The sequence below is a fragment of the Geodermatophilus sp. SYSU D01119 genome, assembly GCF_054049975.1.
In genome coordinates, this window is sequence record NZ_JBJGYL010000003.1 from 1 (window position 1) to 55,964 (window position 55,964).

54 protein-coding genes and 1 pseudogene (1 of these 55 running past the window's edge) are annotated in these 55,964 nt (G+C 77.4%); 28 read left to right on the forward strand and 27 right to left on the reverse strand.

The features are described 5' to 3' along the window. The first annotated feature begins 161 nt into the window (after positions 1–161). The 5 genes from ACI79X_RS02680 to ACI79X_RS02700 all read left to right on the forward strand — a co-directional run bounded on the left by ACI79X_RS02680 (position 162) and on the right by ACI79X_RS02700 (position 4,506). Positions 162–548, forward strand: a complete 387-nt coding sequence (locus ACI79X_RS02680) for a DUF6394 family protein (RefSeq protein ID WP_457023865.1) — start codon at positions 162–164, stop codon at positions 546–548. A gap of 13 nt (positions 549–561) precedes the next feature. After that, on the forward strand, positions 562–2,346 hold the full coding sequence (locus ACI79X_RS02685; RefSeq protein ID WP_457023866.1) for a potassium channel family protein: 1,785 nt from the start codon (positions 562–564) through the stop codon (positions 2,344–2,346). A gap of 33 nt (positions 2,347–2,379) precedes the next feature. Next, a complete protein-coding gene (locus tag ACI79X_RS02690) occupies positions 2,380–3,588 on the forward strand; it encodes a low temperature requirement protein A (RefSeq protein WP_457023867.1) in 1,209 nt (402 codons plus the stop codon). Between the two features lie 107 nt (positions 3,589–3,695). Further along, entirely contained in the window at positions 3,696–4,220 is a 525-nt protein-coding gene (locus ACI79X_RS02695) for a universal stress protein (RefSeq protein WP_457023868.1), read from the forward strand. Further along, on the forward strand, positions 4,189–4,506 hold the full coding sequence (locus ACI79X_RS02700; protein ID WP_457023869.1) for a hypothetical protein: 318 nt from the start codon (positions 4,189–4,191) through the stop codon (positions 4,504–4,506). Before ACI79X_RS02695 ends, ACI79X_RS02700 begins: the two co-directional genes overlap by 32 nt. 4 nt (positions 4,507–4,510) lie before the next feature. On the opposite strand, the gene ACI79X_RS02705 is transcribed toward ACI79X_RS02700, so the two are convergent. The 3 genes and pseudogenes from ACI79X_RS02705 to ACI79X_RS02715 all read right to left on the reverse strand — a co-directional run. Continuing rightward, positions 4,511–5,038 (reverse strand): putative immunity protein, encoded by a 528-nt coding sequence (locus ACI79X_RS02705; RefSeq protein WP_457024078.1) that lies wholly within the window; start codon positions 5,036–5,038, stop codon positions 4,511–4,513. 178 nt (positions 5,039–5,216) lie between these two features. Next, on the reverse strand, positions 5,217–5,639 hold the full coding sequence (locus ACI79X_RS02710; protein ID WP_457024081.1) for an HNH endonuclease signature motif containing protein: 423 nt from the start codon (positions 5,637–5,639) through the stop codon (positions 5,217–5,219). Positions 5,640–5,794: 155 nt separating this feature from the next. Next, a pseudogene (locus tag ACI79X_RS02715) lies at positions 5,795–6,778 on the reverse strand (DUF222 domain-containing protein); the annotation flags it as partial. Here ACI79X_RS02715 and ACI79X_RS02720 point away from each other — a divergent pair. Beyond that, positions 6,735–7,400 carry a hemerythrin domain-containing protein gene (locus ACI79X_RS02720; RefSeq protein ID WP_457023870.1) on the forward strand — a complete coding sequence of 222 codons (666 nt, stop codon included), beginning with the start codon at positions 6,735–6,737 and terminating at the stop codon, positions 7,398–7,400. The pseudogene ACI79X_RS02715 and the gene ACI79X_RS02720 sit on opposite strands and share 44 nt — an antisense overlap. Here ACI79X_RS02720 and ACI79X_RS02725 read toward each other — a convergent pair. Next, on the reverse strand, positions 7,375–9,672 hold the full coding sequence (locus tag ACI79X_RS02725) for an ATP-binding protein (RefSeq protein WP_457023871.1): 2,298 nt from the start codon (positions 9,670–9,672) through the stop codon (positions 7,375–7,377). The genes ACI79X_RS02720 and ACI79X_RS02725 overlap by 26 nt on opposite strands. A gap of 84 nt (positions 9,673–9,756) precedes the next feature. Between ACI79X_RS02725 and ACI79X_RS02730 the strand changes: the two genes are divergently transcribed. The 3 genes from ACI79X_RS02730 (at position 9,757) to ACI79X_RS02740 (ending at position 12,367) form a co-directional block, all read left to right on the forward strand. Then, on the forward strand, positions 9,757–10,128 hold the full coding sequence (locus ACI79X_RS02730; protein WP_457023872.1) for an ArsR/SmtB family transcription factor: 372 nt from the start codon (positions 9,757–9,759) through the stop codon (positions 10,126–10,128). Next, on the forward strand, positions 10,125–10,742 hold the full coding sequence (locus tag ACI79X_RS02735; RefSeq protein ID WP_457023873.1) for an SRPBCC family protein: 618 nt from the start codon (positions 10,125–10,127) through the stop codon (positions 10,740–10,742). The genes ACI79X_RS02730 and ACI79X_RS02735 overlap by 4 nt, the downstream gene beginning before the upstream one ends. An 86-nt stretch (positions 10,743–10,828) precedes the next feature. Next, positions 10,829–12,367 carry an APC family permease gene (locus ACI79X_RS02740; protein WP_457023874.1) on the forward strand — a complete coding sequence of 513 codons (1,539 nt, stop codon included), beginning with the start codon at positions 10,829–10,831 and terminating at the stop codon, positions 12,365–12,367. Here the strand turns inward: ACI79X_RS02740 and ACI79X_RS02745 are convergent. Together ACI79X_RS02745 and ACI79X_RS02750 are read right to left on the reverse strand one after the other, a co-directional pair. Beyond that, positions 12,333–13,544 (reverse strand): lycopene cyclase family protein, encoded by a 1,212-nt coding sequence (locus ACI79X_RS02745; RefSeq protein ID WP_457023875.1) that lies wholly within the window; start codon positions 13,542–13,544, stop codon positions 12,333–12,335. The two genes, ACI79X_RS02740 and ACI79X_RS02745, sit on opposite strands and share 35 nt — an antisense overlap. A gap of 70 nt (positions 13,545–13,614) precedes the next feature. Then, complete coding sequence (locus ACI79X_RS02750; RefSeq protein ID WP_457023876.1) at positions 13,615–15,036, reverse strand: cation:dicarboxylate symporter family transporter; 1,422 nt, start codon at positions 15,034–15,036, stop codon at positions 13,615–13,617. A gap of 127 nt (positions 15,037–15,163) precedes the next feature. Between ACI79X_RS02750 and ACI79X_RS02755 the strand changes: the two genes are divergently transcribed. Together ACI79X_RS02755 and ACI79X_RS02760 are read left to right on the forward strand one after the other, a co-directional pair. Then, entirely contained in the window at positions 15,164–16,822 is a 1,659-nt protein-coding gene (locus ACI79X_RS02755) for a sensor histidine kinase (RefSeq protein ID WP_457023877.1), read from the forward strand. 32 nt (positions 16,823–16,854) lie between these two features. Beyond that, positions 16,855–17,538 carry a response regulator gene (locus tag ACI79X_RS02760; RefSeq protein WP_457023878.1) on the forward strand — a complete coding sequence of 228 codons (684 nt, stop codon included), beginning with the start codon at positions 16,855–16,857 and terminating at the stop codon, positions 17,536–17,538. Between the two features lie 19 nt (positions 17,539–17,557). Here the strand turns inward: ACI79X_RS02760 and ACI79X_RS02765 are convergent, their stop codons facing one another. Both ACI79X_RS02765 and ACI79X_RS02770 read right to left on the reverse strand, forming a co-directional pair. After that, the gene (locus tag ACI79X_RS02765) at positions 17,558–17,941 is read right to left on the reverse strand and encodes a YchJ family protein (RefSeq protein ID WP_457023879.1); all 384 of its coding nucleotides are present in this window, start codon (positions 17,939–17,941) and stop codon (positions 17,558–17,560) included. A gap of 70 nt (positions 17,942–18,011) precedes the next feature. Beyond that, positions 18,012–19,652 (reverse strand): glycoside hydrolase family 13 protein, encoded by a 1,641-nt coding sequence (locus ACI79X_RS02770; RefSeq protein ID WP_457023880.1) that lies wholly within the window; start codon positions 19,650–19,652, stop codon positions 18,012–18,014. 201 nt (positions 19,653–19,853) lie between these two features. Between ACI79X_RS02770 and ACI79X_RS02775 the strand changes: the two genes are divergently transcribed. Continuing rightward, positions 19,854–20,042, forward strand: a complete 189-nt coding sequence (locus ACI79X_RS02775; protein WP_457023881.1) for a hypothetical protein — start codon at positions 19,854–19,856, stop codon at positions 20,040–20,042. A 164-nt stretch (positions 20,043–20,206) separates the two neighbouring features. Next, positions 20,207–21,235 carry an LLM class flavin-dependent oxidoreductase gene (locus ACI79X_RS02780; RefSeq protein WP_457023882.1) on the forward strand — a complete coding sequence of 343 codons (1,029 nt, stop codon included), beginning with the start codon at positions 20,207–20,209 and terminating at the stop codon, positions 21,233–21,235. A gap of 16 nt (positions 21,236–21,251) precedes the next feature. On the opposite strand, the gene ACI79X_RS02785 is transcribed toward ACI79X_RS02780, so the two are convergent. Further along, positions 21,252–22,214: a YihY/virulence factor BrkB family protein gene (locus ACI79X_RS02785; protein WP_457023883.1), complete on the reverse strand. Its 963-nt coding sequence runs from the start codon at positions 22,212–22,214 to the stop codon at positions 21,252–21,254. A gap of 113 nt (positions 22,215–22,327) precedes the next feature. On the opposite strand from ACI79X_RS02785, the gene ACI79X_RS02790 reads away from it, so the two are divergent. Then, positions 22,328–22,627: a PspC domain-containing protein gene (locus tag ACI79X_RS02790; RefSeq protein WP_457023884.1), complete on the forward strand. Its 300-nt coding sequence runs from the start codon at positions 22,328–22,330 to the stop codon at positions 22,625–22,627. A 32-nt stretch (positions 22,628–22,659) separates the two neighbouring features. Here ACI79X_RS02790 and ACI79X_RS02795 read toward each other — a convergent pair whose 3' ends face one another. Beyond that, positions 22,660–25,377 (reverse strand): AAA family ATPase, encoded by a 2,718-nt coding sequence (locus ACI79X_RS02795; RefSeq protein WP_457023885.1) that lies wholly within the window; start codon positions 25,375–25,377, stop codon positions 22,660–22,662. Between the two features lie 193 nt (positions 25,378–25,570). On the opposite strand from ACI79X_RS02795, the gene ACI79X_RS02800 reads away from it, so the two are divergent. Both ACI79X_RS02800 and ACI79X_RS02805 read left to right on the forward strand, forming a co-directional pair. Then, positions 25,571–26,059, forward strand: a complete 489-nt coding sequence (locus ACI79X_RS02800; RefSeq protein WP_457023886.1) for a VOC family protein — start codon at positions 25,571–25,573, stop codon at positions 26,057–26,059. 73 nt (positions 26,060–26,132) lie between these two features. Then, on the forward strand, positions 26,133–26,990 hold the full coding sequence (locus tag ACI79X_RS02805) for an SGNH/GDSL hydrolase family protein (RefSeq protein WP_457023887.1): 858 nt from the start codon (positions 26,133–26,135) through the stop codon (positions 26,988–26,990). Between the two features lie 18 nt (positions 26,991–27,008). Here ACI79X_RS02805 and ACI79X_RS02810 read toward each other — a convergent pair whose 3' ends face one another. After that, positions 27,009–28,184 carry an MFS transporter gene (locus tag ACI79X_RS02810; protein WP_457023888.1) on the reverse strand — a complete coding sequence of 392 codons (1,176 nt, stop codon included), beginning with the start codon at positions 28,182–28,184 and terminating at the stop codon, positions 27,009–27,011. An 82-nt stretch (positions 28,185–28,266) separates the two neighbouring features. Here ACI79X_RS02810 and ACI79X_RS02815 point away from each other — a divergent pair, with 82 nt between their 5' ends. Together ACI79X_RS02815 and ACI79X_RS02820 are read left to right on the forward strand one after the other, a co-directional pair. After that, positions 28,267–28,902 (forward strand): hypothetical protein, encoded by a 636-nt coding sequence (locus tag ACI79X_RS02815; protein ID WP_457023889.1) that lies wholly within the window; start codon positions 28,267–28,269, stop codon positions 28,900–28,902. 19 nt (positions 28,903–28,921) lie between these two features. Continuing rightward, positions 28,922–29,674 carry an alpha/beta hydrolase gene (locus ACI79X_RS02820; RefSeq protein ID WP_457023890.1) on the forward strand — a complete coding sequence of 251 codons (753 nt, stop codon included), beginning with the start codon at positions 28,922–28,924 and terminating at the stop codon, positions 29,672–29,674. An 11-nt stretch (positions 29,675–29,685) separates the two neighbouring features. On the opposite strand, the gene ACI79X_RS02825 is transcribed toward ACI79X_RS02820, so the two are convergent. Then, positions 29,686–30,438: an alpha/beta fold hydrolase gene (locus ACI79X_RS02825; protein ID WP_457023891.1), complete on the reverse strand. Its 753-nt coding sequence runs from the start codon at positions 30,436–30,438 to the stop codon at positions 29,686–29,688. Positions 30,439–30,615: 177 nt separating this feature from the next. On the opposite strand from ACI79X_RS02825, the gene ACI79X_RS02830 reads away from it, so the two are divergent. After that, positions 30,616–30,975, forward strand: coding sequence for a hypothetical protein (locus tag ACI79X_RS02830; RefSeq protein WP_457024082.1), 360 nt, complete (start codon positions 30,616–30,618; stop codon positions 30,973–30,975). Positions 30,976–31,064: 89 nt separating this feature from the next. Continuing rightward, a complete protein-coding gene (locus ACI79X_RS02835; RefSeq protein ID WP_457024079.1) occupies positions 31,065–31,490 on the forward strand; it encodes a mismatch-specific DNA-glycosylase in 426 nt (141 codons plus the stop codon). A gap of 13 nt (positions 31,491–31,503) precedes the next feature. Here the strand turns inward: ACI79X_RS02835 and ACI79X_RS02840 are convergent, their stop codons facing one another. Continuing rightward, positions 31,504–34,386, reverse strand: coding sequence for a BTAD domain-containing putative transcriptional regulator (locus ACI79X_RS02840; protein ID WP_457023892.1), 2,883 nt, complete (start codon positions 34,384–34,386; stop codon positions 31,504–31,506). Positions 34,387–34,561: 175 nt separating this feature from the next. Here ACI79X_RS02840 and ACI79X_RS02845 point away from each other — a divergent pair, with 175 nt between their 5' ends. Next, positions 34,562–35,854 carry an FAD-binding oxidoreductase gene (locus ACI79X_RS02845; protein WP_457023893.1) on the forward strand — a complete coding sequence of 431 codons (1,293 nt, stop codon included), beginning with the start codon at positions 34,562–34,564 and terminating at the stop codon, positions 35,852–35,854. A 34-nt stretch (positions 35,855–35,888) separates the two neighbouring features. Here ACI79X_RS02845 and ACI79X_RS02850 read toward each other — a convergent pair whose 3' ends face one another. Then, a complete protein-coding gene (locus ACI79X_RS02850; RefSeq protein WP_457023894.1) occupies positions 35,889–36,041 on the reverse strand; it encodes a hypothetical protein in 153 nt (50 codons plus the stop codon). A gap of 265 nt (positions 36,042–36,306) precedes the next feature. On the opposite strand from ACI79X_RS02850, the gene ACI79X_RS02855 reads away from it, so the two are divergent. Beyond that, positions 36,307–36,747, forward strand: coding sequence for a DUF5709 domain-containing protein (locus ACI79X_RS02855; protein WP_457023895.1), 441 nt, complete (start codon positions 36,307–36,309; stop codon positions 36,745–36,747). Here the strand turns inward: ACI79X_RS02855 and ACI79X_RS02860 are convergent. The 6 genes from ACI79X_RS02860 to paaA all read right to left on the reverse strand — a co-directional run bounded on the left by ACI79X_RS02860 (position 36,744) and on the right by paaA (position 41,176). Beyond that, positions 36,744–37,142, reverse strand: a complete 399-nt coding sequence (locus ACI79X_RS02860) for a thioesterase family protein (protein ID WP_457023896.1) — start codon at positions 37,140–37,142, stop codon at positions 36,744–36,746. The genes ACI79X_RS02855 and ACI79X_RS02860 overlap by 4 nt on opposite strands. A 4-nt stretch (positions 37,143–37,146) precedes the next feature. Next, positions 37,147–38,304, reverse strand: coding sequence for a 1,2-phenylacetyl-CoA epoxidase subunit PaaE (gene paaE, locus ACI79X_RS02865; RefSeq protein ID WP_457023897.1), 1,158 nt, complete (start codon positions 38,302–38,304; stop codon positions 37,147–37,149). Then, the gene (gene paaD, locus ACI79X_RS02870; RefSeq protein WP_457023898.1) at positions 38,304–38,807 is read right to left on the reverse strand and encodes a 1,2-phenylacetyl-CoA epoxidase subunit PaaD; all 504 of its coding nucleotides are present in this window, start codon (positions 38,805–38,807) and stop codon (positions 38,304–38,306) included. The genes paaE and paaD overlap by 1 nt, the downstream gene beginning before the upstream one ends. After that, positions 38,804–39,715: a 1,2-phenylacetyl-CoA epoxidase subunit PaaC gene (gene paaC, locus ACI79X_RS02875; RefSeq protein WP_457023899.1), complete on the reverse strand. Its 912-nt coding sequence runs from the start codon at positions 39,713–39,715 to the stop codon at positions 38,804–38,806. Before paaC ends, paaD begins: the two co-directional genes overlap by 4 nt. A 97-nt stretch (positions 39,716–39,812) precedes the next feature. Then, positions 39,813–40,181 carry a 1,2-phenylacetyl-CoA epoxidase subunit PaaB gene (paaB, locus tag ACI79X_RS02880; protein WP_457023900.1) on the reverse strand — a complete coding sequence of 123 codons (369 nt, stop codon included), beginning with the start codon at positions 40,179–40,181 and terminating at the stop codon, positions 39,813–39,815. Beyond that, positions 40,178–41,176, reverse strand: coding sequence for a 1,2-phenylacetyl-CoA epoxidase subunit PaaA (gene paaA, locus ACI79X_RS02885; RefSeq protein ID WP_457023901.1), 999 nt, complete (start codon positions 41,174–41,176; stop codon positions 40,178–40,180). Before paaA ends, paaB begins: the two co-directional genes overlap by 4 nt. A 109-nt stretch (positions 41,177–41,285) precedes the next feature. On the opposite strand from paaA, the gene paaK reads away from it, so the two are divergent. Together paaK and ACI79X_RS02895 are read left to right on the forward strand one after the other, a co-directional pair. Further along, complete coding sequence (gene paaK / locus ACI79X_RS02890) at positions 41,286–42,623, forward strand: phenylacetate--CoA ligase PaaK (RefSeq protein WP_457023902.1); 1,338 nt, start codon at positions 41,286–41,288, stop codon at positions 42,621–42,623. Further along, positions 42,620–43,219, forward strand: a complete 600-nt coding sequence (locus ACI79X_RS02895; RefSeq protein ID WP_457023903.1) for a TetR/AcrR family transcriptional regulator — start codon at positions 42,620–42,622, stop codon at positions 43,217–43,219. Before paaK ends, ACI79X_RS02895 begins: the two co-directional genes overlap by 4 nt. A 6-nt stretch (positions 43,220–43,225) precedes the next feature. On the opposite strand, the gene ACI79X_RS02900 is transcribed toward ACI79X_RS02895, so the two are convergent. Next, positions 43,226–43,348 carry a hypothetical protein gene (locus ACI79X_RS02900; protein WP_457023904.1) on the reverse strand — a complete coding sequence of 41 codons (123 nt, stop codon included), beginning with the start codon at positions 43,346–43,348 and terminating at the stop codon, positions 43,226–43,228. 146 nt (positions 43,349–43,494) lie between these two features. Further along, on the reverse strand, positions 43,495–46,065 hold the full coding sequence (locus ACI79X_RS02905; RefSeq protein ID WP_457023905.1) for an ATP-binding protein: 2,571 nt from the start codon (positions 46,063–46,065) through the stop codon (positions 43,495–43,497). A gap of 203 nt (positions 46,066–46,268) precedes the next feature. Between ACI79X_RS02905 and ACI79X_RS02910 the strand changes: the two genes are divergently transcribed. Together ACI79X_RS02910 and ACI79X_RS02915 are read left to right on the forward strand one after the other, a co-directional pair. Next, positions 46,269–47,150 carry a hypothetical protein gene (locus ACI79X_RS02910; RefSeq protein WP_457023906.1) on the forward strand — a complete coding sequence of 294 codons (882 nt, stop codon included), beginning with the start codon at positions 46,269–46,271 and terminating at the stop codon, positions 47,148–47,150. Continuing rightward, on the forward strand, positions 47,147–48,862 hold the full coding sequence (locus tag ACI79X_RS02915; RefSeq protein ID WP_457023907.1) for an FAD-dependent oxidoreductase: 1,716 nt from the start codon (positions 47,147–47,149) through the stop codon (positions 48,860–48,862). Before ACI79X_RS02910 ends, ACI79X_RS02915 begins: the two co-directional genes overlap by 4 nt. On the opposite strand, the gene ACI79X_RS02920 is transcribed toward ACI79X_RS02915, so the two are convergent. Beyond that, the gene (locus ACI79X_RS02920; RefSeq protein WP_457023908.1) at positions 48,837–49,130 is read right to left on the reverse strand and encodes a hypothetical protein; all 294 of its coding nucleotides are present in this window, start codon (positions 49,128–49,130) and stop codon (positions 48,837–48,839) included. The two genes, ACI79X_RS02915 and ACI79X_RS02920, sit on opposite strands and share 26 nt — an antisense overlap. A 60-nt stretch (positions 49,131–49,190) precedes the next feature. Here ACI79X_RS02920 and ACI79X_RS02925 point away from each other — a divergent pair, with 60 nt between their 5' ends. After that, positions 49,191–50,843 carry a bifunctional 3'-5' exonuclease/DNA polymerase gene (locus ACI79X_RS02925; RefSeq protein ID WP_457023909.1) on the forward strand — a complete coding sequence of 551 codons (1,653 nt, stop codon included), beginning with the start codon at positions 49,191–49,193 and terminating at the stop codon, positions 50,841–50,843. Between the two features lie 3 nt (positions 50,844–50,846). Here the strand turns inward: ACI79X_RS02925 and ACI79X_RS02930 are convergent, their stop codons facing one another. The 3 genes from ACI79X_RS02930 to ACI79X_RS02940 are packed head-to-tail and all read right to left on the reverse strand — an operon-like array spanning position 50,847 to position 54,225. Continuing rightward, positions 50,847–51,698, reverse strand: a complete 852-nt coding sequence (locus ACI79X_RS02930) for an SDR family NAD(P)-dependent oxidoreductase (protein WP_457023910.1) — start codon at positions 51,696–51,698, stop codon at positions 50,847–50,849. After that, positions 51,695–52,705, reverse strand: a complete 1,011-nt coding sequence (locus tag ACI79X_RS02935; RefSeq protein WP_457023911.1) for an alpha/beta fold hydrolase — start codon at positions 52,703–52,705, stop codon at positions 51,695–51,697. Before ACI79X_RS02935 ends, ACI79X_RS02930 begins: the two co-directional genes overlap by 4 nt. Next, a complete protein-coding gene (locus ACI79X_RS02940; RefSeq protein ID WP_457023912.1) occupies positions 52,702–54,225 on the reverse strand; it encodes a flavin-containing monooxygenase in 1,524 nt (507 codons plus the stop codon). The genes ACI79X_RS02935 and ACI79X_RS02940 overlap by 4 nt, the downstream gene beginning before the upstream one ends. Positions 54,226–54,272: 47 nt before the next feature. Between ACI79X_RS02940 and ACI79X_RS02945 the strand changes: the two genes are divergently transcribed. Beyond that, a complete protein-coding gene (locus ACI79X_RS02945) occupies positions 54,273–55,574 on the forward strand; it encodes a PucR family transcriptional regulator (protein WP_457023913.1) in 1,302 nt (433 codons plus the stop codon). A gap of 4 nt (positions 55,575–55,578) precedes the next feature. Here ACI79X_RS02945 and ACI79X_RS02950 read toward each other — a convergent pair whose 3' ends face one another. Continuing rightward, a protein-coding gene (locus ACI79X_RS02950) for a bile acid:sodium symporter family protein (RefSeq protein ID WP_457023914.1) crosses the window boundary here: on the reverse strand, positions 55,579–55,964 show its final stretch. Its footprint extends 493 nt past the window's final position; the window shows 386 of its 879 coding nt (coding positions 494–879); the start codon falls outside the window, past its right edge; its stop codon occupies positions 55,579–55,581.

Here is a 55,964-nt window from a genome sequence, read left to right on the forward strand (position 1 = left end):
GCGGGGGCGCCCCGCCCCCCCCCCCCCCCCCCCGCGCCCCCCCCCCCCCCCCCCCCCCCCCCCCCCCCCCCCCCCCCCCCCCGGCGCCCCGCCGTCCCCCGGCGGCGGGTCCGGTGCGGCGTTAGTGTCCGGACGGTCCCACCCACCGCCGCGGGAGTCGCATGAACCTCGAGAAGGTCGTCTTCGGCTTCTTCGTGCTGCTCGCCGCCACCATCAACTTCGGGTTCTTCATCGGCGACATCGACGACCCGGCCGTGCACAACGTCTACGAGCTGTTCGCCGCGCTCGTGGTCAGCCTCATCGCCACGGTGCTCAAGTTCGGCGACCGCACCCAGATCGGCGCGGTGCACCTGGCCACCAGCCTGGTCGCCGACCTGCAGCTGATCGCCGCCACCATCACCTGGGCGTGGGCGGTGCACGTCTCGGCGGACGGGCTGACGGCGACCGCGACGGCGAGCATGGTGTCGCTGTCGGGCGGGGCGCTGGTGGCCAACGTCGTCTCGGTGGTGCTGCTGGTCATCGAGACCGTGTCCTTCCAGCGCCACTGAGCGGACGCCGACCGTGGAGACCGCGCCGCCGCCCCCGGTGACCACCCGCGGCCGCCGCGCCCGCCGCCGTCCGGTCGTGCCGCGGGCCGAGGGCTCGGCGACCGTCTTCACCGTCCTGCGGCGGATGCGCGCCCCGCTGATCACGCTGATCGTCATCTTCTTCGTGAGCGTGCTCGGGCTCTCGCTCATCCCGGGCGTCGACGCCGAGGGGCAGCCGGCCCGCCTGAGCCTGTTCGACGCCTTCTACGTCATGAGCTACACCGCGACGACGATCGGCTTCGGCGAGATCCCGTTCGCCTTCAGCTACGCGCAGCGCATGTGGGTCACGGCCACCATCTACCTCACCGTCATCGGGTGGGCCTACGCGATCGGGTCGCTGCTGGCGCTGGTGCAGGACCGCGCGTTCCGGCAGGCGCTGGCGCTGCGGCACGTGTCGCGCAAGGTGACCCGGCTGCGCGAGCCGTTCCTGCTGATCGCCGGCTACGGGCAGGCGGGGGAGAACCTGGGCGCCTCGCTCGACGCGCTGGGCCGCCGGTTCACCGTCGTCGACATCGCCGAGGGCCGCATCGACGCCCTCGAGATCGCGCCCTACCGCGGGGACGTGCCGGGCGTGGTGGGTGACGCCCGCGACCCGCACGTGCTCGGCGTCGCCGGCCTGGGGCACCCCTGGTGCGAGGGGGTGCTGGCGCTCACCGGCGACGACGAGGCCAACCTCGCCGTGACGATGGCCGCCGCGCTGCTGCGCCCGGAGCTGCCCGTGGTCTCGCGGACGACGTCGCCCATGGTGGCCGAGCGGATGGCGGGCTTCGGCTCGCCCACGGTGGTCAACCCCTTCGACCGGTTCGGCGACCACCTGCGCCTCGCGCTCCGGACCCCGGCGTCCTACCAGCTCATGACCTGGCTGGAGAGCGGCCCGGGCGCGGAGCTCACGCCCCGCGGGAAGGCCCCCGCGCCCGGCCGCTGGGTGGTCTGCGGCTACGGGCGCTTCGGCCGGCACTTCGCCGCCGACCTGCGCGCCGAGGGCCTGGAGGTCACCACCGTCGACCCCTCGCCCGAGGAGGAGCCGACGATCGTCGGGGACGCCGCGGACCTCGACGTCATCCGGTGCGCCGACCTCGCGAGCGCCGTCGGCCTGGTCGCCGGCACCGACAACGACACGACCAACCTGTCGCTGGTGGCCGAGGCCCGGCGGATCAACCCCGGCCTGTTCGTCGCCGCCCGGCAGAACCAGCCGGCCGACGCCGCACTGTTCGCCGCGATGGAGGTCGACGCGCTGCTCGTACCCACCGAGGTGGTGGCCCACGACGCCTACGCGCGGCTGAGCACCCCGCTGCTGTGGCGCTTCCTGCGCGAGCTGCCCCGGCAGAGCGACGAGTGGTCGGCCGGCGTCGTGGAGCGGCTGCTCGACGCGTGCGGCACCCACCTCGAGGCGCTGTGGAAGGTGCGCCTGACGGCGGAGGACGCGCCCGCGCTCCACCCGCGGCTGTCCCGCGGCGGGTTCCGGCTCGCCGACCTGCTGCGAGACCCCGCCGACCGCGACCAGACGCTGCTCGCCGTCCCGCTGCTGGCGCTGCGCGGCGACCAGGCCCACCTGACCCCCGACGGCGACCTGGAGCTCGAGCCCGGCGACGAGCTGCTGTTCGCCGGCCGCGCCGCCGTGCACCGGGAGGTGGAGGCGACGCTGTTCATCGACGGCGTGGCCGACTACCTGGTCACCGGCCACCGGGTGCCGTCGAGCTGGATCTGGCGCAAGCTCAGCCGGTCGACGCCGACTCCGGACGCAGCCGCCGCGCCCTGACCTCCCGGCGCCGACGTCCGCGAGGGGGAACGCATGGCCGAGCAGGGCCCGGGCCGGCGCCTGGTCGAACGACTCACCGGCCGCTCCGACGCCGTCCGGCCGCCGGGGCTGCGCACCGACGACCACCGCTCCGCCTCCCGGCTGGAGCTGTTCTTCGACCTGGCCTTCGTGCTGGTCCTGGCCGAGCTGGCGAAGGCGCTGCGCGAGGACGTCACCGTGCACGGCTACCTCGTCTTCGCCGCGTTGTTCGGCGCGGTGTGGTGGTCGTGGGTGAGCTCCACGCTGTACGCCAACCGCTTCGACCACGACGACGTCGTCTACCGGCTCTACAAGCTGGCCAGCATGGCCGCCGTCGTCGGGCTCGCGGCCTCGGCGTCGGAGGCCACGGGCGAGCGGGCCACCGTCTTCGTCGTCTGCCAGCTCGTGCTGCGCGGCCTGCTGCTCCTGCAGTACCGCCGCGCCCACGTGCACGTGCCCGAGGCGAGGCCGGTCACCCGGCTGTACCTGATCGGCGCGGCTGCCGGAGCGGCGTTCTGGGCGGCGTCGCTGGCGGTGCCGCGGCCGGCCGCCTACGCGTTCTGGGCCGCCGCGGTGCTGGCCGAGGCGCTGGTGCCCCTGCTCGCCACGCGGATCCCGGCCGACGTGCCGGTGCACGTCGAGCACCTGCCCGAGCGGTTCGCGCTGTTCGTCATCCTCGTGCTCGGCGAGCCGGTGGCGGCCGTGGCCCACGGCCTCTACGAGGCGAAGTGGACGGCGAACTCGGTCGTGGTGGCCGCGCTGGCCTTCGTCCTCGCCGCGGCGCTGTGGTGGAGCTACTTCGACCTGGCCGGGGCACGCGCGAAGCGGCTGCTCGACGGGTCCGGGGAGGGGCGCGCGACGCACGCGCTCGACGTCTACGTGTTCGGGCACCTGCCGCTCACGCTGGCGCTGGCGACCGTGGGCGCGGGGATCGAGCTGGCCGTCGTCGAGGCGGGCGACGTGCCGCCCGGCACGCGGCTCCTGGTCGCCGGGGGCGTGGCGCTGTACCTGGCGTCGGCGAGCCTGACGGCGTCGGCGATGACCGGCGACGTGCGCCGCGGGTGGTGGTGGCCGCTGCTGGCGGCGGTGCTGGCCGGCCTCGACGCGCTGCTCGACCTGCCGGCCGTCGCCGTCATCGGCGCGCTCGCCGCGCTGGTCGTCGTCGTGGTGGCGGCCGGGTCGGTGCAGCGGGCGACCGGGCAGCTGGAGGCCGAGGAGGTCTGACCGCCCGCCGGCCCGTCGCGGCAGGGACCAACGACCCTGCCGCGGCTGCCCGGGCGGGGCTGCACTGGGACGGGGGTCGGTGCGGACCCGCCGGGAGGTGCGCTGCCGTGGACACGACGCCGGGGCTCGACGGCGGGGTCGTCGTCGGGGTGGACGGGTCGGCCTGCGCGCGGACGGCGCTGGCGTGGGCCGGCGCGCTCGCCGCGCGGGCCGGGCTGCCCCTGCTCGTGGTGCGGGCGTGGAGCCTGACCACCGCGCCGCGGCCGGCCACCTGGGAGTGCGGCTACGTGCCGCCGGTGGCCGACTACGAGGCGGCGGTGCGGCAGGCCCTGGCCGACGACGTCGCCGCGGCCGGGGTGCCCTCGGGCGTCCCGGTGGAGTACCGCGCGGTGCACCGGGCGCCGGTCGACGCGCTGCTGGCCGCCGCCGAGGGCGCCGCGCTGCTGGTGGTCGGCGCCCGCGGCCGCGGTGCCGCGCGCGGGCGGCTCCCCGGATCGGTGGCGACGTCGGTGCTGCGGGCGGCGGCGTGCCCCGTGACGGTCGTCCGCCCGCTCGGGACTCCGCCCGGCCCGGGGCCGGGCGGCAGCAGGGAGGAGCGCCATGACCAGGTCCAGCACGCCGGGCTCGGGTGACGACCGGCGCCGGGAGATGTCGGCCGACGAGAAGCTGATCGCCCAGTGGGAGGCCCAGCACGACGTCGCCGCGCGCGGGCACCGCTGCGACCCGATGGGGCTGCAGCACCAGCTCAGCCGCGAGCGGCTCGCCGACCGGGTGCGCCCGCCGCGCCGGGGCTCGCCGCCCGCGGGAGCCACCGCGAGCGCGGCCGCGGCGCCGGCCGAGCCGCCCTCGGTACCCGCGGCGCCGACCGCGCGGCGGCACCCGTGGCGACGGTTCCACCACCACGCCTCGGAGCACTGAGCGCCTACCGCAGCGCGCCGCCCAGCTCCCGCACGAGCTCGCCGACCCGCCCGCCGCCGGCCGGGGCGGGCGGGTAGCGGCGCAGCACGCCGGCGACGACGGGCCCGGCGGTCGCCCGCGCCCGGTCGAGGACGGCGGCCGGGTCGTCGCCGTCGAGCTCGGCCGCGCGGGCGGCGTGCGCGGCCGCGCCGAGGACGTGCCCGACCTGGGTGGCCTGCGCGATCGGGTGCAGGAAGGCGGCGCCGGCCGCGGCCATCGCGGACCGGGCGGCCTCGACCGCGGCGGGCTGCCCGGCTCCGCGCGCCTCGGCCGCCGCCCGCTGCGCGGCCCAGGCGGCGTCGCGCAGCGCCTTCGTGCGTTCAGCGCCGTCGGCGAAGGCCTGCGCGGCGTCGACCGCGGCGCGGGGACGCGGGTCGCCGGGCCGGGCCCGCTCGAAGCGCGCCAGCGCCGGCCGCGCGCACGCCGCCGCGAAGCCCGCGACGGCCCGCAGCTCGGCCCGGCTCAGCGCGACCTCCGGGGCGTCCTGGCTCACGCCGCCCATCCTCGGATGCCGGCCCGCCGACGGGTCACCGGGTCGGGGTGCCGGGTCGCCGTGTCGGCACGTCGAGCTGTCGTCGTGTCGGGACGTCGTCGTGTCGGGACGTCGAGGTGTCGCCGGGTCGAGGAGTCGTCGCGTCGAGCTGTCGCCATGTCGACCCGGTGCCCGCCCGTCAGAAGGGCGGGGGCTCCTCGTCCGCCCGCCGGTACGGACCCGGTGGCCGGGTGACGCGGACGACGCCAGCAGGAGTCGTGACGGTGAGGACCCCGTCGTCGTCCATGACGAAGGCCCACCCGCGCGCGTGCGTCTCGAGGCGGTGGTGGCGCTCGCACAGGCAACAGAGGTTCGTGCAGTCGGTCGGACCACCGCGGGCGTACGGGACGACGTGGTCGTGGTCGGTGGCCGCGACGGGACGCGAGCACCCGGGCATCCGGCAGGCGCGATCGCGGGTGTCGACGAAGCGCTGCTGGGCGCGGCTGCGGGTGTAGCCGTCGCGGGCGGGCGGGCGTCCGGCGAGCGGGCACCGGCAGTCGCCGTCGGGGTGCTCCCGGCATCCGTCGCGCGCGAGTCCGCGCAGTTCGGAGGCGGGGACCACGGCGCGCAGGGCGCCAGTGGCGGGGTCGGTGAGCGCGACGTCGAGGCTCCCGCCGGCCGGGGCGCGCGACCCGTCCGGGCAGGCGGCACCCAGCCGGTCGAGGACCTCCCGCAGGCCCTGTGACCCACGGCCGCAGCGCCAGGTCGGTGAGGACGCCGGCGCGCAGTGGCCCGAGGGGGCACCTCGGACCCCGCGTCCCGCGCCGTGCGTGCGTGGCGGTCGAGCGTGCCGCGGACGGCGCAGGCGTCCTCGTGGGGCAGCAGCGCGACGAGCTCCGACATGCCGTCGCCGACCGGACGCACCCGCACGTCGGCCCGGCGTCGCACCTCCCTGCGGCGGCGGTCGGCTGCCGCCGCGTCGAGTCGGGTCAGCTCCCGGCGCACGGCCGTCCGCAGGGCCTGGACGCCGGCGCCCATCGCCCCGGGCAGCACGGCGGCCTGCACGGCGGCCACCGCGCGTGCCGGGTCCCCGCGGCGGACCGGCTCGGACAGCTCCTGGGCGATGGCCCGTGCCCGCGGCCAGTCGATGCGACCGTCGGCCAGCGCCGCCCAGGTGGCGGGCAGGTGCCGGGTCAGCAGCAGCGCGTGCCCTGCCCGGACGCTCGCCTCGGTGACCGAGCAGCGCAGGACCTGCGCCACCTCGTCGACGAGGAACTCACCGACGCCGGCCAGGCCGCCCTCCGACCAGGACGCGGACCTCTCCCGTCCCGGGCGATCGTCGGCGACGTCGAAGAAGTCGGCGCGACCACCGGCCAGGGCGGCGATCAGCGAGACCTCGTAGGCGGCGAGGACCGAGCGCAGCTCCTGGACCCGCCCGAGCTCGACCGCCTGGGTGGCCGGGGCCCAGTCGTCGACGCGGAGGACCTCGCTCAGCCGGGACGGGCGGGTGCCGTCGTCGAAGGACGGCTCCCCGGCGGCCGGGGACGGCAGCGGCGCCACCGCCAGCCCGATCCCGTAGCCCTCGAACACAGCCCCGACGCTAGGTGGGAGGTACGACAGAACCGGCCTCCCACCTGCGAGGACGTCCGGGGACGTGGAGGTCCTGTGGGGGCGCTGTGGGTGGGGCGTGCCGGCGGCCGCCGACAGGCTCGACGCCATGACGCACACCGCCTCCGCCCCGCTCTGCGACGTCCGCGACATGTACGTCGTCCACCGCGCCTTCCGCCGCGAGCTGCGGCTCGTCCCCGAGCTGGTCCGCGCCGTCGCCCCCGGCGACACCGCCCGGGCCGCCGTCCTCGCCGGCCACACCCGGATGTGCCTGCAGGGCCTGCACCTGCACCACACCGCCGAGGACGAGCTGCTGTGGCCCCGGCTGCTCGAGCGCTGCCCGCCCGACGCGGCGCTGGTCGAGCGGATGGAGGAGCAGCACGCCGAGGTCGAGCGGCTGATCGGGGCGCTCGGGCCGGCCTTGGACCGCTGGGAGGCCGAGGCCCGGCCCGCCGTCGCCGAGGAGGTGGCCGGCACCGTCGACGCGCTGCGCGAGGTGCTCCTCGTCCACCTCGAGGAGGAGGAGCGCGAGATCCTGCCGCTCGCGCAGCGGCACGTGACGCAGGAGGAGTGGTCGCAGCTCGGCGAGCACGGCAAGGGGCAGATGGCGGTGCGCGACCTGCCGCTGCTGTTCGGCGCGCTGCTGGAGGAGTGCGACCCCGAGGAGCGGGAGATGATGCTGCGCGTCGTCCCGTTCCCCGTCCGGGTGCTGCTGCACACCGTGTTCGCCGGCCGGTACCGCCGCTACGTCAGCCGGGTGCGCGGGACCCGGTGAGCTCCCGGGCCAGGGCCGGGACGTCCTCCGGGCGCAGCAGCCGGCCGGCGTCCCAGGCCCGCCCGAAGGCCGCGGCACCCAGCGCCGCGCGCACCTCCGGCAGTACCTGCGCGGCGAGCTCGACGTCCGGTGGGAACGCCACCGCCACCGACGCCGCCTCCGCCGTCGCCGAGCCGGCCGCGAACAGCCGCGCCGCCAGCTCCGGGCGCCCGCGGGCGGCGGCGACGGCGGCCAGCCCGGGCAGCGTGTAGGCCAGCGTCCACGTGGTGCGCACCTCGGCGGCGAGCACCGCGGCCTCCGTCCACCGGGCCAGCGCCTCCTCGCCGTCGCCGGCCAGCCAGGCGAGGGAGGCCTGCACGTTGAGCACCGTCGCCAGCGTGAACGGGCTGCCCAGTTCCCGGGCCAGCTCCTCGGCCCGGGCGAGCTCGGTCGTGCCCCCGCCGAGGTCGCCGGCGCGCAGCAGCAGCTGCCCGCGGGCGGTCACCGCGTGCGCCCGCGCCCACGCCTGGCCGCTCTCCTCCGCCAGCCGGAGCGCCTCGTCGAGCTCGGCGGCGGCGGCGTCGAGGTCGCCGGTGAAGACGGCGGCCGAGCCGGTGAGCACCAGGGCGAGCGACCGCAGGTCGGCGGCGTCGGCGGTCCGCGCCGCCGCCCCGGCCGCCTCCCGGGTGCCGGGGACGTCGCCGGCGGCGTACCGCAGCGCGGCCGCGGCGAGCAGCAGCCGGGCCGCGTCGTCGGAGGAGAGCCCGTCCGGGGACACCCGCCCGAGCCACTGCAGGCCCTCGGCGGCGTTGCCGCGCACCGCCCAGTAGAGCCAGGTCGCCTCCATGAGCACGGCGACGTCGGCGGCCCGGCCCGCCCCCGTCAGCCGGTCCAGGGCGACGCCGAGGTTGCCGTGCTCGCGTCCCAGCCGGTCGAGCTCGGCGCCCTGCGCCGCCCCGGTGAGCCCGTTCCGCGCCCGGCAGGCCAGCGCGAGCACGGCCGCGGCGGCGCGGTCGGCCGCCTCGTCCGCCTCCCCGGAGGCCGCCAGCCGTGCCGCGGCGTACCGGCGCACCGGCTCCAGCAGCCGGTAGCGCGGGTGCGGCCCGTCCTCGGCCACGACCAGCGACTGCTCGACCAGCCCCGCCAGCGCGACGACGGGGTCCTCCCCGCGGTGCACCGCCCGCGCCAGGTCGAGGTCGAACCCGCCGGCGAGGACCGACAGCCGGCGCAGCAGTGCCTGCTCGCCGCCGGTGAGCAGCTCGTGGCTCCAGTCGAGCGCGGCGGCCATCGTCCGCTGCCGCGCGGGCAGGTCGCGTGACCGGCCGCGGCCGAGGGCGTCGGCGAGCCGGTCGAGCAGCGCCGACGGCGGCAGGTAGCGGGCGTGCGCCGCGGCGAGCTCCAGCGCCAGGGGCAGGCCGTCGAGGCGCCGGCAGATCGCGGCGACGTCGGCGGCCGTGGTGTCGTCCAGGGACAGCGGCCGGCCCGCGGCGGCCGCGCGGTCGAGGAAGAGCCGGGCGGCGGGCGAGGCGGCGACCGTGCCGGCGTCCGCGCGGGCGGGGACCGGCAGCGGGCCGAGCGGGTACTCGCGCTCGGCCCGCACGCGCAGCGCGGCCCGGCTGGTGGCGAGCACCGCCAGGCCGGGGCAGCGGGCCAGCAGCGCGGCGACCTCGGGCGCGGCGTCCAGGACGTGTTCGACGTTGTCCAGCACGACGAGGCAGCGCCGGTCGCCCAGGCGCGCGGCGACGGCCTCGGCCGCCGGACCGGCCGGCTGCCGGCCGCCGAGCACGCGGGCCAGCTCGGGCAGCACCGACCGCGCCTCGCGCACCGGCGCGAGCTCCACCACCGCGACGCCGCCGGGGAACGCGGGGGCCAGCACCCGGGCCGCCGCCAGGGCCAGCGTCGTCTTGCCGACGCCGCCGGGGCCGGTGAGCGTGAGCAGCCGGGTGGTCCCCGACCGCAGCAGTGCCGTGACCTCCGGCAGCTCGGCGTCGCGCCCGACCAGCGCCACGGCGGGGACCGGCAGCCCGGGCGGCGGCGCGGCGTCCGCGGGATCCGCGGCGTCCGGCCGGGCGGCCGCGGTCAGGTCGGCGCGCTCGGCGTCGTCGAGACCCAGGGCGTCGCCGAGAACCCGCAGGGTGTGCGGGTGGGGACGGCGCCGCTCGCCGCGCTCCAGAGCGCCGATCGCCTTGCCGGTCAGGCCGGCCCGCGCGGCGAGCTCCTCCTGGCTGAGCGCCGCCCGCTCGCGGAACCGGCGCAGCAGGGCGGCCAGGGGGCCGGGGGAGGGGGCGCTCACCGGCCGGGAGGGTAGCGGCGTCCCGACTGCCCGAGGTAAGTATCAGGCTTGACTGATATCAGTGTCGGCTGACACAGTGCGGACGTGCACGCGTTCGACGTCCTGGGCGACCCGGTCCGGCGGCGCATCCTCGAGCTCCTGGCCGACGGCGAGCTGTCGGCAGGGGAGGTCACCGCCGTCGTCCGCCGGGAGTTCGGCATCTCCCAGCCCGGGGTCTCCCAGCACCTGCGGGTGCTCCGGGAGAACGGCTTCGCCCGGGTCCGGGCCGAGGGCGCGCGGCGGATCTACGCCGTCGAGCCCGCGCCGCTGCAGGACGTCGACCGGTGGCTCGAGCGGTTCCGCTCCACCTGGGACCGGCACCTCGACGCACTCGCCACCGAGCTCGCCCGCGGGGAGCGCGAGCGCCGCCTGCGCGGGACCCAGCCCCAGGACACCCCACCCGAGGAGGAACCGTGAGAGACCTGCTGGCCGAGATCGCCGAGACCGCCCGCGCCGTCGCCCGCGAGGGCACCGGCGACGACGAGCTGATCGCCGTCCGGCTGCGCCGCGAGTGCCCGGCCGCCGTCGCCGACGTCTGGGACGCCGTCACCGATCCCGCCCGTCTGGCCCGCTGGTTCGCCCCGGTCAGGGGCGACCTGCGCCAGGGCGGGACCTTCGCCGTCGAGGGCAACGCCGACGGCGAGATCCGCGAGTGCACCCCGCCCTCGACCCTCGTGCTCACCTGGGGCGGGCCGGTCAGCGTGGTCACCGTCCGGCTGCGCGCGGCGGGGGAGGGCACCGCGCTCGAGCTCGAGCACACCGTGCCCGCCGCCTTCGCCGGCAGCGGCGCGGGCGCGCTGTTCGTCGGCCCCGGCTGGGACGTCGCGCTGCTGGGCCTCGCGCTGCACGTGGCCGGCGAGGAGGTGGGCGACCCGGTGGCGTGGGAGGACGGCGAGGGTGTCCGCGCGGTCAACGCCGCCTCCGTCGACGCCTGGGTGGCCACCGTGACCGCGTCGGGCACCGCGACGCCCGAGGAGGTCGCGGGCGGCGAGGCCGCGGCCCGGGCCCAGTTCGCGCCCACCGCCGGCTGACGCGCGCCGCACGGTCCCCGGGTCGCCGGGGACCGTGCCGTCGGCCAGAGTGGGGCGCCCGCATCCCCCACCCGGAAGGCCTCCCCGTGCGCCCCTCGGACGACGGCGACCCCCAGCTCGCGGAGTTCGGCTACCGGCAGCACCTGGACCGCAGCATCGGCCGCTTCTCCAGCTTCGCCGCCGGGGTCAGCTACATCTCGATCCTCACCGGCACGTTCCAGCTCTTCTACTTCGGCTTCGGCGCCGGCGGCCCGGCCTACGTGTGGTCGTGGCCGATGGTGTTCGCGGGCCAGCTCATGGTGGCGCTGTGCTTCGCCGAGCTGGCCGCCCGGTACCCGGTGGCCGGGTCGCTCTACAACTGGACCAAGCGCCTCGGCAGCGCGACGACGTCGTGGCTGGCCGGCTGGGTGATGCTCACCGCCTCGGTCGTGACCCTCGCCGCGACCGCGCTCGCGTACCAGATCACGCTGCCGCAGCTGTGGTCCGGTTTCCAGGTGGTCGGCGACGGCACCGGCACCTACGACGTCGCCGTCAACGCCGTGCTCCTGGGCGGGCTGCTCATCACGGTCACCACGCTGATCAACGCCTTCGGCGTGCGCCTCATGGCCCGGATCAACAGCACCGGCGTGTTCATCGAACTGGTGGCGGCGGTGCTGATCGTCGTCGTGCTGGCCGTGGCGATCACCCGCGGCCCGCAGGACGTCCTGTTCGACACCGCCGGCCGCGGCGAGGGCCAGTCGCTGGGCTACCTCGGCGCCTTCCTCGTGGCGGCGCTCGCGTCGGGCTACGTGATGTACGGCTTCGACACCGCGAGCTCCCTGGGCGAGGAGACCATCGACCCGGGCCGCACCGCCCCGCGGGCGATCCTGCGGGCGATCACCGCCTCCTTCGTGCTCGGCGGGCTGATCCTGCTCTTCGGCCTGATGGCCGCCCCCAGCCTCACCGACCCGCAGCTGGCCAGCAGCGGCGGCGGGCTGCAGTACGTGCTGCTGTCGGTGGCCGGCACGGGGCTGGGCAAGGCGTTCCTCGTCTGCATCGTCGTCGCCGTCACCGTCTGCTGCCTGGCGGTGCACACCGCCGCGATCCGGATGACCTTCGCCATGGCCCGGGACAACGCGCTGCCGGCCTCCGCGCGGCTGGCGCACGTCGACCCGAAGCGGCGCACGCCGGTCGTCCCGGCCGTCGTCGTCGGGGTGCTGGCCATCGGCGTGCTGCTGCTCAACGTCCGCCAGCCGCAGGTCTTCACGGCCCTGACCAGCATCGCCGTGGTGATGATCTACCTGGCCTACCTGCTGGTCACCGGCCCGATGCTGGTGGCGCGGCTGCGCGGCCGGTGGCGGCCGGCACCCGGGCGGTTCTCGCTGGGCCGCTGGGGCCTGCCGGTGAACGTGCTGGCGGTGCTGTGGGGCGCGGGGATGGCGGTCAACCTCGCCTGGCCGCGCCGGGAGGTCTACAACGCCACCGGCGAGCCGCACTGGTACCTGCAGTGGGCGGCGCCGGTGTTCATCGGCGCGATCGTCGCCGTGGGCCTCGGCTGGTACCTGCTGCGCCAGCGGCGGCGCACCGGCGTGCTCCCGGAGCACGCCGCCGTCATCGAGCCGACGCCGCCGCCCGCGCCCGCCTGAGGCTCGTCCGCAGGCGGGCCGCGCTCCCGCCGGCGACGCCGCGCAGCAGCCGGGCCCGCTGCGCCGGGGACAGCGCGCCGAACACCCGGGCCATCGCCCCGGCGACGGCGGACGGCGGTGACCCGGCGTCGAGGTACGGCGCCCACGCCCGCTCCGGCAGCGTGAAGAAGGCGCCGAAGAACGCGTCGGTGGCGGCGGCGTCCATCGGCAGCAGCGCCTCCAGGCCCAGGCCGAGCAGCGCGGCGGTGGCCCGGGGGCGGGCGGCGCGGACCACCGGGCGCGGGTCGCGGCCGGCCGCCAGCGCCGCGGCCACCCGCGGCCCGAGGCGCAGCGACGACGCCACGCTGTACCCGGTGGCCGGGTGCACCAGCCCGGCGGCCGCGCCGAGCGGGGTGCCGGGACCGGCGGGGCGGGGCGCGGCGTCGAGCGGGACGGCCACCCGCTCCGCCTCGCCGGCCGGCCGCAGCCCGTGCGCGTCGAGCAGGGCGGCGAGCCGCTCGCGCAGGCCGGCCAGCGGCAGCGGCGGGCGGGCGGCCAGCGAGGTGGCCTCGAGCAGCACGGTGCCGTCGTCGAGGGGCAGGCCGTAGAGGAAGGCCGGGGGAGCGCCGGGGTCGGCCAGCGCCGTCCAGTCCATGAACAGCGCGCCGCCGGGCGGCACCAGGTCGGGCACGGGCCCGGCGACCACCTCGCCCCACGCGCGCTGCTGCGCCGTCGCGGGCCCCCCGCCGCGCGCGTCGAGCACGGTGCGCGCGGGCAGCCGGGTGCCGTCGGCGAGGACGGCGACCTCACCGCCGCCGTCGTCGTCGACCAGGCCGCGGACCCGGCCGGTCACCACCCGGCCGCCGGCGGCCTCGAACCGGCCCAGCAGGGCGGCGTGGACGGCGTCGTTGCGCAGCCGGGCGTAGCCGCGGGTCAGCCGCCGCTCGCCGCCGGACGCCGTCCGCACGACGGTGGGGGCGTACCGCGCGGCCAGCGTCGTGGGCACGGCGGCCGGGTCGAGGCCGAGCGGGCCGGCCGCGGCGTCGAGCTCGTCGGCCCACAGGCAGTAGGTGGCCGGCCAGGGCCGCACCGCGGGCGCGACCAGCGCCGTCCGCAGCCCCGCGGCGGCGCAGGCGGCGGCCGCCGACAGCCCGGCCGGGCCGGCGCCGGCGACCACCACGTCGACGAGGGCTGCCACCGCCGCAGACGACCACACCCCCGGCTCCGGCGCGCGGCCGGGGTCGGGGGTGTAGTCGGGGAGTGCCCGCTCAGCGGGTGGAGGACAGCGCCTCCTGCCGCAGCTCGGCCTGCGCGTCGCGCTGGCCGGGCCCGGCGTTGGTGGCGTCCGCGGGCAGGCCGCCGTGGTCGTCGTCGAGCATGGTGGCCTCGTCGAACGGCGACCGCCCGGACAGCGCCGCCGACAGCTGCTCGCGGTCGAGCTCGCGGGTCCAGCCGGCGATGAGCACGGTGGCCACCGCGTTGCCCGCGAAGTTGGTCAGCGCGCGGGCCTCGGACATGAACCGGTCGATGCCGACGATCAGGCCGACGCCGTCGAGCAGGTCGGGCCGGTGCGCCGACAGGCCGCCGGCGAGGGTGGCCAGGCCCGCGCCGGTGACCCCGGCCGCGCCCTTCGAGGCGATGATCATGAACGCCAGCAGGCCGATCTGCTCGCCGACCGACAGCGGGTCGCCCAGCGCCTCGGCGATGAACAGCGAGGCCATCGTCAGGTAGATGGCGGTGCCGTCGAGGTTGAACGAGTAGCCGGTCGGCACGACGATCCCGGCGACCGGCTTGCTGACGCCGGCGTGCTCCATCTTGGCGATCAGCCGCGGCAGGGCGGTCTCCGACGACGACGTCGAGACGATGAGCAGGAACTCCCGGCCCAGGTACCTGAGCAGCGAGAAGACGTTCACCTTGGCGGCCAGCCGCAGGATCAGCCCGAGGATCACGAAGACGAACACGACGCAGGTGGCGTAGAAGCCGAGCATGATCACCGCGAGGCTCGTGAGCGCGTCGACGCCGGTCTCGCCGACCACCGCCGCGATCGCGCCGAACGCGCCGATCGGCGCCACCCACATGACCATCGCGAGGACGCGGAACACGAGCTTCTGCAGGTGGCCGATGCCCCGCAGGACGGGCTCGCCCGAGCGGCCCATGGCCTGGATGGCGAACCCGACGAGCAGCGCCACCAGCAGCGCCTGCAGCACCGAGCCGTCGGTGAGCGACGACAGCAGCGTGGTGGGGATCAGCCCGAGCAGGAAGTCGGTGGTGCCGCCGCTCTCCTCGGCGGTCTCGGCGAGCTCGGAGCCCCGGCCCCGCAGCTCGTCGGACAGCGCGAGCCCGTCGCCCGGGTGCAGCACGTTGCCCACGACCAGGCCGATGGCCAGCGCCACCGTGGACATCAGCAGGAAGTAGCCCAGCGCCAGCCCGCCGACCCGGCCCACCTTCGCGGCCTGCCGGATCGACCCGATGCCGAGGACGATCGTGCAGAAGATGACCGGCGCGATCAGCATCTTGATCAGGGCGACGAACGCCGTCCCGATCCACTTCAGGCCGGTGGCGAACTCGGGGAACACCAGGCCCACGGCGATGCCGAGGGCGACGGCGGCGATGACGGCGATGTAGAGCCAGTGCGTGCGGTCGCGCTTGGTGCGCACGGGCGGATCGCCGGCCGCGGTGCCAGCTGCCATGTCTGCTCCTGGGGGAGACGTCGGGACGGTCGCGTACCAGTGGGCCGGACGCGGTGACCGCCGTCACCGATGTGTTCATTGCGTACGTGAGCCACGTCGCAGCACCGGGCGCGGGAGACTCGCTCCCGTGCCCCGCCTCCTGCCCCGCCGCCGCACCGGCGGCAGCCTGGCCCGCCAGCTGCTGGCGCTGCAGGCCCTGGTGCTGCTGACCGTGGTGGCGGCCTCGGCGGTGGTGGCCTGGCACGACGCCCGCGAGGCGCTGCAGCGCGGCGCCGAGCAGCGCACCACGGCCGTCGTCGAGAGCCTGGCGGACTCCCCGCTGGTCGCCGACGCCGTCACCGGCCCGGACCCGACGGCGGTGCTGCAGCCGTTCGTGGAGGAGGTCCGCGCCGACACCGGCCTGTCCTTCGTCACGGTGCTGGCGCCCGACCGCACGCGGTTCACCCACCCCGACCCCGAGCAGATCGGCCGGCCCTTCCTCGGCACCGTCGCGCCGGCGCTGGCCGGCACCACGTTCACCGAGACCCACACCGGCACGCTGGGCCCCTCGGTCCGGGCCACCGGCCCGGTGTTCGACGACGACGGCGACGTGGTGGCGCTGGTGTCGGCCGGGCTCACCGTCGACGTCGTCGCCGCCGACCTCGCCGACGCCGTCCCCGGCATCGTCGGCACCGCGGCGGTCACCCTGGCCGTCGGCGGCGTGGGCAGCGCCGCGGTCGCCCGCCGGCTGCGGCGGCAGACCGGCGGCCTCGACGCCGCCACCCTCGCCCGGATGCTCGAGCACCACGAGGCGGTGCTGCACGCCGTCCGGGAGGGCCTGCTGCTCGTCGACGGGCAGGGCCGGGTGGAGCTGGCCAACGACGAGGCGCGCCGCCTGCTCGGCCTCGACGGCGACCCCGCCGGCCGGCCGGTCGCCGGCCTCGGCCTGCCCGGCGAGCTGGCCGCCGCGCTGGCCGACCCGCGCCGCGGCGTCGACGAGGTGCACCTGACCGACGAGCGCGTGCTGCTGGTCAGCCGGATGCCCACCCGCACGCCCGGCCTCGGTGACGGCTCGGTGGTGACCCTGCGCGACCACACCGAGCTGCAGGCGCTGGCCGGCGAGCGCGACAGCGTGCGGGCCTTCGCCGAGTCGCTGCGGGCGCAGGCGCACGAGGCGGCCAACCGGCTGCACACCACCGTGTCGCTGGTGGAGCTCGGCCGCAGCGCGGAGGCCGTCGAGTTCGCCACCGCCTCGCTGGCCTCGGCGCAGGAGCTCACCGACCGGGTGGTGGGCGCCGTCGAGGAGCCGGTGCTCGCGGCGCTGCTGCTGGGCAAGGCGGCCACCGCCGCCGAGCGGGGCGTCGCGCTGGAGGTCGACCCCGGCACCGCGGTCGGCGTCACCGGGCTGCCCGCGGGCGACCTGGTCACGATCGTGGGGAACCTCCTGGACAACGCGATCGACGCCGCGCTGTCGGGGGAGCCGCCGCGGGAGGTCGCCGTGGGCATCGCCGTCGCTCCAGCCGTCGGCTCCGCCGTCGACCCCGCCGTCGACGGCGACCGGCTGGAGGTCCGGGTCGAGGACAGCGGGCCGGGGCTCACGCAGGAGGAGGCGGCGGAGGTCTTCCGCCGCGGCTACACGACCAAGGGCGACGCCGGCGCGCCCGACGGCCTCGGCCGCGGGCTGGGCCTGGCGCTGGTGCAGCAGGCGGTGCACCGGCACGGCGGCACGGTGACCGTGCGCCCCGGCCCGGGCGCGGAGTTCACCGTCTCGGTGCCGCTGGCCGTGCCCGCCGGGGCGGCCCCGTGACGGGCGCCGGGACGGGCACCGCGGCCGGCCCCGTGACCGGTCCCGCGCCGGTGCGGGTGCTCGTGGTCGAGGACGAGCCGGTCGCGGCCGAGGCCCACCGCGCCTACGTCGAGCGCACCGCCGGGTTCACCGCGGTGGCGGTCGCCGGCACCGGCGCCGCCGCGCTCGACGCCCTGTCGCGCACCGCCGTCGACCTGGTGCTGCTCGACCTGCACCTGCCCGACGCCTCCGGCCTGGAGCTGTGCCGGCGGATCCGGGCGGCCGGCGCCGACGTCGACGTCCTCGCCGTCACCTCCGCGCGCGAGCTGGCCACCGTGCGGGCCGCCGCGGTGCACGGCGTCGTCGGCTACCTGCTCAAGCCGTTCACCTACCCGGCGTTGCGCGACCGGCTGGAGGCCTACGCCGCCTACCGCGCGCAGCTGCGGGCCGGCGGGGAGGCGGCCGGGCAGGCGGAGATCGACCGGGTGCTGGGCGCGGTGCGCCCGTCGCGGTCGGCGCCGCTGCCCAAGGGCATGGGCCGGGAGACCCTCGACGCCGTGGTGGCCGCGGTGCGCCGGGCGCCGGGGGTGTCGGCGGCGGAGACCGCAGAGCTCATCGGCGCCTCGCGGATCACCGCCCGCCGCTACCTGGAGTACCTGGCCGAGACCGGCCTGGTCGACCGGGTGCCGCGCTACGGCGGCGCCGGCCGGCCGGAGCTGGAGTACCGCTGGCGCTGAGTGCTCGGGCCGGCGGACCTCAGGCCGGGTCGCCGTCGACGTAGACCCAGCGGCCGTCCGCCCGGCGGAAGCGGCTGCGCTCGGCCTGCACGGTGTCCTCCCCGCCGGCGCGCGCGTGCGCGCGGAAGGTGACGGTGCCCTCGGCGTCGAACAGCCCGCCGCCGGTGGTGGCGAGCACCTCCAGGCCGGTCCAGCGCACGCCCGGGTCGAGCTCGACGGTGCGTGGCCGGGTGGCCGGGTCCCAGGTGGCGAGCAGGTAGGCGGGGTCGCCGACGGCGAAGGCGCTGTAGCGCGAGCGCATCAGCTGCTCGGCGGTGGCCGCGGCCGCGGTCCCGTCGTGGAGGCGGCCGCAGTCGTCCGCGTAGGGCAGGCCGGACCCGCAGGGGCAGCGCGTCGGGTTCACCGTCGCAGTGTGGCCCCTCCGCAGGGTCCCGCCGCGAGCTCGCGAATGGCGGGGGCGGAGGGGTCCTTCCTCAGTCCTCCGCGATCCAGACGGCCGTGTCCGGCGGGAGCGCCACCGAGCGGGCCGAGGTGTGCACGCCGGGGCCGGACTCCAGCAGCACCCGGCCGCGGGAGCGCACCAGCACCGCCTCGCTGCCCATGTTGACCACGCAGCGCACGGTGCGGCCCTCGCCGGTGCAGCGGACGGTGAGCACGTCGCCGCGGCTGCTGACCGTGGCCTCACCGCTGCCCAGCGCCGGGTGCTCGGCCCGCACCGCGAGCGCCTCGCGGTAGAGGTGCAGCACCGACGAGGAGTCGCGGGTCTGCCGGGAGACGGCGTACTGCCGCCACTCGGCCGGCACCGGCAGCCACGGCTTCGCCGCCCGCGCGGGGGAGAAGCCGATCCCGGGGGTGGCGTTCCACGGCATCGGGACGCGGCAGCCGTCGCGGCCGGCGCGCTCGCCGTTGCTGCGGTGGAAGATCGGGTCCTGCTTGGCCTCGTCGGGGACGTGCGCCTGGGGCAGGCCCAGCTCGTCACCGGCGTAGACGTAGGCCGAGCCGGGCAGCGACAGCAGCAGCAGCGCGGCGGCGCGGGCGCGCGCCAGGCCGGTCTCGCCGCCGCCGAAGCGGGTGACCATGCGGTCCTTGTCGTGGTTGCCGAGCACCCACGACACCGGGGCGCCGACCTTCCCGAAGGCGTCCAGTGCGCTGCCGATCGCCTCGGCGAAGGCGGTGGTCTCCCACCGGGACTTGAGCAGCCGGAACGACAGAGACTGGTGCAGCTCGTCGGGCCGGGAGTACAGCGCCACCTCGTCGAGGTCGGCCAGGCAGACCTCGCCGACCAGCATGGTGTCCGGGTACTCGTCGCAGATCGAGCGCCAGCGCCGCCACACGTCGTGGACCTCGGGCTGGTTCCACGTCATGGCCTGCTCGGGGCCGTGCCCGAACAGGGTGGGGGAGTAGGTGCCGGGGTTGTCGCGCAGCCCGGCGTCCTTGTGCAGGCCGTAGGCGACGTCGACGCGGAAGCCGCTCACCCCGCGGTCGAGCCAGAAGCGCAGCGTCCGCTCGAAGTCCTCGGCCACCACCGGGTCGCGCCAGTTGAGGTCGGGCTGCTCGGGCGCGAACAGGTGCAGGTACCAGCGGCCGTCCGGGGTGCGCGACCAGGCCGGCCCGCCGAACAGCGAGCGCCAGTTGTTCGGCGGCTCCTCCGACGGCGGCCGGAAGTGGTAGCGCGACGCCTCGGGGCAGTCGGGGTCGGCCAGCGCCGCCTGGAACCAGGGGTGCCGGTCGGAGGTGTGGTTGGGGACGACGTCGAGCACGACCCGCAGGCCGAGCTTCCGGGCGTCGGCCACCAGCGCCTCGACGTCGGACACGTCGCCGTACTCGGGGTCGACGGCCCGGTAGTCCACGACGTCGTAGCCGCCGTCCGCGCCACCCGAGGGGTAGTGCGGGTTGATCCACAGCGCGTCGACACCCAACCACGAGAGGTAGGGCAGGCGGGCGCGCAGGCCGGCCAGGTCGCCGATGCCGTCGCCGTTCCCGTCGGCGAACGAGCGCAGGTAGACCTGGTAGACGACGGCCGAGCGCCACCAGGGCTGCTCCTGCGCGGGAGCCGGCCGGGACCACGGCTGCTGGCCGGCGGCGGTGCCGGCAGCGACGAGTCGAGCGGACATGCGGGAAGGATCGGCCCATCCGGCCGTCCGGTTACCCACCCCTGATCACGAAGGGTGAGGCGCACCTTGTCAGGTGTCGCCGAATCGGCTGGTGGCGGTGTCGTCGCGCACACCCCGGATGCCCCGGACGGGTGACGGCGTTGCACCAGCCGTCCCACGAGTCACGAGCCGCCCGACGGGGCGGCACAGGAAGAACGCGCCATGACCAGCACCCCGGCCGCCTCCGCGGCCGACCGCGCCGTCTGCCACCGCCACCCCCGGCACGTCTGGATCGCCAGCTGCCCCGACTGCACCTCCTGGCACCTCGCCGGCCTGCGGGCCGGACGGCAGGACAGCCCGGCTGTGCCCCGCCCGCGCACGGACGACGACGCCCGCACGCACGCCGCCTGACCGCACCGCCCCTCCGACGCCCCTCCGGCCACCCCGGCCGGAGGGGCGCCGTCGTCTCGCGGGCGTCGTCTCCGGGGAACGTCCGGGCGCCCGTCCTGGTTCACTGTGGTTGAACGTTTGACGACAGCGGGGCGGGCGTCCCGCGCGACCGGAGGAGGACCGCCGTGCACCTGGGCGTCGACAGCTTCGTGGCGGCGGTGACGGACCCGTCCACCGGGCGGGCCGTCGGGCCCGAGGAGCGCATGGCCGACCTGCTCGAGGAGATCGAGACCGCCGACCGGGTGGGCCTGTACTCCTTCGGCATCGGCGAGCACCACCGCCCCGAGTACTACGACTCCGCGCCGCCGGTCATCCTCGCCGCCGCCGCCGCGCGCACCCCGCGCATCCGGCTGGGCAGCGCCGTCACGGTGCTGTCGGCCGCCGACCCGGTGCGGGTGTTCCAGCAGTTCGCCACGCTCGACCTGATCAGCCGGGGCCGCATCGACCTCGTCGTCGGCCGCGGCTCCTTCACCGAGGCGTTCCCGCTGTTCGGCCTGTCGCTGGCCGACTACGACGAGCTGTTCGACGAGAAACTCGACCTGCTGCTGCGCATCCGCGGGTCCGAGCGGGTCACCTGGTCGGGCCGCCACCGCCCGGCGCTCACCGGCCAGGGCGTGTACCCGCGCCCGCTGCAGGACCCGTTGCCGGTCTGGGTCGGCGTCGGCGGCACCCCGACGTCGTTCGTCCGCGCCGGCCTGCTCGGCCTGCCGCTCATGGTGGCGATCATCGGCGGCGAGCCCCGCCAGTTCGCGCCGCTGGTCGACCTCTACCGCCAGGCCGGCGAGCGCGCCGGGCACGCGCCCGAGCGGCTGCAGGTGGGCCTGCACGTCTTCGGCTTCGTCGCCGACAGCACGAAGGCCGCGGCCGACACCGTGTACCCGGGCTGGCACGAGATGTTCACGAAGGTCTCCCGCGAGCGCGGCTTCGCCCCGCCGACCCGGGCGCAGTTCGACGCCACCAGCGGGCCGAACGGGGCCTTCTTCATGGGCGACCCGGACACCGTCGCCGAGAAGCTGGTGCGGATCTCCGGCCAGCTCGGCGGCGTCGACCGGGTGTCGATCCAGATGACCAACCCCCGGCTCGCCCACGCCGACCTGCTGCGGGGCATCGAGCTGCTCGGCACCGAGGTGGCCCCGCGGGTGGCCTCGGCCTGAGCGACCGCCCGGGCGCTCAGCCGTCCTCCGGGTAGGGCGGGGCGCTGTCGGCGACGACGGCGCCCCGCTCGCCCAGCGGCCGCTCGGGCCCGACGGTCGAGTCCCGCTCGGTCTGCCGCTCGGCCTCGGCGTTGACCACCGCGCCGAGCACGACCAGGAAGACGCTCAGCCACAGCCACACCATGCTGATCGCCACGCCGGCCAGGGAGCCGTAGGTGGCGGTGTAGTCGCCGAGGCCCTGCACGTAGGCGAACAGCGCCAGCGACGTCGCCACCCACAGGCCGGTCGCCAGCACCGCCCCGCCGCTGATCCAGCGCCAGCGCGCCTGGCGCCGGTCGGGGCCGACCCGGTAGAGCACCGCGCAGACGAGCACCATGAGCGCGGCCAGGCTGACCCAGACCAGCAGCGGCTCCAGGTCGCGCAGCGCCCGGGGGGCCGCGGACAGGACCGACGCCAGCAGGCCCCGCCCGGCGATGGCGGCGCCCAGCAGCGCCGCGCCCCCCAGCACGAGGGCGAGCCCCAGCCCGCTGCGCCGGAGGAAACCCCGGGTCTCCCGCTCGTGATAGGCCAGCGTCAGCGCGTCGACCAGGTAGGTGGCCGCCGTCGTCGCCGTCCACAGCGCCGCCGCCAGGCCGGTGAGGCCCCGCAGCGTCAGCACCTGGCCGGACGCCGTGGTGATCGACGTCAGCTGGTCGCCGACCAGGGGCTCGAGGTCGTCGGGCAGCACCTCGGCCATGTCCGACAGCTGCTGCAGCGCCTGCGCGGGGGAGTTGAGCGCCCCGTAGATCGACAGCGCCGTCACCAGCACCGGCGCGATCGACAGCAGCGCGAAGAAGGCCACCGCCGACACCTGGACCATCAGCCGCTCGCCGAGGGCCTGCCGCAGCGACCGCCGGAGCACCTGCGCCCAGCCGCGCGGCGGGATCCGGTGGGGGGAGCTCGCGTCGTGCGCGGGGCCGCGGTCGGGGGCGTCGGCCATGGACGGAGTGTCCCGTCGGGGGAGCGCCCGGGCATCCCCGGAGCGCGCGGACCCGGGACGGTCCAGGGTGTCGCCGGATACCCGGCCGGCGGGCGCGGCGGCAGGCTCGGGACATGACATCGACACCGCAGACCGCCCTCCCCCCGACCCCCCGCCGGGAGCTCCGCCGCGCCCGGTCCGGCGCGATGCTCGGCGGCGTCAGCGCCGGCCTCGCCGACTACAGCGGCATCGACACGGTGCTCTGGCGGGTCCTCTTCGTGGCGCTGACCCTCGCCGGCGGTGCCGGGATCGTCCTCTACGCCGCCCTGTGGGTGCTGACGCCGCCGGTGCCCCTGGCCCCGGGCGAGCAGCCCCGCCGGGTCGACGAGGCGGTCGAGCGCCTCTCCGGCCGGCTCGGCGGGACCGCCCGCTGAGCGTCCCCGCCCGAGCGATCCCTCCCGGCCGCTCAGCCGGGCGGGAACAGCCGGGCCAGCTGCACCCGGGACCGCAGGCCCCGCTTGCGGTAGACGCCGCTCAGGTGGTGCTCCACGGTCTTCGGGCTGAGGAACAGCTCCGCGGCGATCTCCCGGTTGGAGGCGCCGCCGCCCGCCAGCGTGGCGATCCGCACCTCCTGCGGGGTCAGCGGCTCCTCCGGCAGCGGCCGGCGGGGCCGCGCGGTCCGCCCGGTGGCCCGCAGCTCCTCCTCCGCCCGCCGCGCCCAGGCCGTGAGCTCCATCGCCGCGAACGCGTCGGCCGCCGCGGTCAGCTGCTCCCGGGCGGGCACCCGCCGGCCGGCCCGGCGCAGCCGCTCGCCGTACAGCAGCCGGGTGTGCGGCTCCTCGAACCGGTCGGGCCCGGCGGCGTGCGCGGTCAACGCGTCCCGGAACAGGGCGGCCGCCGCGTCGTCGTCGGGGCAGGCGAGCGCCCGGCAGCGGGCCACCAGCGCCGCGGTGGCCGGGGACGGGGACCGCGACGCGGAGGCGTAGCGGTCGGCGAGGCCGGCGGCCTCGGCCCGCCGGCCGAGCCCCGTCCACGCCTCCACCAGCAGCGGCGCCACCCCGAGCGGCTCGCCGAGGGCGCCGCTGCCGCCGTCGGCCGCCAGCCGCTCCTCCAGCAGCCGCGCCGTCGTGGCCAGGTCCCCGCGGCACAGCGCGCAGGCGGCGGCGGACAGGGCGAGGTGCGCGGCGACGCCGGCCGTCCCGGCCCGGACGACGAGCGCCCGGGCCCGCGCGAGGTGCTCCTCGGCGTCCTCGTGCCGGCCCCGCGCGGCGTACTCCCAGGCGAGCAGCTCGTGCGCCGGCGCGGCGTCGGCGACGTACCCGAGCTGCCCGGCGAGCTCGACGGACTCCCCGGCGTCGGCGAAGGCGCCCGCGTGGTCGCCGAGCAGCTGCACCCGGCCGTGGGCGGTCATCGCCAGCACCGCGACCAGCACGCCCAGCGCCCCGGCGGCCCGCGCCTCGCGCACCCGTCGCTCGACCACGGCCACGGCGGTGGCGGCGTCGGGCAGCCAGCCCAGCGCGAGCACCAGCAGGGGCAGCAGCCGGGCCTCCGCGCGCAGCCCGGGCGCCTCCTCCATCGTCGCCAGCGCCCGCCGCAGCAGACCCCGCCCCGCGTCGGGGTCCCCGCCGGAGACCTCGGCGACCCCGGCGACCCACGCGGCGAGGGCGCGCTGCAGGGGATCGGCGTCGTCGGCGATCGAGGCGGCGCGCGCGGCCGCCGACCGGATGCCGGCGACGTCGCCGAGCCGGTGCCCGACGACGGCGAGGTCGGTGAGCGCCCAGACGGCGGTGCGGCCCGTGGCGAGTCCGGCCGCCGCCTCCAGCAGGTCGCGCGCGGCCGGCACCGAGCCGGTGTCCTGCTCGACCCGGCCGAGGACGGCCAGCACCTCGCCACGCACGGCCGGGCCGGCCGCGCCGCGCAGGACGGCGCCGCCCAGCGCGCGGGCACGCGCGGCGTCCCCACCGAGCGCCGCGTCCCGGACGGCGCCGGCGAGCAGCGCGGCGGCGCGGGCGGCGTCCCCGGTGAGCGCGGCCGCCCGCTCCAGGGCCGCCGACGAGGCGGCGAACCCGCGCCGCTCCCGCGCCCGGCCGGCCACGTCCGCCAGCTCGGCGGCCAGCGCCTCGTCCGGGCCGGTGGTGGCCAGCGCCCGGTGCCAGGTGCGGGCGACGTCGTCACCCTCGCGGGCGGCCTCGGCGAGCAGCCGGTGCGCGCGCCGGCGCTCGGCGGGCGACGCCCGGCTCCACGCCAGGCTGCGCAGCAGCGGGTGGCGGAGGGCGAGCACCCCGCCGGACCGCACGACGACGCCGCGCTGCTCGGCGGCGTCGAGGGCCGCGTCGGCGTCCAGCCCCGCCCGGGTCAAGGCGGCGGCCACCGCGGCGGCCCCGCCGTCCTCGGAGGCGGCCACGAGCAGGACCGCCTGCCGGGCGCCCGCGGTGAGGGCGGCCAGCTCAGGCCCGAACGCGCCGGCGAGCCCGGGCCCGGCCGGCAGCTCGGCGGGCAGTGGCTCGTCGCCGGCCCGCTGCGCCGGCGTCAGCGCCGCGGCGACCTCGCGCAGCGCGAGCGGGTTGCCGCCGAGCCGGGCGGCGAGCCGGCGGGCGACCGGCCCGGCGACCGTGCCGGCCAGCAGGTCCGGGGCGGCGGCGGGGTCCAGGTCGGCCAGCCGCAGGACGTCGTCGCCGGCGCCCGGGTCCGCGCCGGGGCGCCGGGTGACGACGACGGCGACCCGGTCGGCGTGCATCCGGCGGGCGGCGAACAGGACGGCCCCGGCCGACTGCGGATCGGCCCACTGCAGGTCGTCGACGGTGACCAGCAGCGGCGCCTCCGCGGCGGCGGCGGCGAGCAGCGACAGGGTGCCCGCGGCGACGAGGTGCCGGTCGCCCGGGACGTCCGCGGGTCCCCAGCCGAGCGCGCCGGCCAGCGCGGCCGCCTGGCCGGGCGGGACCTCGCCGAGCAGGGGGCGCAGTGGAGCCAGCAGCTCGCCGAGGGCGGCGTGCGGCAGCGCCGCGTCGGTCTCGATGCCCCGGGCGGTGACCCGGCCGAAACCCGTCGCGCGGGCGGCCGCCGCGCGGAGCAGGGCGGTCTTGCCGACGCCGGCCTCCCCTTCGACCACGAGGAGCCGGGCGCGGCCCGCGCGGGCGTCGTCCAGGAGCCGGTCGAGGCGGCCCATCTCGGCGGCGCGGTCCACCAGGCCGGGGGTTTCCCCTGACGCGACCGCTCGCCCGCCGGCCGCACGCTCGTCCGGCAGGAACCCCTCGGGAGGACGCCATGACCACGACACCGGCGCGGACCCTATCGCCGATCACCCTGCAGCTGAGGTGCCTTGCGCGCCTGTTCGGGGCGCCGCTGCACCCGCTGCCGCGGCCGTCGCGGGGGTCCCGGTGACCGCCCCCGCCGTCGACCACCTGACGCTCACGGTGACCGACCTCGACGCCAGCCAGCGCTTCTACGTCGAGCTGCTCGGCCTGCTCCGGCTGGCCGACTTCGGGTCGGTGCGGGTGCTCGTGCACCCGGCCACCGGGTTCACGCTGTCGCTCGCTCTCAACGGGGGAGCGGGCGGCCGCTTCGACGAGCGGCGCACCGGCCTCGACCACGTCGGCCTCGCCTGCGGCTCGCTGGAGGAGCTGCGGGCGCGGGAGGCGCAGCTGGCGGCCATGGGTGCCACGTACACGCCGATCCGGGAGATGCCCTTCGGCTGGCACCTGAACCTGCGCGACCCCGACGGCATCGCGCTGGAGTTCACCGTGCCGAACGCGCTGCACGCTGCGGCGTTCGCAGAGCTGCGCGAGCCGGGGATGACGCAGGAGCGCCTCGACGTGCGGGCGCGCGAGGTGCTCGCGGCGGCGGGCGTCGACGCCGTGGTCGAGTGAGGGCCGTCACCCGATCGGGTCGCCGTCGTTGAGCCGGGCGTCGTCGTCCCCCGGCCCCGATGGAGTGGTCCGCTTGCGCCGCCTCCTGACCGTCCTGTCCGCCGCCCTCGCCGGCGTGGTCCTCCTGGTCCCGCCCGCGGCGGCCACCCCGCCGCACGAACCCCTGGACCACGTCGCCCTCGGCGACTCCTACAGCGCGGCCTCCGGCGTCCTGCCACCGGACCCCACCGCCGCGCCGCAGTGCCTGCGCTCCACCCGCAACTACCCGCACGTGCTCGCGCAGGCGATCGGCGCCCGGCTGACCGACGTCACCTGCGGCGGCGCGGACACCGACGACTACTTCGAGGCCCAGCACCCGGGCGTGCCGCCGCAGCTGGAGGCGCTCTCGCGCGAGACCGACCTGGTCACCATGACCATCGGCGGCAACGACAGCGGCGTGTTCATCCAGTCGATCCTGCGCTGCTCCACGGCCGGGCTGCTCGCGCTCGGCCAGGGCAGCCCCTGCCGCGACACCTACGGCACCTCCTTCGAGGACACCGTGCGCACCACCACCTACCCGGCGCTGGTGCGGGCGCTGACCGCGGTCCGCGAGGCGGCCCCGCGGGCACGGGTGGCGATCCTCGGCTACCCGTGGATCCTCCCGGCGTCCGGCGGCTGCTTCGACCGGATGACGGTGGCCGCCGGCGACGTCCCCTACCTGCGCTCGCTGCAGGCCACCCTCAACGACGCCGTCGCCCGCGCGGCGCGGGAGACGGGCGTGACCTTCGTCGACCTCGCGCAGGTATCCGAAGGCCGGGACGCCTGCGCGCCGCTGGGCGTGCGCTGGGTGGAGCCGGTGCTGCAGGGCACCAACGCGGTGATCGTGCACCCCAACGCCCTCGGTGAGGCCGGCATGGCCGCCCGGGCGCAGGAGGTGCTGCGGCTGCGCTGAGCCCGGACCGGGACGGGGTCAGCGCCGCGGGAGGGCCAGGGCCGCTGCCAGCCCGGCGGCCACCACCGCGGTGCTGACCCCGAACGCCACCTGGTAGGAGGCGACGTCGGTGAGCCAGCCGGCCACCAGCGGCCCCGCGACCGCGCCGAGGTCGGCCGACATCTGGAACACCGCCACCACCCGGCCGCCGCGGGCCGGGCTGACGTCGCCCACCAGCGCCGCCGGCACGCTGGCCAGCAGGGCGGCGGCCAGGCCGTAGGTCGCCATCGAGAGCAGGAAGACGCCGGTCTGCGGGGGCAGCACGAGCAGCGCCAGCGCCGCGGTGCCGGTGGCCGACCCCAGCAGCAGCGCGGGCCGCCGTCCCCACGTGTCGGCGAGCCGGCCCGAGCGCAGCAGCGCCAGCGCCTGCGCCGCGGAGCCCGCCAACAGCCCGGCCCCGGCCCAGGCGGCGCCCCGGCCGAGCTCCTCGGTGACGTACAGCGGCACCAGCGAGTTGCGCACCCCGAACAGCACCCAGCCGACGCCGAGGTTGGCGACCAGCGCCGCCACGTACGCCCGGGACCGCAGCGCCGCGCGCAGCGGCAGCGCGTCCGGGGCCGTGGGGTCGGGGGCCGGGGCCGGGGCGCCCGCCGGGGTGCGGAGCAGCACGAGCGCGACGGCCCCGGCCACCAGCAGCGCCGCCGCGTAGAGGAAGAACGGCAGCCGCGGCGAGATCTCGGTGAGCAGTCCGCCGGCCGCGGGGCCGGCGATGCCGCCGAGGATGAACCCGCCCTGGTAGGTGGCGGCGGCGCGGCCGCGGTGGGTCGGGGGCGCCACCCGCAGCAGCAGCGCCAGCGCCGCGACGGTGAACATCGCGCTGCCCACCCCGCCCGCCGCCCGCAGAAGGAGGAAGACCGGGAACGACGTCGCCAGGCCCGCCGCGCCGGTGGTGAGCGCGACGATGGCCAGGCCCGCCGCCAGCACCACCCGCTCGCCGAGCCGCTCGACCAGCGACCCGCCGCCGAACGCCGAGACGAAGCGGAAGAAGGCGAAGGCGCTGACCGCCAGCCCGACGGCCGTCGTCCCCACGCCGAAGGCGCGGGTGAACAGCGGGATCGCCGGCGCGACGATGCCGAACCCCAGCGCCACCACGAACGCGACGACGGCCAGCACGCCCACCTCGCGCGGCAGCGCCGCGTCCCCCCGTCCCCGCACCGGCAGATGCTCGCAGGCACTCCCGCGCCGGCCGCGGGGGGCCGGGAGGGTCGCGGCCGGCCGGGCGGGTAGGGCGGTGTCCGTGGACGCGCGCAGGCTGGTGTTCGGTGACTGGACGCCGGTGGTCAGGGACGGCATCGACCTCCTGCGCCTGGCGCTGCTGGGCGGCGCGGTCGCCTACGGGCTCGCGGGACGCGCGGACGCCGCGGCGGTGCTCGCGGTCCTCGGCGCGGTGACCCTCGTGGCTCGCCTGGTGCAGCTGCCGCGCGTGTACGACCTGGCGGTCACGGCAGGCATGGCCCTGCAGGGCTTCGGGGAGGTGTGGGGCCTCTACGACCGCTTCGTGCGCTTCGACGACCTCGTGCACTTCACGCTGCCGATGCTCACCGCGCCCGTGGTCTACATCGCGCTCGCCCGCCTCGACGTCGTCCCCGATCCCCGCGACGAGACGCACCTGCGCCACTACGTGGGCATCGCGGTGGTGACGGCGGCCCTCGGCGTCACCGTCGGGGCACTGTGGGAGGTGTACGAGTGGCGGTCGGACGCATGGCTGGGCACCGCGCTGTCGGAGGGCAACGACGACACCAACGGCGACCTGGTCCGCGACACCCTCGGTTCCCTGGTCGGGGCCGCGCTGCTGGTGGTGTGGGCGCGCGTCGGCTGGGGATCGGTACGCCGGATCCCCGGGGTGAACACCCACGAGGAGACCAGTGCCTGAGCGGGTACCCGCGGGCGGCGTGTTCACCCGCCGCCTCCTCCTGGCCGCCGGCGCCGGCCTGCTGGCCGGGTGCGGCGCGCGGCCGGCCAGTGACGTCGCACCCGCGAGCGGGACCGCAGCCGTCCTGACGGCGCGGCCCGTAGCCGCCGCCGCGGGGCCGGTGCCCTCGCCGGGCACCCACCCGCTCGGCGTCGAGGACACGCGCGACGCACTCCTCCACGTGCCCGCGGACGGGTCGGACGGGCCCGCACCGCTCGTGGTGGTCCTGCACGGTGCGGGAGGGGACGCCGAGGCCGCCCTGGGTCTGCTGCGGTCGGCGGCCGACGAGCGGGGGCTGGTGCTGATCGCCCCTGCATCGCGGGCCTCGACCTGGGACGCCGTCCTCGGCGGGTACGGCCCCGACGTGGCCGCCGTCGACCGGGCTCTGTCGGCCGCCTTCGCCGCGGTCCCGGTCGACGCCCGTCGGGTCGCCGTCGCCGGCTTCTCCGACGGCGGGTCCTACGCTCTGGGCCTCGGGCTGGCCAACGGCCGGCTCTTCCAGCGGGTGGTCGCGTTCTCCCCGGGGTTCGTGCCCCCGGCGCCGCGCCGCGGCCGGCCGCCGGTGTTCGTCTCCCACGGGACCCGCGATGACGTGCTGCCGATCGAGCGGACCAGCCGGGAGATCGTGCCCGTGCTGCGCGACGACGGGTACGACGTCACCTACCGGGAGTTCGACGGCGGCCACGAGGTGCCCCTGGAGGTGGCCCGGGAGGCCATCGACCGGATCGGCTGAGCGGGACGGGGTCAGCCGACCTCCGCGGCCAGGCGCCGGATCGGGTCCGACCAGGCGCAGGGCGCGGTCCACACGAAGCTGTGCGCTCCCGGGACCGATGCGAAGCGGCCGTCCCGCGCACGGTCGCACAACGACCGGGCCCACTCCTCGGTGCACAGCAGGTCGTCGGCGCCGTGGAGCACCAGCACGGGGACCGGCACCTGCGGGACGACGTCCTCCAGGCGGTCGGCCAGGTGCGCCCGGACGGCGTGGACGACCCGGCGCATCCCTGCCCGGTGCCGCTCCGGCCGGTGCGCTTCCGCCAGGTCCGGCGGCTCGAGCTTGACGTCCCGGTACCAGGCCCGCAGGACGCCGCCCAGGCTCCGGTACCGCGGGTCGACCGTGGGGCTGGCCAGGACCAGCCCGCGGACCCCGGGAGGGCGCCGCAGCGCCGCGCGCGCCGCGACCTGCGTGCCGCCGGAGTGCCCGGCCAGGACCACCGGTCCCAGCCCCGCGTCCGTCAGCCACGCGACGACGGCGTCGCCGAAGTCGACGACGTCGAGCTCGTGCGGCGGCTCGCCGCTGCCGGAGAAGCCGGGCAGCTCCAGGAGGTGCGCCCGGGTCCACCTCGTGAGCTCGCGCAGCCCGGGCAGCAGGTAGTCGGCGACGCCGATGCCCTGCACCAGGACGACCTCGGCGACGCCGTCCCGCGGCCGGCCGCCCGAACGGCTGCGCATCCGCCCGAACGGGGTCTCGCGGTCGGCGGGGACCAGGTCGCTCGGCACCGGGCACCTCCAGCCCTCCGCCGGCGCGCCGGGGCTGGGCGGTGCCGGACGCCAGTGTGGCGTCGCGGGCTCCCGGGTGCGCGCCGGGCGCGCGGCTGGTTGGCTGCGGTGAGCGGCCCAGCAGGTCGGCCGCCCCGGTCGCTGACTGGAGGCCTCGTGGCCACGACCCTCGCAGGCATGTCCAAGCAGACGGCGGCGCGGGCGCTCGGCGCCGTGGGCGCGGCGTTCGGCGCGCTCAGCGTCCTGGCCCCCGGGGTGGTCGCCTCCGGGTACGGGGTCCCGCCCACGCCGCAGGGCCTGCAGCTGCAGCGCCTCGTCGGGAGCCGGGCGTTGGCCCTCTCGGCCACGGCGTTGACCGCGCGCACTCCGGACGAGGTCGACCGCGGGCTCGCCGTGCTCGCCGGCGTCAACCTGCTCGACGTGCTCACGGCGCTCACGGCGGCCGGGGGCTCGGGCCGGGCCACCACGGTGCGGGCGGTGGCCAGCTCGGTCCTCTACGGCGCGGCGGCGCTGGCGGTCCGGGCGATGGACGACTGATCGGAGCGCCCCGGCCGGCCGGCAAGCCGCTGCGCGACGTCGTCGCGCCCGACCTGGACGTCCTGTTCTGCGGGATCAACCCGTCCCTGCTGTCGGCCGAGCGGGGCCACCACTTCGCCCGTCCGGGCAACCGGTTCTGGCCGGCCCTGCACCTGGCCGGGCTGACACCGCGGCGGCTGCGGCCGGAGGAGGACGGCGAGCTGCCGCGCCACGGCCTGGGCGTCACCAACCTCGCCGACCGGCCCACCCGCACCGCCGCCGAGCTCACGCCCGAGGAGCTGCGCGACGGGCTGCGGTCGCTCGCCGCGCTGGTGGCGGAGTACCGGCCGCGGGTGCTGGCGGTCCTCGGGGTCACCGCCTGGCGGCTGGCCACCGGCCGCCCGCGGGCCGGGTGGGGCCGGCAGGAGGAGTCGCTGGCCGGGGCGCAGACCTGGGTGCTGCCCAACCCCAGCGGCCTCAACGCCCACTTCCAGCTGCCCGACCTCGCCCGGCTCTACGCCGGGCTGCGGTCCTGACCCACCCCGCCGGTCAGACCGCCGCCCCCGCCAGCCGGCCGACCAGCGCCACCGCGCCGCCGACGTCGAGCGCGCCGCCCTCGGCCTGCGCGGCCACCAGGTCGTCGGCCGGCAGCGCCGCCTGCGTGGCGGCCACGTACCGCTGCCCGTCCATGGGGTCCATCCGCAGCGGGTCGTAGCCGACCAGCCGGGCGTTGGCCTGGACGGCGCCGAGCAGCACCCCGCCGGCCCGCGCGTCGCCGGACGCCGTGGCGGCGCCTACGGCGGCCAGCAGCCCCGCCAGCGTGCCGGTGGCGTCGCCCTCCCGGTGGGTCAGCTCGACCATGCGCCACAGGTCGGCCAGGGCCTCGTCCGCGCGGCCGGCGTCGGTGAGCACCTTGGCGCGGATCCACAGCACCGACGAGTGCGCCCAGGAGTGGCCCAGCCGCAGCGCGAGCTCCTCGGCCCGGCCGAGGTGCTCCAGCGCGCCCGGGACGTCGCCGGCCACGCGGGAGAACTGGCCGAGCGTCATCGCGATCTCGGCCTGCACCCACTCGATGCCCGACGCCTGCGCCAGCTCCAGGCCGCGGGCGATGTCCTTCGGCGTCTGGCCGTCGGGGTCGGCCTGGCCGAGCAGCGCCCGCACGAAGCCGCGCAGCACCAGCGCGAGGGCCAGGACCCCGTCGGACTCGTCGTCGGCGACGTCGACGATCTCGTTGGTGCGCGCCCAGATCGAGGCGACGTCGCCGGACAGGTAGGCCAGCAGCGCGTCGCCGAGCAGCGCACCGCTGCGCACGGGCGGCGGCGCGTCGGGGGTCGCGTCCAGCGCCGCGGCGAGCCAGCGGCGGCCCTCGGCCACGTGCCCGCGGCGGTACCACCACCACGACAGCGCCGACCCGATCCGCAGCGCCGCCTCGCCCTGGCCGGTGGCCAGCGCGTGCCCGAGCGCGGCGCGCAGGGCCGGCTGCTCGGCATCGAGCCGGCGGGCGCTCGCGGTCCACTCGGCACGGCGCAGCGTCGGCTCGAGCCGCTCGGTCAGGTCGACGGCGAAGCGGGTGAGCCGGTCGCGCAGCCGCCGCCCGTCCGCCTCGTCGAGGCCCTGCTCGGCGTACTGGCGCAGCGTCTCGAGCATCCGGTAGCGCCCGGCGCCGTGGTCGAGCTCCACCAGCGACTTGGCCACGAGCACCCGCAGCAGCTCCAGCGCGCCGCCGTCGACCTCGGGGCCGGCCACGGCCTCCACCAGGTCGGGGCCGAAGGTGCCCGGCAGCACCGCGACCGCGCGGTAGACGGCGAGCTCCGGCGGGGAGAGCAGGTCGACGCTCCACTGCACGGTGGCCGCCAGCGTCCGCTGGTGTGGCACCGCGGTGCGCCAGCCGCCGGACAGCAGGGCGAACCGGTCGTCGACCCGGCCGGCCACCTCCGCCAGCGGCAGCGTGGTGAGGCAGGCGGCGGCGAGCTCCACGGCCAGCGGCAGCCCGTCGAGGGCGGACACCAGCTCGCGCACCTGCCGCAGGTCGTCCTCCGACGGGTCGGCCAGGTGCGGGGCGACCAGCCGGGCGCGGTCGAGGAACAGCCGCTCCGCGTCGCTGCCGGGGGCGCCGGCCGGCATCGGCCCGCAGGGCAGCACCGCCTCGCCGGGCAGGCCCAGCGGCTCGCGGGAGGTGGCCAGCACCCGCAGCTCGGGGCAGCGCGGCAGCAGCTCGGCGCAGGCGGTCGCGGCGGCCTCCACCACGTGCTCGCAGTTGTCGAGGACCAGCAGCAGCGGCCGGTCGTGCAGCGCGGTGGCGACCGCGCCCAGCGGGTCGCCGCCGGCGAGGGTGACGCCCAGGACGCCGGCCACCTGGGCGGCGACCAGGTCGGGGTCGGTGACGCCGGCCAGCTCGACCAGCACCGCCGGGGGCGCCCCGGCCGGGCGGCGGCGGGCGGCCTCCAGGGCCAGCCGGGTCTTGCCGCTGCCGCCGGGCCCGACGAGGGTCACCAGCCGCGGGCCGGCCAGGGCGGCGCCGACCTGCGCGAGCTCGCGCTCCCGGCCGACGAACGCCGTCAGGGGCACCGGCAGCGGCGGCAGCGGGCGGGCGGCGGGCCGCTCGGGGGCGGGTGCGGGCTCCGCGGCCGGGGCGGGCGCGGGCGCGGGCCGGACGGTGCCCGAGCCGGCCAGCGCCGGGTCCTGCCGCAGGATCTGCGCGTACAGCGCCTGCAGCGGCCGGCCCGGGTCGACACCGAGGCCGTCGGCGAGCAGCCGCCGTCCCTCCTCGTAGACCTCCAGCGCCTCCGCCTGCCGGCCGCACCGGTACAGCGCCAGCATCAGCGAGCCGCGCAGGCCCTCGCGCAGCGGCTCGGCGCGCAGCAGCTCCCGGACGTCATCGACGATCTCCGCGTGCCGGCCCAGGCGCAGGTCCAGCTCGGCGGCCAGCTCGCGGGCGGCCAGCCGCAGCTGCTCGAGCCGCTCGGACTCCTCGGCGGCGAAGGTCGCCGACACGTCGGCGTAGGCCGGGCCGCGCCACAGCGCCAGCCCCTCGGTGACCGCCTCCCGGGCGGCCGCCGGCTCGCCGCGGGCGGCGAGGTCGCGCGCGGTGCGCAGCAGCTGCACGAACCGGACGGCGTCGACGTCCTCCGGCGCCACCTCCAGGCGGTAGCCGGGCTCGCGGGTGACCAGCAGCGTCCAGCGGCCGCCGGTGACGTCGGGCTCCAGCTCGCGGCGCAGCCGGGAGACGATCGACTGCAGCGTCGCCGACACCGCCGCGGGCGGGTTGCCGCTCCACACCCGGTCGACGAGCAGGTCGACCGGCACGGTGCGGCCGGGGTCGAGGAGCAGGGCGGCGAGCACCGCCCGGTGCTTGGGGGACTGGGGGGCGAGCAGGGAGCCGTCGCGCCGGACCTCCACGGGGCCGAGCACGCGGAACGAGGTCGCGGACATCGCGGCGCAGCCTAGGTTCCGGAACCCCCGAGTGGTGCCGTCCGCGGCGTCCCGTTCCCGGCCCGTGACCTCCCGCACCGGCCCGTGAGCAGGCACCCAAGCGCGCACCAAGGACACACCAAGGACGGCGGCCGACGCTCTCCCCGCACCGCACCCCTGCACCCTGGAGAGACCCGTGACGTCCGCGACCGCCGCCCCGCCCGCCCTGCCGCCCGATCTGACCGCGACACTGCGCGCCCGCCTGTCGCACGGCGCCCGGCTGTCCGAGGGGGCCGGGTCCTCCGGGGCGCTGGTCCAGGTCGCCGAGGTGTCCGACGTCGTCGCCGCCGTGCGGCTCGCCGGCCGGCACGGGGTGGCGCTCGCCGTGCGGGGCCCGGGCCGCGCCGGCGGGCCGGCGCGCCGGCTCACCGTCGACCCCGACCGGCTCGCCCAGGTCACCGTCTCCCCGGCCGGCTGGGCCCGGGTGGGCGCCGGCGTGCGCTGGCGCGAGCTGGCGGGGGAGGCCGGCCGGCACGGCTTCACCCCGCTGACCGGCGCCTCGGCGGCCGAGCGGGTGGCCGACACGGTCACCGGCGGCGGCGTCGGCCCGCTGGCCCGCACCTACGGCCTGGCCGCCGACCGCGTCCGCGCCGTCGAGGTGGTCACCGGCGACGGCGCGCTGCGCCGGGTGACCCCGGACGACGAGCCGGAGCTGTTCTGGGGCCTGCGCGGCGGCGGCGCGGCGCTGGGCGTGGTCACCGCCGTCGAGCTGGACCTGCTGGCCGCCGGGCCGCGCTACGGCGGGCAGCTGCGCTGGGCCGCCGCCGACGCCGCGCGGGTGCTCGACGCCTGGCGCGCCTGGACGGCGACGCTGCCCGCGCAGGCCGGCACCTCACTCGTGCTGTCCCGGCCGCGGCAGGGGGAGGGCGGCGTGGCCGTGCGCTTCGGCTGGGCGGGGGACCCGGAGGACGGCGTCGCCGTGCTCGACCGGCTGCTCGGCCCGCTGGCCGCCGGGGGCCGGCCGCTGGACTCCGAGATCGCGCCGCGCGGCCCGGCCGGGCTGGCCACCCCGCAGCAGGTTCCCGACCCCGGCTCCTCGCTGCTCGCCGACCGGCTGTCCGACGACGCGGCGGCCGCGGTGCTGCGTGCGGTGCGCGGCAGCCGGCCCCGCACGGTGGAGCTGCGGCTGCTCGGCGGCGCGCTCGGCTGGGTGCCCGAGCGGCCGAGCGCGGTGTGCCACCGCGACGCGCGGCTGGCCGTGCTCGTGACCGGCGGCGCCGGCAGCGAGGACCGGGCCGCCACCCGGGCCTGCACCGATGACGTCGCGGCCGCGTTCGGCGCCGACCTGGGCGGCCGGGAGCCCGCGCACGGCTTCGCCGCGGTGCCCGACGTGCTGGCCCGCACGCCCACGCCCGCCGTCCGCGAGCGGCTCGCGACGCTGGCCGCCGGCGCCGACCCGCACCGGGTGCTGGAGGGGGCGCTCCGCTAGCAGGGCGGCCGGTCGGGCGACGGGCCGGGCGCGGTCAGGCGGAGGCGGTGGTCGCCAGCAGGCGGCGCAGCGCCTCGTCGAAGTAGTCCTCGTACAGCTCCCGCACGCGGTCCATGCGGTCCTCGGCGACGGCGGCCTCGACCCGCCGGGCGTAGTGCTCGTGCAGTTCGGTCAGCGACGTGTCCACGACGGTCTCCTGGGAGGTCGGCTCCCCTCCAGTGTCCGGCCGGGGGAGGGGCCGGTGCCGCAGGTCGGGCTGCTCACTCCGTCACACCGGCCGGTCCGCCGGCCCTCGCGCCACGGTGGCCGGCCTCGCCCCGCAGCGCGAGGTCGGGCACCGCGCGGCGAGGCCGGTGGGAGTGCTCCGGGGCCTCCCGCGGGCGGGACCGGCCGTGGCAGGGTGGGCGCCCCGGACAGCGGCGTCCGTCCCGACGCACCCCGAGGAGGCAGGCGTGGACCGCGAGAGCCACGGCACCGACGGCACCGACCCCGAGGAGGCCACCGGCCTGCTCGAGCGGGAGGACACGCTGGAGGACGGCGACGACCCGCTCGACACCGGCTGGTCCCCGCCGGAGCGGCCCTGGGGCGTGCAGGAGTGGGGCACCACCGACCGCGAGGAGGCCGCGGGCGAGGGCCTCGACGGCCGGCTCGCCCGCGAGCTGCCCGACGGCTCCGGGGACGACGACGGCGACGAGCTCGGCGACCTCGCCGGCGGTGACGGCGAGCTGCTCGACGACGAGGTGGGCGACGCCCGCGCCGGCCGGCTGGCCGACCTCGGCGACGACGGCGTGGTCGACGACGAGGACGAGCTCCTCGCCGACGACCTCGGCATCGACGGCGGCGCCGCCTCCGCCGAGGAGGCCGCCGTCCACGTGGTGCGCGGCGACCGCTAGCCGGGTGGACGCCTGAGGCGGGCGGCGAGGACCTCCTCGGAGAGCACCGCCTGCCCGGTGCTGCCGCGCCCGAGCTCGCGGCCGGCCGCGTCCTCCGCCCGGCACGTGCAGGTGACCCGGTTGCCCTCCACCCCGGTGCAGGTGGCGGTCACCCGCACGCGGTCGCCGGGCCAGGCCGGCGCCAGGTGCTCCACCGACACCGCCGTGCCGACCGCCGCCTCGCCCGGCTCCAGGTGCCGCAGCAGGAGCACCCGGCCGGCCTCCTCGAAGTGCCTGGCCATCGAGTAGGTGGCGTAGACCGGGTGCACGGGGCCCAGCGTGGCGAAGTCGACGGTCATCGCCTCGGTGACGACGACGTCGAGGACGGCGCTGTCCCCGACGGCGAGCGGCCGCACGGCGTCAGGCGTCGAAGTCGACGGTGACGGCGTCGGAGCGCGGCAGCGTCTGGCAGGTGAGCACGTAGCCGGCCTCGACCTCGCGCGGCTCCAGCGCGTAGTTGCGCCGCATCTCCACCTCGCCGTCGGTGACCCGGGCGCGGCAGGTGCCGCAGACGCCGCCCTTGCAGGCGAAGGGCAGGTCTGAGCGCACCCGCTGGGCGGAGTCGAGCACGGTCTCCTCCCGCGGCAGCGCCAGCGTGGTGGACCGCCCGTCGAGGACGACGGTGACCTGGCTGCTGGGCCCGTCGACGGTCGCGTCGTCGCCGCGGACCGGCTCCGGCGGCACGTCGTCGACGAAGAACAGCTCCTGGTGCACCCGCTCGGCGGGGACGCCCAGCTCGGCCAGGAGCGCGCGGGCGTCGGTGACCATCCCGTGCGGCCCGCACAGCCACCAGTGGTCGACCCGCTGCACCTCGACCAGGTTGGTCACCAGGGCGCGCAGCCGGTCGCCGTCGAGCCGGCCGCTGGTCAGCTCGGCGTCGCGCGGCTCGCGGGAGAGCACGTGCACCAGTTGCAGCCGGGGCCCGTGGGCGTCCTTCAGGTCGGCGAGCTCGTCGGCGAACATGACCGTGTTGGTGCGGCGGTTGCCGTAGAAGACGGTGACCGTCGACTCGCCGTCGCGCAGCACCGTGCTCGCCAGCGACAGCGCGGGGGTGATGCCGGAGCCCGCGACGACGAAGACGTGGTCGGCGGGCGTGGACAGGTCGGCGGTGAAGGTGCCCGACGGCGGCAGCACCTCGATCGCGTCGCCGGGGCGGACCTCGTGCACCAGCCAGGATGAGAAGAAGCCGCCGGGCACCTCGCGGACGCCGACCCGCGGCGGGGCGCCCACCGGCGCGCAGATGGAGTAGGAGCGGCGCTCGTCGCGGTCGCCGTCGACCCGCCGCAGCGTCAGCGCCTGGCCCGGCCGGAACGCGTAGTCCTCGGCCAGCTCGTCGGGCACGTCGAAGGTGACCGCGACGGCGTCGTCGGTGAGGCGCTCGACGCCGGCGACGGTCAGCGGGTGGAACTGTGGCCGGCGGCGGGCGGGGGCGCTCACCGTGCCCTCGGTGCCGCTGCGCGGTCGCTCCGCTCCTCGCTCGCTGGCGCTCGCCGCGACGCTCACTCCCTGTCGCGCCACTAGATCTCCTTCAGGTGCTCGAACGGCTCCCGGCAGGCGCGGCAGCGCCGCAGCGCCTTGCAGGCGGTGGCGCCGAACTCGCTGATCTCCTCGGTGTCGGGCGACCCGCACAGCGGGCAGGCCGCCGTCCGGCGGGGAGGCCCGAGCTGTAGCGGGACGGGTCCGGCGGTGCGCTCGGGCGCCGGGCCGGGCGGGGCGATACCGGCCTCGGCGAGCTTGCGGCGGCCGTCCTCGGTGATCCAGTCGGTGGACCAGGCGGGGGACAGGACGGTGCGCACCTCGACGTCGTCGAAGCCGGCCGAGTGCAGCGCGTGCAGCAGGTCGGCGCGCATGACGCCCATCGCCGGGCAGCCGGAGTAGGTGGGGGTGATGTCGACGACGACGGTGCCGTCGTGCACCCGGACGTCGCGGAGCACGCCCAGGTCGGCGAGCGTGAGCGCCGGCAGCTCGGGGTCGGTGACGGTCTCCGCGACGGCGCGCGGGTCGGTGAGCACGGGGGTCACCAGGTCGCCGCCGGGTGCTGCCGGGCCAGGCCCTGGAGCGTGGCGAGCAGCGCGGTCAGCTCCTCGCCGTGCTGCCCGAGCCGGCCGCGCGGGGCGGCGTCGTCCGGCCACGGCGGCACGGTCAGGGTGGCGCGCTCCAGCACGGTGGTGAGCACCTCGCGCACCTCGTCGCGGACGACGGCCGGGTCGACGGCGACGCCGCCCGCCGCCAGCCGGGCCTCGACGTCGGTGGCGGTGAACAGGTCGGCGAGGTGCGGCCACACCGCGGCGACGCCGTCCTGCGCGCGGCGGGAGGACTCGGCGGTGCCGTCGCCCAGGCGCAGCACCCAGCGGGCGGCGTGGTCGCGGTGGTAGGCCAGCTCGTGCACGCCCTTGGCCGCGATCGCCGCGAGCACGGGGTCGCGGGACTCGCGCAGCCGGGCGAACACCGCGAGCCGGACGGTCGAGGCGACGAGCAGCCGGACCATGGTGCGGGCGAAGTCGCCGTTGTCCGCCTCGACCAGGCCGGTGTTGCGGAACTCGTCGGGGTCGCGGAAGTAGGCGAGGGCGTCCTCGTCGGGGATGGACGCCGTCGCCAGCGACCGGGAGCGGCCGAGGACGCCGACCGAGCCCGCGCGGGCCAGCAGCAGGCGCGCCTGGCCGAGCAGGTCCAGGCCGGTGTTGCCGAGCGCGACCTCCTCCTCGAGCTCCGGCGCGTTGGTCATCCACTGCGTGAGCCGCTGCGCGAGCACCAGGGCGTCGTCGCCGAGCATCAGGCAGTAGACGCCGAGGTCGGCCGGGTCGACGCCGTCGGGGACGGTGGTGTCGACGCCGGCCAGCGGCTCGTCGAACCCGGTGCCGAACGCCCAGTGCCCGGCGTCGTCGTGCGCGTTGGTCAGCGCGTCGTAGACGGTCTCCTCGTGACCCACGACGGGACGCTCCTTGCCTCGTGACGGATGGCTGGAAGGCCCCGGTGCAGGGGCCCGCGCCGAGGTACGAGGCGTGGGGGGGCACCGGGGTCCTTGCTCACATGTGGGGGACGTTCTCCGGGATCTCGTAGAACGTCGGGTGGCGGTAGACCTTGTCGCCGCTCGGGGCGAACATCGGGTCCTTCTCGTCGGGGCTGGAGGCGGTGATGTCGGCCGCCTTCACCACCCAGATGCTCACGCCCTCGTTGCGCCGCGTGTAGAGGTCGCGGGCGGCGTGCACGGCCATCTCGTCGTCCGGGGCGTGCAGCGAGCCGACGTGCACGTGGTTGAGCCCGCGCTTGCCGCGCACGAACACCTCGTACAGCGGCCAGTCCCGCTTCACGGCCGGCCGCTGCGGCTCCACCGGCACCTCGGGCCCGGTGGGGACGGCGCCGTGCCCGCCCTCGGCGGTGACGTCGGTGCTCACGCGGCGGTCCCGGCGTGCTCGGCGGCCTGCTCGGCGGCCTGCTCGGCGTGCTTCGCGGCGTAGGCCGTCGCGGCCTCGGTCACCCAGGCGTTGTCGTCGCGGGCGGCGCGGCGGCGGGCGATCCGCTCGGCGTTGCACGGGCCCTCACCGGAGATGACCCGCTTGAACTCCGCCCAGTCGATGGCGCCGAACCGCCAGTGCCCGGACCCCTCGTCCCACCGCAGGTCGGGGTCGGGCAGCGTCACGCCGAGCACCTGCGCCTGGGGCACCGACATGTCGACGAAGCGCTGCCGCAGCTCGTCGTTGCTGTGCCGCTTGATGCCCCACGCCATCGACTGCGCCGAGTTGGGGCTGTCGTCGTCGGGCGGGCCGAACATCATCAGCGAGGGCCACCACCAGCGGTCGACGGCGTCCTGCACCATCGCCCGCTGCTCGGGGGTGCCGCGCATCATCGTCATCAGCAGCTCGTAGCCCTGCCGCTGGTGGAACGACTCCTCCTTGCAGACGCGGATCATCGCCCGGGCGTAGGGCCCGTAGGAGGAGCGGCACAGCGGCACCTGGTTGCAGATCGCCGCGCCGTCGACCAGCCAGCCGATGACGCCGACGTCGGCGTAGGTGAGCGTCGGGTAGTTGAAGATCGAGCTGTACTTCTGCCGGCCCTCGATGAGCTTGTCGGTGAGGTCGGCCCGGTCGGCGCCGAGCGTCTCGGCCGCCGAGTAGAGGTAGAGCCCGTGCCCGGCCTCGTCCTGCACCTTGGCCAGCAGCACCGCCTTGCGCCGCAGGCTCGGCGCGGCCAGCAGCCAGTCGCCCTCCGGCTGCATGCCGATGATCTCGGAGTGCGCGTGCTGGGCGATCTGGCGCACCAGCGTCTTCCGGTAGCCCTCGGGCATCCAGTCGCGCGGCTCGATGCGGTGGTCGGCCGCGATCGTGGCGTCGAACTGCGCCTGCAGGGCGGTCTCGTCCACCGCGGGCCGGTCGAGCGTCGGCGCGGACATCGGGTCTCCCCTCGAGCTATTTACTGACCGTGCGGTCGGTAATAGTGTGCCGCAGCGTGCTGCACGACACAAGCGGCGCGATGGGTGCACGGCCGACGAGGAGGCAGGCATGACGACGGCGACCGGCGATCTGCGGCGGCTGGGCGAGGCCCCCGACCCCGCCACCCTCGACCCGGCCGAGCGCATGGGCGTCGACGAGCTGCGGGCGCTGCAGCTCGAGCGGCTGCGGGACTCGCTGCGCCGCGCCTACGAGAACGTGCCCCACCACCGGCGCGCGTTCGACGAGGCCGGCGTGCACCCCGACGACTGCCGGGAGCTCGCGGACCTCGCGCGGTTCCCCACCACGAGCAAGGCCGACCTGCGGGAGAACTACCCGTTCGGCATGTTCGCCGTCCCGCGCGAGCAGGTGCGCCGCGTGCACGCCTCCAGCGGCACCACCGGGCGGCCCACCGTCGTCGGCTACACCGAGCACGACCTGGCCACCTGGGCCACCGTCATGGCCCGCTCCATCCGGGCCGCCGGCGGGCGGCCCGGCGACGTGCTGCACAACGCCTACGGCTACGGCCTGTTCACCGGCGGCCTGGGCGCCCACTACGGCGCGGAGGCGCTGGGCTGCACGGTCGTCCCCGTGTCCGGCGGGATGACGCCACGGCAGGTGCAGCTGATCACCGACTTCGCGCCCCGCGTGATCATGGTGACGCCGAGCTACATGCTCACCGTCATCGACGAGTTCGAGAAGCAGGGCCTCGACCCGCGCGCCTCCAGCCTGGAGATCGGCATCTTCGGCGCCGAGCCCTGGACCGAGCAGATGCGCCGGGAGATGGAGGAGCGCCTCGACATCCAGGCCGTCGACATCTACGGCCTGTCGGAGGTCATGGGCCCGGGGGTGGCGCAGGAGTGCGTGGAGACCAAGGACGGTCTGCACGTGTGGGAGGACCACTTCTACCCGGAGGTGATCGACCCGATCACCGGCGAGGTGCTGCCCGAGGGCGAGGTGGGCGAGCTGGTGTTCACCTCGCTCACCAAGGAGGCCATGCCGGTCGTGCGCTACCGCACCCGCGACCTCACCCGGCTGCTGCCCGGCACCGCGCGCCCCGGCATGCGCCGGATGGAGAAGGTCACCGGCCGCACCGACGACATGATCATCCTGCGCGGGGTGAACCTCTTCCCCACGCAGATCGAGGAGGTCGTGCTGCGCACGCCGGGCCTGGCGCCCCACTTCGCGATGGAGCTGACCACCCGCGGCCGCATGGACCACCTCGTCGTGCGCGTCGAGGCCCGCCCGGACTGCCCGCCCGGGCGCCGCGAGCAGGCCGCCGCCGAGGTCGCGAAGGGCGTCAAGGACACCGTGGGCACGAGCATCGAGGTGCTCGTCGTCGACCCCGAGACGCTGCCCCGCTCGATGGGCAAGCTGCAGCGGATGACCGACCGGCGGGAGCGCGCGTGACGGAGACGCGGGTCCGCCGGGGCCGGCCCGGGCACTCGCTCGACAGCCTCCTCGACGTCGCCGTCGCCGTCTTCAACGAGCGCGGCTACGACGCCACCAGCATGGAGGAGCTGGCCGCGCGGCTCGGGGTCACCAAGTCGGCGATCTACCACCACGTGCCGAGCAAGGTCGAGCTGCTGCGGATGGCACTGGACCGGGCGCTGGACGCGCTGTTCGCCGTCACCGCGGAGCCGGGGGCGGTCACCGGGCGGGCGATCGACCGGCTCGAGCACGTCGTGCGCGGGTCGGTCCGGGTGCTCGCCGCGGAGCTGCCGTTCGTCACCCTGCTGCTCCGGGTGCGCGGCAACTCCGCGGTCGAGGAGGCGGCCCTCGCCCGGCGGCGGGAGTTCGACCGGATCGTCACCGACCTGGTCCGCGCCGCCGAGGAGGAGGGTGACGTGCGCCCCGACGTCGACCCCGCCGTCACCAGCCGGCTGCTGTTCGGGACGGTCAACTCGCTCACCGAGTGGTACCGGCCCGGCGGCAGCCTCTCGGCCGACGACCTCGCCGACGCGCTGGTGACGACGGCCTTCCGGGGGCTGCGGACGCGCCCCTGAGGGCGGTCAGCCCCGGTCGCGGCGGGGGCGGTAGGGCGCGCCCGGGTTGAACACCTCGAGCGTGTAGGCGTCGAGGCGGCGCAGCAGGGCGCGGGTGCGGGTCACAGGGGTGGTGGTCGGCTGTGTCATGGCGTCTCCAGGCGGATCTCGGGGTGGGGACGTCGTCGTCTCGGCCGCGTCCCACGCTCCCCGCGACCGGTTGCGGCGTGGACACGTCCGGGTGAACGGGCGGGAAACCGCACCGTGTCCTCAGCCACTGTCCTCAGCCACTGCCCTCAGCCACTCGCGGCGAGCGCGTCCTCCAGCGCCGCCCACCCGTCCCGCCGGGCGCCGGCCGCCCGCTCGGCGGCGGCCCGCTCCGGCCCCAGCGCGGCGTCCACCGCGGCGGCGAGCTGCGCGGCCAGCGGCCGCAGGAACGGCCAGACCCGCAGGCCCAGCAGCCGGCGGGTGGCGTCGGCGGAGCCGGCGAGCCGGGCCGCCTCCTCCGGCCGCCCGCTCAGCAGGGCGACGCCGGCCAGTGCCTCCAGGCAGTTGGCCAGGCCCTCCCGGTCGGCCAGCGCCCGGTGGAGGGCGGCGGCCTCCCGCAGGTGCGCCGCGGCGCCGTCCGGGTCGCCGCCCAGCAGCGCGTCGAGGCCGAGCTGGTCGAGGACGGCGGCCGCGAGGTGGTCGTCGCGGCTCGCCCGCGCGGCCCGGAGCGCCTCGGTGTGCCGGGCGGTGGCCGCCGGCACGTCGCCGGCCAGCAGGTCGACGTCGCCCAGCGGCACGAGGGTGAACGCGACCGCCCACGGGTCGCCGCTGGCCCGCGCGGCGGCCTCGGCCTCCTCCAGCTGCGGGCGCAGCGACGGGTCCTCCGGCGTCCGGGTCATCGCCAGCAGCGTCAGCCCCTGGGCCAGCAGCCACGGGTCGCCGAGCTCCCGCGCCTCGGCCACCAGCCCGGTCAGCTGCGGCACGGCGTCCGCGGGCCGCCCCATGGCGATCGCGGTGCTGCCGCAGGCCCAGCGCAGCGACGCCGCCGCGGCGGGGGAGAGCCGGCGGGCCGAGGGCAGCGCGGCGGTGCGGTCGGCGAGCTCGGACATCGCGGCGAGCCGGCCGCGCGCCCACCACCAGCGGGCCAGCGGCGCGGCCAGGCCGACGACGAGCTCGGCCCGGTCGGCGGTCACCGCCCACTCCAGCGTGGCCTCCAGGTCGTCGGCCTCGGCCTCCAGACGGGCCAGCCACGACGCCCGGTCCGGCCCGGCGAGCCCGGCGGCCGCCGCCTCGGCCACCCCGGTGAGGTGGCGGGCCAGCCGCTCGCGCGCCGCGTCCTCCTCCCGGAGCTCGCGCAGCCGCTCGGCGGCGAAGGCGCGCACCACGTCGAGCATGCGGAAGCGCGGCTCGCCGCCGGCGGCGTCATCCGGGGCGACCAGGCTCTGCGCGACCAGCGCCGACAGCGCCTCGACGACGTCGACGTCGCCGTCCACCGCGGCGACCGCCTCGGCGGTGTCCAGCGTGCAGCCGCCGGTGCACACCGACAGCCGGGCGAGCACCAGCCGCTCCTCGGCACCGAGCAGCTCGTGGCTCCACTCCAGCGTGGCGCGCAGGGTCCGCTGGCGGTCGGGCAGGTCGGCGACCGGCGCCCGCAGGTCCAGCGCGCTGCGCAGCCGGCGCAGCAGCGCCCGCGGCGGCAGCACCCGGACCCGGGCCGCGGCCAGCTCGATCGCCAGCGGCAGCCCCTCCAGCCGGCGCACCAGCTCCCCGACGGCGGCCGCGTCCTCGCCCTCGGCGGTGAACGACGGGTCGGCGGCGCGGGCGCGGGCGGTGAACAGCTGCACCGCCGGCGCGGCCGGGTCCGGGGCCCCGGGGGCGGGCACGGGCAGCGGCTGCAGCGGCACGTCGGTCTCACCGCGCAGGCCCAGCACGCTGCGGCTGGTCACCAGCAGGTCCAGCCGCGGGCAGCGCTCCAGCAGCGCGGCCAGCACCGGCGCGACGCCGGACACCTGCTCGGCGTTGTCGAGCACCAGCAGCGCCGACACCCCCGCGAGCCGCTCGGCCACGACGTCGACCAGCGGGCGGGCGCCCTCCGGCCGCACCCCGAGGACCCCGGCGACGGCGACCGGCACCCCCGCCGCGTCGCGGACCGGCGCCAGGTCGACGAACCAGACGCCGTCGCGCTCCGCCCGCACCACGGCGGCGCCGGCCAGGGCCAGCCGCGTCTTGCCGATGCCGCCCGGGCCGGTGAGCGTCACCAGCCGCACCTCCGGCGCGCGCAGCAGCCCGGTGAGCAGCCCGAGCTCCGTGCCGCGGTCGACCAGCGGCGTCGGTGGCTCCGGCAGCCACCCGGGGGTGAGGCCGGGCACCGGCGCCCCGGGCGCGGGGCGGGCGGCGAAGCGCTCCGTGAGCAGGACGGCGAGGTCGTCGGCGACCTGCTCGCCGAGCCGCGCGGGATCGCTGAAGGGCACCGTCGACGCGCCGCCGGTGGCCTGCATCCGCTCGACCAGCGCGGCCAGCCGGGGGTCGCGGTCCGGCGCCGGGTCGCGCACGTACAGCAGCCGGGGCAGCCCGTCGGACAGGTCGAACTCGTCCTCGATGCCCGACACCGCCATCCCCGGCGCGACCCAGCCGTAGCTGTCGCCGTAGAGGCCGACGAAGACGTCGCTCTGCCGCAGGTAGGCCCGGTAGAGGTCACGCGGGGGGTGCGGTCGGGCACCGAGCTCGAACATCACCGGGGTCAGCCGGAGCGAGGTCACCGCCGCCCGGACGGCCGCCCGCTCGGCGGCGAGCTCGGTGAGCGTCGAGGACACGAAGACCCGCAGCCGGCGGTCCGGCGTGCCGATCGGTGCGGCCGGTTCGGGACCGGGCCCGGTCATGGCGCCTCCCGCGACGGGCGGCCCCGCGGCCGCTCCCGGGACCCGGAGCGTAGGGCCGCGGGCGGCCGCGCCGACAGGCCCCGCGCCCCCCGCGTGTCCGCTGCGGCGTGGCGCACGCCTGCGCCCGGAAAGCCGGTGACAGCGGGGCGCGGCGGTGCTCCAATGGGCGCCGCACGGGGGAGGCACCGACGACGGAGGTCCCGGTGGACCCTGCCACCACCACCGTGCGCCCGGCGGCCGCCCGCCGCCGCGAGCTGCTCCCCGCCATGCGCGCCCTGCTCAGGGTGTTCAGCGTGCTGACCGGGCTGGCCGTCCTCGCCCTGCTCGTCCAGCCCGGCCGGACGGCGGAGGTGTTCGCGTGGACGATCGCCCCGCCGGCCACCGCCGCCTTCCTCGGCGCGGGCTACGCCGCGGGCTGCACCCTGGTCCTGCTGTCGCTGCGCGACCCGGTGTGGGCGCGCAGCCGGGTCGCGGTGCTGACCATCCTGGTGTTCACCGTGCTGACCCTGGTCGCCACGCTCGTGCACCTCGACCGCCTGCACCTGCAGCCGGAGTTCGCCGACGCGCCGCTCCTCGCCCGCGCCGCGGCCTGGTTCTGGACCGGCGTCTACGTGCTCGTCCCGGTGGCGATGGCCGTCGTGCTGGTCGTGCAGGAACGCGCGCCGGGCACCGACCCGCCGCGCCGCGCGCCGGTCCCGGTCCCGCTGCGGGCCGCCCTCGGCGCGGAGTCGGTCGTGCTGCTCGCCGTCGGCGCGCTGCTGTCGGTCGCCCCCGCCGACACCACCGCGCTGTGGCCCTGGCCGCTGACCCCGTTCACCGCGCGGGTGGTCGGCGCGTGGCTCGTCGCCTTCGGCGTCGCGACCGCCCTGGCCGCCCTCGCCGGCGACCTCGAGCGGCTGCGCACCTCCGCCGTCGCCTACACCGTCTTCGGCGTCCTCGTCCTCCTGGTCGTGGCGGTGCACGCCGGCGACGTCGGGTGGGACCGCCCGGCCGCCTGGGTGCTGGTCGCCGTGGCCGCCGCGATCGCCCTGACCGGCGCGGCCGGCTGGCGCCTCGCCCCCGCGCCGGGGAGGCACCGGCCGTGAGCGGTGGGCGCGAGGCCTGCCTGCTCGTCGTCACCCGCGACGACGACGTCCGCGACACCACGACCGCGGAGCTCACCCGCCGCTACGGCGGCGACTACGAGGTCCGGTCCTGCGCCTCCCCGGAGGAGGCCGCCGCGACGCTGACCGACGACGGCACCCCGGTCGCCGTCCTGCTCGGCGGGTTCGGCGACGCCGACCCCGACGGCCTCGCCGAGCTCCGGGCCCTGCACGCGCGTGCCCCGGGCGCGGTGTCGGTGGCCCTGGTCCGGTGGGGGGCCTGGGAGACGGCGCGGCCGATCTTCGACGCGCTGACCGTCGGCCAGCTCGACCGCTGGCTCACCGCGCCGCAGGTCCGCGGCGACGAGGAGTTCCACCGGCTGGTCACCGAGGTGCTCGAGGAGTGGTCCTCGCGCCGGGCCGGCGGGTTCCAGGCGGTGCGGGTCATCGGCGAGCAGTGGTCGCCGCGCTCGCAGCAGCTGCGCGACTCCTTCTCCCGCAACCGCATCCCGCTCGGCTTCCTCGACGCCGGCTCCCGGGCCGGCGCCGAGGCGCTGGCCGCGCTCGGCCTGTCCGAGCCGAGGCTGCCGGTGGTGAGCATCCGGTTCACGCGCGAGCCGGTCGTGCTGCAGGACCCCACCGACCTCGAGATCGCCGACGCCTTCGGCCTGTTCACCCCGCTCGATCCCGACGTCGTCCACGACGTCCTCGTGCTCGGCTCCGGCCCGGCCGGCCTCGGCGCGAGCGTGTACGCCGCCTCGGAGGGCCTGTCGACGCTGGTGGTGGAGGGCGAGGCGATCGGCGGGCAGGCCGGCACCAGCTCGCTGATCCGCAACTACCCGGGGTTCCCCACCGGGATCAGCGGCAGCCGGCTGGCCTTCAGCGCCTACCAGCAGGCGTGGGCGTTCGGCGCCCGGTTCCACTTCATGCGCCGGGGCAGCGGTCTGGGGACCACCCCGGACGGGCTGCACCGGATCGCGCTCAGCGACGGGACGACGGCGTGCGCGCGCACCGTCGTGGTGGCCACCGGCGCGAGCTGGCGCCGGCTCGGGGTGCCCGAGCTCGAGGCGCTCACCGGCCGCGGCGTCTTCTACGGGGCGGCGGTCACCGAGGCGCCGGCGATGCGCGGCCGGCACGTGTTCGTCGTCGGCGGCGGCAACTCCGCCGGGCAGGCGGCGGTCTACCTGGCCGGCTACGCCGACCGGGTCACCGTGCTGGTCCGGCGGGCCACGCTCACCGAGACGATGTCGGACTACCTGATCCGCGAGCTGGAGGCGCTGCCCACCGTCGACATCCGCTACCGCGTGCAGGTCACCGGCGGCAGCGGCACCGACTTCCTCGAGTCGGTGGTGCTGCGCGACCTGGACACGGGCGAGGAGACGGTGGAGGAGGGCGTGCTGTTCGTCCTCATCGGCAGCGAGCCGCGCACCGACTGGCTCGCCGGCACGCTCGCCCGCGACCGCTGGGGCTTCCTGCTCACCGGCAGCGAGCTGCTCGCCGACGGCGTCACGCCGGCCTGGCCGCTGGACCGCCCGCCCGCGCCGCTGGAGACCAGCACGCCGGGGGTGTTCGCCGCCGGCGACGTGCGGGCCGGCTCGGTGAAGCGGGTCGCCTCCGCGGTGGGCGAGGGCGCCCTGGTGGTGACGCTGGTGCACGCGCACCTGGCGGCGATGCGGGCCGCCGGGCAGGTCAGCGCGCCGGCAGCGCGCGGCTGACGGCGGGGGAGGGGCGCAGGGCCACCGGCCGGCCGGTCCACTCGGCCCGGTCGAGGGTGTCGGTGAGCAGCTCGCGGCCCGACGGCGACAGCGCCGTCACCGAGCGGGCGTCGATGACGTCCACCCGCACCGGCTCCCGGCCGTAGCAGCGCCAGAACGCCTCGACGGCGGCCGCGTCGACCTCGCCGGCGAGCACCAGCACCCGGCCGCCGGAGGTGTTGAGCAGGCGCACGACGCCCCGGCGCAGCGCAGCAGGGACGGCGGCCACGCTCCCCAGTGTGCCCGCCGCCTCCCCGGCGGCGTCGGTGCCCTCGGCGAGACTGGGGCGGTGGACCGGGTGCTGCTGCGCCGCGACGGCGGGGACGTCGTCGCCGCCGACTGCGCGGCCGACGGCACCCCCGGACCGGCCACCCGCCTGCCCGCCGGCGACCTGCCCGCCTGGGTCGCCGCCCGCGAGCGCGCGGGTGCGGTCCGCTGGACGTGGGACGACACCACCCGCTGGTACCCGGGGCTGCTCGACGCCGGCGTGCGGGTGGAGCGGTGCACCGACCTCCGGCTGACCGGCGCCCTGCTGCGCCGCTCGCCGCTGGCCGACCCGGCGCTGCTCGCCGGCGGAGACGCCGCCGGCTGGGCGGCGCTGGAGCCCCGCACCGGCGGCGACCCCGCCCTGTTCGAGCTCGAGGACCCGGCCGACCGGCTCGACCCGGCCGCCGAGCTCCGCCGCCAGCAGGCCGCCCTCGCCGCCTCCCCGCACGGGGCCCGCCTGGGCCTGCTGGTCGCCGCCGAGTGCTCCGGCGCGCTGGCCGCCGCCGAGATGACCTGGGCAGGCCTGCCCTGGCGCGCCGACGAGCACGCGCGGCTGCTCACCGGCCTGCTCGGCGAGCGCCCGCCGGCGGGGCTGCGGCCGCCGGTGCTGGAGCGGCTGGCCGGCGAGGTGCGGGCCGTGCTGCGCGCCCCCGACCTCAACCCCGACTCCCCGGCCGTGCTGCTGCGGGCGCTGCAGACCGCTGGCCTGCCCGTGGAGGACACCCGCTCCTGGACGCTGGAGCGCATCGAGCACCCCGTCGTCCCGCCGCTGCTGGAGTACAAGCGGCTGGCCCGGCTGCTCGCCGCCAACGGCTGGGCGTGGCTGGACACGTGGGTGCGCGACGGGCGGTTCCGCCCGGTGTTCCTGCCCGGCGGGGTGGTCACGGGCCGCTGGGCCTCGCACGGCGGCGGCGCGCTGTCGGTGCCGGTGCAGGTCCGCCCGGCGGCGGTGGCCGACGACGGGTGGGCGCTGGTGGTGGCCGACGTCGCCCAGCTCGAGCCGCGGGTGCTCGCCGGGATGAGCCGCGACGCAGCGCTGGCCGAGGCCGCCCGCGACCGCGACCTCTACGCCGGGATGGTCGCCGCGGGCGTGGTCGGCACCCGCGCGGAGGCCAAGGTCGGGGTGCTCGGCGCGCTCTACGGCGGCACCCGCGGTGAGAGCGGGCGGATGATGCCGCGCCTGGCCCGCCGCTACCCGCGGGCCATCGGCCTGGTGGAGGACGCGGCGCGGGCCGGCGAGCGCGGCGGGGTGGTGCAGACGCTGCTCGGCCGCGGCTCCCCGCTGCCCGGCGGCGCGTGGGCCGACCGCGGCGCCGACCTCGGCGAGGCACCCGAGCCCGGGGGCCGCGACTCCGACCGGGCGCGCCGCGCGTGGGGCCGCTTCACCCGCAACTTCGTCGTCCAGGGCACCGGCGCGGAGTGGGCGCTGTGCTGGCTCGCCGACCTGCGCAACCGGCTGTGGCGCCTCGGCGAGGGGCAGGTGCACCAGCGCCCGCACCTGGTGTTCTTCCTCCACGACGAGGTGGTCGTGCACACGCCGGCCGACCTCGCCGACCGGGTGGCCGGCGAGGTCCGCGCCGCCGCCGCGACGGCCGGGCGGCTGCTGTTCGGGGACTTCCCGCTCGACTTCCCGCTCGACGTCGCCGTCGTCCGGTCCTGGGCCGACGCGGGCTGAGCCTCAGCGGCCGCCGAAGAGCTTGCGGTCGTACCAGGCCGCCAGCACCGGGTAGCGCGCCGGCAGCAGCCGCACCAGCCGGTCGACGAGCACGGCGTCCTTGCCCACGCGCACCCGCGGCCGCCCGGCCTCGACGCCGTCGACGACGATCCGCGCCGCCTGCTCGGCCGGCATCTTCAGCAGCTTCTCGTCGTAGACCCGCTGGCGGGCGACCTCGGCGGCCGACAGCTCGATGCCCTGCGCCTGCGCCTCCCGCGCCGTCGACGAGGCGATGTTCGTCTTCACGCCGCCGGGGTGCACGACCGTCACCTGCACCGGGTGGCCACCGGCGATCATCTCGGTGCGCACCACCTCGGTGAACCCGCGGACGGCGAACTTGCTCGCGCAGTACGCCGAGAGCGTCGGCTGGGCCATGAACCCGTTGAGGCTGGACACGTTGACCACGTGCCCGTCGCCGGAGGCGATCAGGTGCGGCAGGAACGCCTTGGTCCCGTTGATGACGCCGAACAGGTTGACCCCGAGGGTGCGGTCGTAGGTTTCCCAGTCGGTGTCGAGCACCGAGCGGCCGCCGCCGGAGATGCCGGCGTTGTTGTAGACCTGGTGCACCACGCCGAAGTGCGCGGCCACCGCGTCGGCGTACGCGACGACGGCCGCGCGGTCGCTCACGTCGAGGCGGGCGGTGTGCACCTCGGCGCCCAGCGCCTCCGCCCGGTCGGCGGTCTGGCCGAGGCCCAGCTCGTCGACGTCGGACAGGGCGAGGCGCGCGCCCCGCTTGGCCAGCTCGAAGGCCAGCTGCCGGCCGATGCCGGACCCGGCACCGGTGACGACGGCGACCTTGTCGCGCACGCTGCTCATCGGTTCTCCCCTGGGAGGTCGGCGCCCGCTCCGCGGGCGGTGTTCCTGCGGCCCGCTCCGCGGGCGGTGTTCCTGCGGCCCGCTCCGCGGGCGAGGTCGGTGGTGAGCTCGACGAGCCGGTCGACGACCCCCGGTGCCAGGTGGTGGCCCATGCCGGGGACCTCGACGTGCCGGGCGCCGGCGATGGCGTCGGCGGTGGCCCGCCCGCCGCTGGGGTGGACCATCCGGTCGACGTCGCCGTGCACGACCAGCGTCGGGGCGGTGATGCGGGCCAGCTCGGGCGTGCGGTCGCCGGAGGCCTGGATGGCCTGGATCTGGCGGGCCACCTCCCGCGACCGGTCGCCGCCCACGCGGTCCCACACCGCGGTGGCCCAGGCGCGCTCGAGGTCGTCGTCGGGCGGGAAGCCGGGGCCGCCGATGTGCGCCAGCATCGCCAGGTGCCGCTCGACGGACTCCTCGACGGTGCGCGGCGCCGCCTCTGCCAGCCGCAGGATCGTGGAGCGGGCCGGCTGGCCCACCCGGCGGTGTCCGGTGGTCGAGAAGATCGACGTCAGGCTCGCCACCCGGTGCGGGTGCCGGGCCGCGACCACCTGGGCGATCATCCCGCCCATCGACATGCCGACCAGGTGCACCCGGGCGATGCCGAGGGCGTCGAGCAGGCCGACGGTGTCGGCGGCCATGTCGGTGAGGTCGTAGGCGTCCGGGCGCGGCCGGGCCAGCAGCTGGCGGGCGCGCCCGGGCGGCGGGGCAGCGATCCGCCCCGACCGGCCGGCGTCGCGGTTGTCCAGCCGGACGACGCGGAAGCCGCGGGCGGTGAACCCGTCGACCATCCGCCGCGGCCACGAGGTGAGGTCCAGCCCGAGGCCCGCGACCAGCAGCAGCGGCTCGCCGTCGTCGGGACCGTCGACCCGGAAGCAGATCCGCGGGCCCGCCGGCAGGTCGGCGAAGCGGTCGGCATCGGTGGCGCGCGGCTGGCCGGTGGCGCGGGGCGCCTCGGTGGCGGTCACGCGCCCACCGCCGCGGCCGGCTGCGGCAGGCGGTCGCGCGACGAGGTGAGCCGGAGCTCCGGGTCGACGACGCTGTCGGCCCGGAGCAGCTTGACGTCGTCGGAGTAGTCCATCGAGGTCAGCCACGGCATGCGGTCGCCCTGGCGGGGGAGCTGGGCGACCGCGCGCTGGATGTAGCCGGCGGCGAAGTCGAGGAAGGGCCGCGTGGGCATGCCCGGGTCGGCGAGGACCGGCCGGGCGGTGTCGAGGCCGCGCTGGTCCATGTGGCGCAGCAGCCGGACGAAGTGCTCGCAGAGCAGCCCGATCTTCAGCGTCCAGGAGGAGTTGGTGTAGCCGATGGCGAAGGCCAGGTTCGGCACCCCGGACAGCATCATGCCCTTGTAGGCGACGGTCTCCGACAGCGTCACCGGCTCGCCGTCCACGGTGATCGCGACCCCGCCGAAGGCCTGCACCGACAGGCCGGTGGCCGTGACGACCACGTCGGCGTCGAGGTGCTCCCCGGAGGCGAGCCGGATGCCGGTCTCGTCGAAGGTGGTGATCCGGTCGGTGACCACCGACGCCGTGCCCGCGCGGATCGCGCGGAACAGGTCGCCGTCGGGGACGGCGCACAGCCGCTGGTCCCACGGGTCGTACGGCGGGTTGAAGTGCGTGTCGACCTCGAAGCCCTCGGGCAGCTGCTTGGTGTTGACCCACCGGATCGCCGTGCGCGCGGCCTTCGGGTGCTTCTGCGCGAAGCGGTAGATGGCGCGCTGCTGGGCGATGTTCTTGCGGCGGATCAGCGCGTGCGCCCGCTCGTCGCCGAACCAGCGCCGCAGCCGGGCGGCGATCGGGTCCTCGCGCGGCACGGGCAGCACGTAGGTGGGCGTGCGCTGCAGCATCGTCACGTGCGCGGCGGTGCCGGCGATGGCCGGCACGATCGTCACGGCGGTGGCCCCGCTGCCGATGACGACGACCCGCTTGCCGGTCAGGTCGAGGTCCTCGGGCCAGAACTGCGGGTGCACGACCTCACCGCGGAACCGGTCGCGGCCCTCGAACACGGGGGTGAAGCCCTCGTCGTAGCGGTAGTAGCCGCCGGCGCAGAACACCCAGCCTGCGGTGAACTGCAGCCGCTCGCCGGTGTCGGTGCGCTCGACGTCGACCGTCCAGCGGGCGTCGGCGCTCGACCAGGCCACGGCCAGCACCCGGTGGTGGTAGCGGATCCGCTCGTCGAGGCCGTTCTCGGTGGCCGTCTCGCGCAGGTAGGCGAGGATCTTCGGGGCGTCGGCGATGGACTGCCGGTCGCGCCACGGCTTGAACTCGTACCCGAACGTCGACAGGTCGGAGTCCGAGCGGATGCCGGGGTAGCGGAACAGGTCCCAGGTGCCGCCCGAGGCGCCGCGCGCCTCGAGGATCGCGAAGCTCTTCGCCGGCAGCTCGGTGGTCAGGTACCGGCCGGCGCCGATGCCGGAGATCCCGGCGCCGACGATCAACACGTCGAGGTGCTCGACCGGCGTCGGGACCGGTGGCTGGCTGGTGGTCATGCGGTGGCTCTCCCCGGGGACGGACGTGTGCCTGATACCGACCATCCGTGGCGCAGGCCACCGTCCGCAACGACGACGTGCACCCCGTCGCGGCCCGGGTGGTGCACGATGCACCGGTGAGTGACGACTGGCCGCGGGTCTCCGAGCGCACGCGGGAGCTGTTCCGGCGCGGCGCCGAGGCGGCGCTGGACCCGCGCGCCGAGTGGATCGAGGAGCTGCACGCCGCGGCGCTGGGCAGCGAGCGGATGCGACCGGTGGCCGAGGACCCGGTGCTCGCCGAGGCGACCCGCCGGGCGAACCTCGCCAACCTGCTGCACTGGGCGGCGGCCAACGTGCAGCACCCCGGCCGCCGGGTGCCGGCGAACCTCGGCCCGGAGGTGCTGGAGGCCGCCCGCGACCTGGTGCGCCGCGGGCTGGACCAGAGCGGGCTGGACGCCTACCGGACCGCGCAGGGCGTGGCGTGGCGGCGGTGGATGGAGATCTGCTTCGAGCTCACCACTGACCCCGCGGAGCTGCGCGAGCTGCTCGACGTCTCGGCGCTGTCGATCACCGCGTTCATCGACGACACGGTCGCGGCCGTCTCCGAGCGGATGGCCGCCGAGCGCACCGAGCTCACCCGGGGCGGGCTCGCCGAGCGCCGGGCCACGGTGGCGCTGCTGCTGGAGGGCGCGCCGATCGCCCGCGCCCGCGCGGAGGCCCAGCTCGGCTACGGGCTGACCGGGCCGCACACCGCCGCCGTCGTCTGGTCGGGATCCGGCACCGCGGGGCCCGAGGACCTCGAGGCGGCGGCCGAGGCGCTCACCCGCGCCGCCGGCGCACCGCGCCGGCTGACCGTGGTGGCCAGCGCCGCCGCGCTGTGGGTGTGGCTGCCGGTGGGCACTGCGCCGCGGGTGGCCGACCTGACGCCGTCGCTGGCCCGGACGCCGGGCGTCCGGGTCGCCGTCGGCCGGCCCGGTCGCGACGTCGAGGGCTTCCGGCGCAGCCACCTCGACGCCGCGACCACCCAGCGGATGCTCGCCCGCCTGACCTCCCCGCAGCAGGCGGCCCGCTACGAGGACGTGCAGCTCGTCGCGCTGCTCACCGCCGAGCCGACCGCGGTCGACGAGTTCCTCGCCGACACCCTCGGCGGGCTGCTCACCGCCGACGCCGACGTGCGCCGGACGGTGCGCACCTACGTGCAGGAGCTGGGCAACGCCTCCCGCACCGCCGAGCGGCTGTGGACCCACCGCAACACCGTGCTGCGCCGGCTGGCGCGCGCCGAGGAGCTGCTGCCCCGGCCGCTGGCCGACAACGTCCTCGGCGTCGCGGCGGCGCTGGAGGTGCTGCGCTGGCGCGGCCCGGGAGGGTGAGCGCTCAGGCCGGCTGGGCCTCGCGGTCGGGCGCCCGGCGGCTCAGCACCCAGCCGACCAGCGCCGCCACCGGGAACATCAGCACCCCGTAGACCGCGGCCGGGATCGCCAGCTCCACGCTGCCGAGCACGCTGATCGCCACCGCGATGGCCAGCGTGCTGTTGTGCACGCCGATCTCGAAGCAGCAGGCGATCGCCTGGCGGTGGCCGATGCCCAGCGCGCGCGGCACGGCGAACCCGAGCAGCAGGCTCAGCAGGCAGAAGGCGAGCGCCACCAGGCCCACCTGGCGCAGGTAGCCGCCGACGTCCTCCCGCTCGGCGAGCACGGTGCCCACGATGACCAGCGCCAGCACCACCGCCGACAGCACGCGCACCGGGCGGTCCATGCGGT

Bases quoted from the DNA above. Each gene is read 5' to 3' on its own strand.
- ACI79X_RS02690 (WP_457023867.1), top strand. From the start codon at position 2,380: ATGGCCGAGCAGGGCCCGGGCCGGCGCCTGGTCGAACGACTCACCGGC.
- ACI79X_RS02720 (WP_457023870.1), top strand. From the start codon at position 6,735: ATGACGCACACCGCCTCCGCCCCGCTCTGCGACGTCCGCGACATGTAC.
- ACI79X_RS02940 (WP_457023912.1), bottom strand. From the start codon at position 54,225: ATGACCACCAGCCAGCCACCGGTCCCGACGCCGGTCGAGCACCTCGAC.
- ACI79X_RS02680 (WP_457023865.1), top strand. From the start codon at position 162: ATGAACCTCGAGAAGGTCGTCTTCGGCTTCTTCGTGCTGCTCGCCGCC.
- ACI79X_RS02775 (WP_457023881.1), top strand. From the start codon at position 19,854: ATGACCAGCACCCCGGCCGCCTCCGCGGCCGACCGCGCCGTCTGCCAC.
- ACI79X_RS02750 (WP_457023876.1), bottom strand. From the start codon at position 15,036: ATGGCAGCTGGCACCGCGGCCGGCGATCCGCCCGTGCGCACCAAGCGC.
- ACI79X_RS02700 (WP_457023869.1), top strand. From the start codon at position 4,189: ATGACCAGGTCCAGCACGCCGGGCTCGGGTGACGACCGGCGCCGGGAG.
- ACI79X_RS02770 (WP_457023880.1), bottom strand. From the start codon at position 19,652: ATGTCCGCTCGACTCGTCGCTGCCGGCACCGCCGCCGGCCAGCAGCCG.
- ACI79X_RS02790 (WP_457023884.1), top strand. From the start codon at position 22,328: ATGACATCGACACCGCAGACCGCCCTCCCCCCGACCCCCCGCCGGGAG.
- ACI79X_RS02900 (WP_457023904.1), bottom strand. From the start codon at position 43,348: ATGACACAGCCGACCACCACCCCTGTGACCCGCACCCGCGCCCTGCTG.
- paaA (WP_457023901.1), bottom strand. From the start codon at position 41,176: ATGTCCGCGCCGACGCTCGACCGGCCCGCGGTGGACGAGACCGCCCTG.
- ACI79X_RS02830 (WP_457024082.1), top strand. From the start codon at position 30,616: ATGTCCAAGCAGACGGCGGCGCGGGCGCTCGGCGCCGTGGGCGCGGCG.
- ACI79X_RS02930 (WP_457023910.1), bottom strand. From the start codon at position 51,698: ATGAGCAGCGTGCGCGACAAGGTCGCCGTCGTCACCGGTGCCGGGTCC.
- ACI79X_RS02785 (WP_457023883.1), bottom strand. From the start codon at position 22,214: ATGGCCGACGCCCCCGACCGCGGCCCCGCGCACGACGCGAGCTCCCCC.
- ACI79X_RS02840 (WP_457023892.1), bottom strand. From the start codon at position 34,386: ATGTCCGCGACCTCGTTCCGCGTGCTCGGCCCCGTGGAGGTCCGGCGC.
- ACI79X_RS02905 (WP_457023905.1), bottom strand. From the start codon at position 46,065: ATGACCGGGCCCGGTCCCGAACCGGCCGCACCGATCGGCACGCCGGAC.
- paaK (WP_457023902.1), top strand. From the start codon at position 41,286: ATGACGACGGCGACCGGCGATCTGCGGCGGCTGGGCGAGGCCCCCGAC.